This window comes from Rhodanobacter geophilus (assembly GCF_040812275.1).
GTDB classification, from domain to species: Bacteria; Pseudomonadota; Gammaproteobacteria; order Xanthomonadales; family Rhodanobacteraceae; genus Rhodanobacter_A; species Rhodanobacter_A geophilus.
Genome location: NZ_JBFOHL010000014.1, coordinates 57,004 through 99,339, shown reverse-complemented (window position 1 = coordinate 99,339; position 42,336 = coordinate 57,004). Strand labels below are relative to the sequence as shown.

The window sequence follows — 42,336 nt, the reverse complement described above, 5'->3', positions numbered from 1 at the left end:
CAAGTGCGCCAAGGTCGCCATCACCGCCTGCATGCGCGTCCTCCTCACCCGCCTCAACGCCATGGCCCGTGACCGCACCGAATGGAGAGTGCCCAACCCGGGGTGAAGACAGTTGCTCCTACGCCGCTCAAGTTCAACCACCGCGCACAGGGTGCGCACCTACGACGGCGTGAACGCGCAGGCGGCCTGCACCGCCGCCTGCCAGCCGCGATACAGGCGCTCGCGCTCCGGCGCGGGCATGCGCGGCTCGAAGCGCCGCTCCACCTGCCACAGCCGCGCCAGCTGCCCGCGGCTTTCCCAGAAGCCCAGCGCCAGCGCGGCCAGGTAGGCCGCGCCCAGCGCCGTGGTCTCCTGCACCCGCGGGCGCAGCAGCGGCACGTCCAGCAGGTCGCTCTGGAACTGCGCGATGAAGTCGTTGCCTATCGCGCCGCCGTCGCAGCGCAGCTCCTTCAGCGGGATGCCCGCGTCCGCCTCCATCGCCGCCAGCACGTCGCGCGACTGGTAGGCCATCGCCTCCAGCGCCGCACGCACCAGGTGTTCGCGGCGCGTGCCGCGGGTGAGGCCGAACATCGCGCCGCGCACCTCGCTGCGCCAGTACGGCGCACCCAGTCCCACGAAGGCCGGCACCAGGTAGACGCCGTCGGTGCAGGCCACGCTTTCGGCCAGCACCTGCGAGTCGGCGGCGCATTCCAGCATGCGCAGGCCGTCGCGCAGCCACTGCACCACCGCGCCGGCCACGAAGATGCTGCCCTCCAGCGCGTATTCGACCCGGCCGCCGATGTCCCAGGCGATGGTGGTCAGCAGGCCGCGACGCGACGGCACCGCCTGCGTGCCGGTGTGCATCAGCATGAAGCAGCCGGTGCCATAGGTGTTCTTCGCCATGCCCGGCTCGAAGCAGGCCTGGCCGAACAGCGCAGCCTGCTGGTCGCCGGCGAGGCCGCCGATCGGCACCGCGGCGCCGAGGAAGCGCGCGGGATCGGTGTCGCCGTAGTGCTCGCTGCAGCCGCGCACCGCGGGCAGCATCGCGCGCGGCACGCCGAACAGGCGCAGCAGTTCGTCATCCCATTCCCGGCGATGGATGTCGTACAGCAGGGTGCGCGCGGCATTGCTGGCGTCGGTGACGTGCAGGCGGCCGCCGCTGAGGTTCCACACCAGCCAGCTCTCGATCGTGCCGAACAGCAGCTCGCCGCGTTCGGCGCGCGCCTGCGCGCCTGCCACATGGTCGAGGATCCAGCGGATCTTGCTGGCCGAGAAATACGCGTCGACCAGCAGGCCGGTCTTCGCGCGCACGATGGCCTCGCCGCCGTCCGCCCGCAGCCGCTCGCAGATCGCCATGCTCTGCCGCGACTGCCACACGATCGCGTTGTGCACCGGCTGGCCGCTGCGGCGATCCCACACCACGGTGGTCTCGCGCTGGTTGGTGATGCCGATGCCGGCCAGCTCGCGCAACTCGACCTGGCTGCGCGTCAGCAGCTCGGTCACCGTCACCAGCACGCTGGCGAGGATCTCGCGCGGGTCGTGCTCCACCCAGCCCGGCTGCGGGTAGATCTGCGCGAACTCGCGCTGCGCCATGCCTGCCACGCAACCGGCCGCGTCGACCAGCATGGCCCGCGTGCTGGTGGTGCCCTGGTCCAGCGCCAGGATGTATCGCTTCGCCACGGGACGCCTCGCAGTCGATGCCCGCACGAAGATTAGCAACGAAGCCATCGCCCCGTCGCCCGCGGCCACACGAGGCCGCGAGCCGGAAAAGCGCTTACCAGGTACGCACGTCCACCACGCTGGCGGTGAAGGTGCTCATGTCCGGCTGGGCGTGGAACATGCGGCCCAGGTCGAAGTTCACCGTGTCGCCCGGGGCGATGTTGGAGGTGCCCGCCGGCCACGCCTGCTTGCTCTGCAGCACGGTGCCCGACGCGTCCTTGACCTGGATGCGGATCTGCGCGGCCGAGGCGGTGGCGCAGTGGTTCACCAGCTCGCCGCGCAGGCTGAGGCGGGCGCCCGGGGCCGCGCCGGGCTTGAAGCCCTGGATCGCGAAGTCGGCGGGCGAACAGGCGGCGTGGGCGGCCAGCGGCGCCAGCAGCAGGACAGCGACAGCAACAAAGGCTTTCATGGGATCTCCGGAAACGATGGGGAGGGAACCGCCAGGGGAATACAGGCGGATGCCGCCGGTATCGGCCATGCCGCGCGGAGCTTTAGAGCCCGGCCATCACCGGTTCAAGTTTCGCTGGCTGCCGTCGATACCCCGGATACGTGCGCAACTGCGCCCAAGTGGGAGACCGAAGCTCATGAAGACATTGCTAGTTTCCACGGCCCTGCTGCTGGCTCCGCTGGCCGCCCACGCGGCCTGCTCCGTACAGGACTTCGCGATCCAGGACTTCAAGCCGGCGCTCAACAATGCCGGCATGTCGACGCGGATCGCCTTGCGTGGCGAGCTGGCCAACCATTGCGCCAGCGCCGCCGCCGCGCAGATCCGCGTCGAGGTCAAGGACGCCTCGGGCACCGTGCTGCAGAGCAAGCAGGCGTGGCCGGCGGGCACCTCCAACATCGCGCCCGGCGACAAGGTCGACTTCGACCTGGGCCGCATGTTCCGCTTCCAGCCCGGCATGCAGTCCTTCACGGCCAGCGTGGTGGACGTGCGCACCTGGTAAGCGGCCACACCGGCACGAACGCGAAGGGCTCCCCCGGGGGAGCCCTTCGCGTTTGCGCGCCCGGCGGGACAGGCATCCGGAGTCCGCGGGAACCCGTACGGCCTGCGGAAGCCTGCCGCCGCGCACCCGGCGCCCGCGAGACGCTGGCGGCGTCGACGCTTCCCGGCCGGCCATGCCGGCCGGCCCGGCACGTCAATGCAGCACGAACAGCTTGTCGAAGCCGGCCACGCGCAGGGTGCTGCGCAGTTCCCCGGCGGCGTTGACGATGCGGATGTCGGCGCGGTCGGCGCCGGCGTGCTCGCGCAGCAGCAGCAGCATGCCGAGCGCCGAGCTGTCCATGCCGGTGACTTCGCCCAGGTCGATCACATAGCTGCGCGCGGGCTTGCCGTCGCCCAGGCAGGCGTCGTGGAAGTCGCGGTGGATGCTGAAGTCGAAGCGCTCGCCCATCTGCAGGGTGAGGCAATCCAGCTCGGGGTCGTGGTGGACGATCATGGGGGCATTCCTCAAAAGAGTTCGATTTCGCCGGCATCCATCGAGTTCTGCAGCGCGGGGCCGCGCGAACGCAGGCGCGCCTTCTCGCGCTGGATCGCCAGCCGGCTGCGCACGCGCAGGGCGCGCTCCTCCAGCGCATCGGCCTCGAGCGTGGCGCAGGCCAGCTCCTCGATGTCGCGGGTGCACTCGGTGGTGATTTCCTGCAGCTCGGTGAGCCGGGTGCGGGTCTGCGTGATCAGCTGGCGCAGGATGTCCTCGAACTGCAGCGAGCGCACGGTGGTGGAGACGTCGCTGCCCAGGCCGCGGCTGATCTCGACCACCTGGTCGGCCACCTTGCTGGTGCGCGCGTCGCTCTCGGTGACATGGGCCGTCATCGCATCGATGCCGCCCTTGGCCGACAGCGCCACGTTGAGATCCTGCGAAGCCATCGCGCCGATCAGGCCGCGCAGCTGCTCCATCGCGGTGCGGGCGCGCTCGACATGGCCGCCGATGCGCTCGTTGAGCTGGTTGGAATTGCTGGCCAGGTTGCGGATCTCGCCGGCCACCACCGCGAAGCCGCGGCCGGATTCGCCCGCGCGCGCCGCCTCGATCGCCGCGTTCAGCGCCAGCAGGTTGGTCTCTTCGGCGATGGTGTTGACGTTGCGCAGCAGGCCGAACACCGCGTCCATCTCCTTCGCCATGCCGTCGATGCGGTAGACGATGCGCAGGCTCTCGCGCGACATCTGCACGATCATGCCCACGAAGTGTTCCAGCAGGTCGCCGGTGCGGGCGGCGAAATCCTGCACCGACACGCCGCCGTCCTGCACGTCGATGATCTGCTTGAGCAGCGACTGCTGCAGCGCGGTCTTGCTGGACAGGCCGTCGAAGCCGCCGCCCAGTTCGGACACCGCGTCGCGCAGCAGGTCCAGGCCCTGGTGCAGTTCGCGGGTGGCGTGGCCAAGCTCGTCGACCAGGGCGCTGCGCACGTCCTCCAGCGCCGCGCGCACCGGCTCGGCGCCCGCGGGCGCGGCGACCACCGGCGCGAGCTGTGGTTCGGCGCGCACGGCGAAAACCCACGCCGCGGTGAGGGCGAGCACCAGCAGCGGCGCCAACCAGGCCGGGTGCCACGCCAGCGTCAGCAGCAGGGCGACGACGCTGGCGACCCAGCCGGCCAGCGGGCGTCGGAAAAAGAGGGCGGGAGTGAGTGACATGTTCCGTTATCCGTTAGAGCCTGTTCAATGTCTCCGCATGGCCCGCGCCGGGAGCTGTTTGCGCGCAGGCCAAGGAAGAAGGAGGAAGTGGACGTCCGTCCACGACCGAGTGATGACGCAGGGATGCGGGCAAACAGACCCGGCCCGAAGGGTTGCCTTGCCGTGGCCGCCATGCGGCAGCGCGCGGTTTGGCCTGCCAGCCAGGCAGGCGTTGCGCCGCGCGCCACCACCTGACGACCACGGCAAGGCAACGCGGGCTATGTGGAGACATTGAGCAGGCTCTCAGGCGCCGCCGGCGCCAAGGAATGGGTATGGCGGGCCAGCGCCAGCAGGCGCGCCGCGATGTGGTCGACCGGCAGCATCTCCGCCGCGGCGCCGAGCTTCCAGGCGGCGCCGGGCATGCCCCACACCACCGAGCTGGCCTCGTCCTGCACCAGGGTGACGGCGCCGGCCTGGCGCAGTTCGAGCAGGCCGCGCGCACCGTCGTCGCCCATGCCGGTGAGCAGGGCGGCGATGGTGGCGGCGCCGGCGCTGGCCGCCAGCGAGCGGAACAGCACGTCGACGCTGGGGCGGTGCCGGTTCACCGGCGGGCCGTCGTGCAGGCGGCACACGTACCTCGCGCCGTCCCACATCGCCAGCAGGTGGTGGCTGCCGGGCGCGATGTAGGCGTGGCCCGGCTGGATCGGCTGGCCGTCGCGCGCCTCGCACACGCGCATCGCCGAGCAGCGGTCCATGCGCGCGGCGAACGGCCCGCTGAACGCGGCGGGGATGTGCTGGGTCACCAGGATCGGCGGCGCATCCGGCGGCATCGCCTCCAGCACCACGCGCACCGCCTCGGTGCCGCCGGTGGAGGCGCCGAGCGCGATGATCGGGCTGCCGCCGCGGCTGCCGGCCGCCTGCGAGCGCGGCAGCACCGCGTCGGCCGAGAGCCGCGGCGCCACGTCCAGCCTGCGCACCGTGGTGCGGGCGCGCGGCTTCGCCCGCGCCGCCTGCTTGACCTTGGCGCAGATCTCCAGCGCGCTGTCGCCGAAACTCGAGGCCAGGTCGCTGCTGGGTTTGGCCAGGAAATCCACCGCACCGAGTTCCAGCGCGCGCAGCGTCACGTCGGCCCCTTCCGTGGTCAGCGACGACACCATCACCACCGGCATCGGCCGCAGCCGCATCAGGTTTTCCAGGAAGGTGAGGCCGTCCATGCGCGGCATCTCGACGTCCAGGGTGAGCACGTCGGGATCGAGCTGCTTGATCTTCTCGCGGGCGATCAGCGGATCGGCCGCGGTGCCCACGACCTCGATCTCGCGGTCGCAGGCAAGCATGGCCGACATCAGCTTGCGCACCAGCGCTGAATCGTCGACTACCAGTACGCGCACTCTTTCCATTGCTCACCTTGGCCATGCGGCCCCGTCGCCGAAGACGATGGCCTGGTCGATGCCGCGCCGGCACCCGGCGTCAGAACAGCTCGACCTCACCCTTTATCGGATCGTTTGCCAAACGCTTGAGGTAGCCGCGCTCGTCGGCCACCAGCGCCACGTCGTCGCTGCGGCGCAGCTGGCGCACGCGCACCCGGCCGCTCTGCGGGAAGAACTGCACCTGGCGCGGATACACGTCGCCCAGGTCCTCCGCCACCAGCGGCAGCCGCTCGGCCGCGATGTAGCGGTGCACGAAGTCGATGTTGCGCTGGCCCACGTCGCTGAGCTGGGCCAGCACGCGGCCGCCGCCGAACACCTTGACCCTGAGGTCCGCGCGCTGCCCGCCGGCCTTCAGCACCGCGTTGATCAGCTGCTCCATCGCATCGCTGCCGTAGCGCGCCGCACGGCCCACGGTGGACGACCAGCCGTCGCTGGCGCCCCTGGGTTCGGGCAGCATGAAATGGTTCATGCCGCCGATGCCGCGCACGGGGTCGTGGATGCAGGCCGCCACGCAGGAGCCGAGCACGGTGCTGACCAGCTCGTCCTGCGCGCCCACGTAGAACTCGCCCGGCAGCACCTTCACCACCATGCAGTTCTGGCCGGGATCCCAGAACCGGCGCAGGTGCTCGAAGCCGGGCATGGCCGCGGGCAGCGTGGGCGTGGCCCGGCGTTCGGCCGTGCGCGCCAGCATCATGCGCGCTTCCGGTAGACGGTGCGCCCGATCAGCTCGAAGTCGTCGCTGATGCCGTGCAGCGATTCGGAGTGGCCCAGGAACAGGTGGCCGCCCGCCCGCAGCAGCGCGGCGTAGCGGCCGAACAGCCGCTGCTTGGTCGGCTGGTCGAAATAGATCACCACGTTGCGGCAGAAGATCGCGTCGAACGGCCCGCGCATCGGCCAGTCGTGCAGCAGGTTCAGCGGCTGCACGGTCACCAGCTCGCGCAGCCGCGGATGCACGCAGGCGTAGCCCTCGTACTCGCCGGCGCCGCGCAGCAGCCAGCGGCGCCGGCGCTCATCGCCGATGCCGCCGAGCCGGTCCAGCGGATACACGCCGTTGCGCGCGGTTTCCAGCGCCTGCGGCGACAGGTCGGTGGCGAGGATCTTCGCGTCGACGGCCGCCGCGCCATGCCGCTCAAGCGCCTCGGCCAGCACCATCGCCAGTGCATAGGGTTCCTCGCCGGTGGAGCAGCCGGCCGACCAGATCCGCAGGCGGTCGCCGTCGCGGCGCTTGTGCGCCAGCCACTGCGGCAGCAACTCGTTCTCCAGCAGTTCGTAGTGGTGCGGCTCGCGGAAGAACGAGGTGACGTTGGTGCTGATCGCGCTGGCCAGTTCGCCCAGTTCGGCGTGCGGATCGTCGCGCAGCAGCGCGCAGTACGCGGCGTAGTCGGGCAGCCGCAGCGCGCGCAGGCGCCGCGCCAGCCGTCCCTGTACCAGCTGGCGCTTGTGCTCGCCCAGCGCGATACCGCAGTGCTCGTAGACGAAGTCGCGCAGGAAGCGGAACTCGGCGTCGCCGAGCGGGACCGCGCCGTCGCCCGCGGGTGCCGCAGCACGCTCGATCGCACCGGCGGCGACGGCCATCGCTCAGAACTCCTTCCAGGCGCCGGCATCCGCCGTGTCGGCGGCGACGGCGCGCGGCGGCGCCTTGCGCACGGCGGCGAACACCGCCTCGGTGGCCTTGGCCACTTCCTTCGCACGCGTCGGCGGCACGTCCTCCGCCGCCGCGGCATCGCCGGCGAGGCGGAAGAAGCCCACCTGGCCGGACAGCTCGGCGGCCTGCTCCTGCATCGCACGGGCGGCGGCGGAAGCCTCCTCCACCAGCGCCGCGTTCTGCTGGGTCATCTCGTCCATCTGCATCACGGCGTTGTTGACCTGGTCGATGCCGGCCGACTGTTCCTGGCTGGCGGCGGCGATCTCGGCCACGATGTCGGTGACCTTCTTCACGCTCTCGACGATCTCGGCCAGCGCCTTGCCGGACTGGTTGACCAGCTCCGAACCGCCGCGCACCTTCTCCTCGCTCTCGGCGATCAGGCCCTTGATCTCCTTCGCCGCGCCGGCGCTGCGCTGCGCCAGGTTGCGCACCTCGCTGGCCACCACCGCGAAGCCGCGGCCCTGCTCGCCGGCGCGCGCCGCCTCCACCGCGGCATTCAGCGCCAGCAGGTTGGTCTGGAACGCGATCTCCTGGATCAGCCCCACGATGTCGCCGATCTTGCGGCTGGAAGCGTCGATCTCGGCCATCGCGGCGATCGCCTTGCCGGCCACCTCGCCGCCGTGCTCGGCCTGCTCGCGGGCGCCGCGCGCCAGCTGGTTGGCGTGGCTGGCGTTCTCCGCGTTCTGCTTCACGGTGGAGGTCATCTCCTCCATCGACGAGGCGGTCTCCTCCAGGCTGGAGGCCTGCTCCTGCGTGCGCTGGCTGAGGTCGTCGTTGCCGCGCGCGATCTGCTGCGCCGCGCTGCTGACCGCGTCGGAACCCTGGCGCACCTCGCCCACGATCGCGCTGAGGCGCTCGTCCATCACCCGGAAGGCGTCGAGCAGCCGGCCCAGCTCGTCGTCGCGCTTGACCTTGATGTCGTGGCCCAGCCGCCCTTCGGCGATGGCATGCGCCACCGTCACCAGGCGCGCCAGCGTGCTGCTGATCGAACGCACCAGCACGGTGGCCACCAGCAGCGCGAAGATCAGGCCGGCGGACAACGCGATGAGCACCAGCGCGCGCACCATGCTGTAGCGGCGCACCTGGACGTCATGCGCCTGCTTCACCTGGTCGCTCTGCGCCTCGATCAGCTTGTTGAGCGTGTCCATGCGCATCATCAGCGTCGGGCGCACTTCCATCTCCAGCAGGTCGTGGGCGCCGTCGTCGCCCTGCGCCAGGGCGTCGGTGACGTCCTTCAGGCTGCTCTTGTAATCGGCGTCGGTGCCGCGCAGGGCCTTGTACTTCGTCGCGATGTCCGCGCTCATCTGCACCGCCGACAGCTTCTTTTCGAGCTCGGGGAGGGCCTCCTGGTTCTTGCCGAACTCGGCGAGCTTCTGCTTCACCTGGTCGGGCTTGCCGATCACGCTGGCCGCCTCGCCCAGCACGATGAAGTTCATCAGCGACTTCGAGCGCAGTTCGCTCATCAACTGCACCGGCACCATGCCGTCCTGGTAGCTCTTGCGCATGCCATCGTTCTGCCAGGACATCATGCCGAGGCCGACTGCGGCGCCGGCCACCAGCATGAAGCCGAGCAAGCCGAACGTGCCGATCAGGCGGGCCTTGACGGACAAGGTCGAAAACTTGGCGAAGCGCGCAGTGAATTTCTTGATGTTCATCGTGGTTCCCGGATCAGGCGGCAATTTCGACATCGCGGACGTCCGGCAGCGCGGCATCCAGCGTTTCAACGTCCTCCGGACGCATGAGCTTTTCCACGTCCAGCAGCATCACCATGCGCTCGACATGGGTGGCCAGGCCTTTCAGGTAGCGGGTGTCGACGATCGCGCCCATGTCCGGCACCGGCTTGATCGTCGCCGGGTCGATGTCGACCACGTCGGACACCGCGTCCACCACGATGCCGAACAGCCGTTCGGCCACGGCCACCACGATCATCACCGTGTTGTCGCCGTAGCCCTCGCGCTCGAGCCCGAAGCGCAGGCGCAGGTCCAACACCGGCACGATCGCGCCGCGCAGGTTCAGCACGCCGAGCATGTGCGCGGGCGCCTGCGGGATGCGCGTCACCCGCGACCAGCCGCGGATCTCGCGCACCGACAGGATGTCGACGCCGTACTCCTCGCCGGCCAGGCTGAAGGTGAGCTGCTGCACGGTGGGCGCCGTGTCCGCGTGGTGTTCGTGCATGGATCGTCTACCTCGTGTTGGGCGCCGCTGTGCGCCCGGCCTCGATGCTGTATCGGCGCTGCCGGCGGGGACTTGAGCGCACCGCGGCCCCTGGGGCGCGCCGGCTCGACGGCGGAATCCGGGGACGGGACGGCCGCGGCACGGACGACGTCCGCCGCGGCCCCAGCCGCCCGTCGCGGATGCCAGGCCGCTCAGGCGGCCTTGCTGCGCCGCCCCAGCCGCACCACTCCGCCCACGTCGACGATCAGGGCCACCGAACCGTCGCTGACGATGGTGGCGCCGGACACGCCCTGCACGCGCTCGTAGTGCTTCTCCAGCGACTTGATCACCGCCTGCTGCTGGCCCACCAGCTCGTCGACCAGCAGGCCCACGCGCTGGCCTTCGTCCTCGACCACCACCACGATGCCGCGCTCGATCGCGGCGACCGCGTCGGCGCAACCAAAGGCGCGGTGCAGGCGGATGATCGGCAGGTAGTCGTCGCGGAAGCGGAATATCTCGCCGCCGCCGGCGGTGCGGCGCACCGCATCCGGCGACAGCCGCAGCGATTCGACGATGGAGATCAGCGGCACGATGTAGCGCTCGCTGCCCACCGCGGTGACCAGGCCGTCGATGATCGCCAGCGTCAGCGGCAGCGCGATGGTGAACACGCTGCCCCGGCCGGGCACGCTCTTCACGCCCACGCTGCCGCCGAGGTCGCGCACGTTGCGGCGTACCACGTCCATGCCCACGCCGCGGCCGGAGAGGTCGGTGGCCTGGGCGGCGGTGGAGAAGCCGGGCTGGAAGATCAGCTCGGCGATCTCGTCTTCGCTCAACGGCTGATCGGGCGACACCAGCCCGCGCTCGACCGCCTTGGCGCGGATGCGTTCGTGGTTGAGCCCGGCGCCGTCGTCGCTGATCCGCACGATGATGTTGCCGCCCTCGTGGTGGGCGTCCAGGACGAGCGTGCCGGTCTCGGGCTTGCCCGCGGCGCGGCGGCGGTCGGGCATTTCCAGGCCGTGGTCGATCGCGTTGCGCACCAGGTGCACCATCGGATCGCCGATCTTCTCCAGCACGGTCTTGTCCAGCTCGGTGTGCTCGCCGTGCAGCTCCAGCTTCACCTGCTTGCCGAGCTTGCGCTCCAGGTCGCGCACCAGGCGCGGGAAGCGGTTGAACACGCTGCCGATCGGCAGCATGCGGATGCGCATCACGCTGTCCTGCAGCTCGCGCGTGTTGCGTTCGAGCTGGGCCAGTCCCTCGCGCAGCCGTTCCAGCTGCGCCATGGTGAAGTTGGCGCCGATGTCGCTGAGCATGGACTGGGTGATCACCAGCTCGCCCATCATGTCGATCAGCGCATCGACCTTGTCGATGCCCACGCGGATCGAGCCGCCGTCGGCCTGGCCGGCGCCGCCCGTGCCGGCCTCGCGTGCCGGCACCGGTGCCGCCGCGGGCGCCAGCGCAACCGGCGCGGCCACGACCTCCGCGACGGGCGCCGCGGCCAGCGGCGCGATGGCGAGTTCGCAGTCGCCGTCCAGCCACTCGAACACGGCATCGAGCGCGGCGCGCGTGACCGCGCCATGCAGGCGCAGCTCCCAGCCCAGGTAGCACTGGCCGGGATCGAGCGCGGCGAAATCCGCGGGCGCGCCATCCGCCACGAAGGCGCGCAGCACCTCCAGCCGGCCGAGCTGCTGCAGTTCGCGGAACAGGCGCAGCGGCTCGTTGCCGGTCTGCAGCAGGTGCGGCAGCGCGACGAAGCGGAGGTCCCAGCCGGTGGCCGGCGCGGCTGGCGCCTGCGCCACGGCCGCCGCCGCCTCGCCCGCGACCAGGCGCGCCAGCTCGGCGCGCAGCGCCTCGCTGCCGGCGTCGGCCGCGGCCTGGCCGTGGCTGGTGCGTTCGAGCATGGCGCGCAGGCAGTCGACCGAGCGCAGCAGCAGGTCGATCAATGCAGCATCCACCGCGCGGCGGCCGCTGCGCACTTCCTCCAGCAGCGATTCGGCCACGTGGGTGAACGCGGCCACGTCGGCGAAGCCGAACGTCGCCGCGCCGCCCTTGATGGAATGCGCCGCGCGGAAGATGGTGTGCACCAGCTCGTGGTCGGTCGAGCCCGCGTCCAGCGCGAGCAGCGCCGCCTCCATCGCGTCGAGGCCTTCCCGGCTTTCCTCGAAGAAGGTCTGGTGGAACTGGGTCAGGTCGACCGTGGCCATGCTGCGTTTCCCTCGGAACCCGTATGTGGTCTCAGCCCAGCACGCGCTTGACGGTGGCCAGCAACTGCTCGGGATCGAACGGCTTCACCAGCCAGCCGGTGGCGCCGGCCGCCTTGCCTTCCATCTTCTTCTCGGTGTGCGACTCGGTGGTGAGCATCAGGATCGGCACGCCCTGGTACTCGGGCTTCGCGCGCAGCGCGCGCACCATGCTGATGCCGTCCATCACCGGCATGTTGACGTCGGCCAGCACCAGGTCGAACGCGCCCGCACCGGCCGCGTCCAGCGCCAGCTGGCCGTTCTCGGCCTCGGTCACCTCGTGTCCCGCGCCGCGCAGGGTGAACGCCACCATGCCGCGCATCGAAGCCGAATCGTCTACCGCAAGAATCTTCGCCATGCTGCCACCTCGTATCAGGCCGGCCCGACGGCCGGCAGTTCCAGAATCGTCGCCAGCCCCAGCAGGCCGGCCGCGTCGTTCAATGCCTCGCTCGCGCCGTGCCAGGCCAGCGTGCCGCCGCGGCCGTCCAGCGCACGGCGCAGCAGCACCAGCAGTTGCAGCGCGGCGGTGTCCACGCGCTCCACCCGGCTGCCGTCGAGCACCACCGCGCCGCCCGGCAGCGCCGCCACCAGTTGCGCCTGCAGCGCCGCCTGCGCGGCCATGCGGCAGTCCGGCGGCAGCACCACCGTGGCCGGCGCGTCCGCCTGTCGCTCGCCATTCCGCCTCGCCGCCTGCTTGCCGGCCATGCCCGTCACTCCGTTCGCGCCTGCTGGCGCCGACTGCTGGGCTTATCGGCCGCCGTGGTGCACGCTTTAGCTTCGTCGCGGCGCCGGCCGCGGCACCTCAAGTTTGTGCGGCGGGGGCCGATGTCCTCCGGGACGACCCGTCCACGCCGCACCTCAGCCACGCCCAGGAGCCGAATGATCATCCAGCCGACCAGCCTTGCCGCCCTGACCTGGGCCGGCGCTGCCTCGGGCAGTGCGGCGCAGAGCTGGCGCATCGGCAGCGTGCTGTCGGCACGACCGCTGGGCGTGAACCCGCAGGGACTGCAGGTGCTGCAGATCGGCGGCTTGACGGTGGAGGCGGACGTGGCCGGCGGGCAGTTGCCCGCGCAGTTCCAGGTGCGCGTGCTGAGCCTCGGCGCACAGCCGCTGCTGGAAATGCTGTCGCCGCAGGCCGACCCCATCCTGCAGCGCGCCCTGCTTGAACGCCTGCCGCTGCAGAACGGCTACGCGCCGCTGCTGGCCACGCTGGCCGCGGTGGCCCAGCGGCCGATGCTGCGCCAATTGCCCCCGGACCTGCGCGCCGCGCTCGCCCTGCTCGAACAGGCGCTGCGCAGCCCGGCGGAAATCACCCGCGGCGAGGGCTTGCGCGTGGCGATCGAACGCAGCGGCCTGTTCCTCGAATCGCTGCTCGCCCAGCCGCACGGCAACCCGGCGCCCCTGCCGCAGGACGACTGGAAGGGCGCGCTGCTGCGCCTGGCCGCCCTGCTCGAACGCCGCACGGCGACGCCTGCGCCACGGAACGACGGCGACACCGCGCCGCCGCTGCTGCAGCGCGGCCTGCAGGCGCAGCCGCGCGCACTGCTGCCGTTGCTCGCGGGCGACGACGTGGCGCCGCTGCTGGATCGCCTGCACGGCGACGTGCGCGCCGCGCTGGCGCGGATCGAGGTGGCCCAGCTGGAATCCGGCACCGGCCCGCTGCCGGCATGGATGATCGAGATCCCGCTGCAGGGCGAGGACGGCCGCGACGTGCTGCAGCTGCAGCTGGAATACGTCATCGACGCCGGCGACGGCGGCCGCGGCTGGAACCTGGGTTTCGCACTCGACCTGCCCGCGCTGGGCGCGGTGCAGGGCGAATTGCAGCTGCGCGAGCCGCGCCTGTCGGTGCGCCTGTGGGCCGCCCGCGCCGACACCGTGCAGCGGCTGGAACGCCAGTTCACCGCGCTGCGCCAGCGACTGGCCGCCTGCGGCCTGCTGCTCGACCAGCTGAGCTGCCAGCTCGGCCTGCCGCAACCGACCGGCCGCTACAGCGCCGTGCTGCTGCAGGCCACCGCATGAGTACGCCGCCCTCCCCGACGATGCGCCGGGTCAGCCTGCGCCTGTCCGGCCCCGGCACCGGCGAAACCAGGGCGCTGCCGCCCGAATCGCTGGAAAGCCTGCGCGCGCGTGCACAGGCGCTGGGCCTGCCGCTGCATCCCGACCCGCAGATCGCCGCCCTGCTGGCCGGCCTGCGCCTGCGCGACGACGTGCCGGCCCTGCTCTACGCCGCGGCCGCCTCGGTGCTCGCCACCGTCTACGACGCGGCGGAAGAACAAGGCTGAGGCCTGTCCAGGGCCCTGCAACGCCGTTGCTGTTGCCGCTGCTGTTGCTTCTGCGCGCGGGAGCGCGCCGCTTTTCCGGGGCCCCTGTGCGGCGGTGAGGCATGGACGATCAGGCCGCGCAGCGGGCGTTGCCATGGAAGGCAACGCTTTTACGACCGGGCAGGAGCCCGGCCGAAAAACCCGGCCGCGCCTCACGGACTCGCAACGCAGAACCTGTCCCGGACTTGATCCGGGAATGCCCGGAGAGCGCCGCATCGGGGCGGCCTTCTCTTCGGGTTGCTTTCTCCGACTCCGGGCATCCTGCCCTCCGCCCTTCGGGCCAGCTGCGCCGTTCGCCTGCGCTCCAGGCGCGGACGTGGCCACGCAAGAGAAAAACAACTCGGTCGCCTGCAGGCGACCGAAACCGCTTTGTCGCTTGCGTACAACCGAAGCAAAGGCCCCTCTCCCCCACCCCCTCTCCCGCAAGCGGGCGAGGGGAGGAAGCCGCGCGCTCCCGCAATGGGGCGAGGGGAGGTAGCCGTGCGCTCCCGCAATGGGACGAGGAGGAAAAGGTGTTGTGGACGCCGCCCCATCACCAAAAGGCAGCACCGGCACCACGAGACTTCGAACAGGTTCCTACGCCACTGGCGCGCGCACGGCGAGGATCAGCTTCGCCTCGTCGCGCGACAGCCCGCAGCACGCCATCAGTTGCTCGATATCGGCACCTTCGTGCGCCAGTCGCCTGGCCAGCTCCCAGGAACGTCCGGGCGAAGCCGGCCGTTCCACCTGGCGGAGCTGCCGCTCCAGCCGCCCCAGCGCCGTCACCAGCATCGAGGTCGGCACGTCGGTGGCCGCGCCGGCCGCGTTCCGCCACAGCGCATCGACGCGCTGGCGCAAGCGGACCGACTGGCGCCACAGGCGCAGCAGCAGGATGGTCTGGCCCGCGGCCAGCAACAGCAGCGCGATCACGCCGAGTTCAAGCCACATCGCCGCCGCCTCCGTCCAGGCGGTACAGCCGGCGCGCATCGAGCAGGGCCACGAAGCCGTCCCGCCAGGGCAGCACGCCGCTGACCGGATCGTCGTCGCGGCTGGCCCGGCCCGGTGGCGGCGGTGCGATCTCCAGGCCGTCGCCGTCGATCAGTTCGCCGACCGCGTCGACCTTGAGGCCCAGCGGCTGGCCGGCATGCGCCAGCATCACGATGCGCACCGCGAGCGGATCGACCGCGATCTCCGCCGGCAGGCCCAGCCGCCGCCGGCCGTCCATCACCGGCACGATGCGACCGCGCAGGTGGCGCACGCCGAGCAGGTCGGGGGGGGCGCCGGGCACCGGCGTCAGTTCGTCGTCGCGGATCACCTCGCTGACGTCGGCCAGCCGCGCGGCGTACAGCTGCGCGCCGATGCGGAACGACAGCCAGTGGCGATCCTCCGGCGCGGTGCCGGCGGTCATGGCGTTCATGCGCAGTCTCCCGCGTCGGCGCACCGGGTCATGGCATGGCCCTGGTCTGGTTTGCGGCGGCGGGTGCGCTGTCGGCGCGGGCCTCGGCGACCGGCGTCCGCGCGCCCGCCGTGCCGGCGGATGCCCCGGCGGGCGCGCTCTTCGCCGCCCCGGACGACGCCGGCCGCAGGGGTTCGACCACCTGCACGGTGGGCAGCGTGCCCGGCACCGGCGCCGCGGCGATCCCGGGTTGCCGGCCCAGCGTGCCGATGTCGCTGTGCTCGCGCGTGGGCGCCGAGCCGTCGCCCATCACCACCACCAGCACGCGCCGGTTCTCGTTGCGGCCGGCCGCGGTGCCGTTGTCGGCCACCGGATGCATCTCGCCCCAGCCGACGATGCCGAGCCGGTCCGGCGTGATGCCGCTGCCGACGAAAAGGCGCGCCACGCTGCCCGCACGCGCCGCCGACAATTCCCAGTTCGAGGGATACAGCGCGGTCTTGATCGGCACGTTGTCGGTGAAGCCCTCGACCCGCAGCGGATTGGCGAAGGCCGCCAGCACCGCGGCGAGGTTGTGCAGCACGCCCTGCGCCGGCGCGGACAGCTGCGCCACGCCGCTGGGGAACAGGATGTCGGTGCGGATCTCGATCTCCAGCCAGTGCCCGTTGTTGCGCACGGTCACCTGCTTGCGGTCGATCAGCGCCTGCAGCGCCTTGCGCACGTCGGCCTCGATGCGCTTGAGGTTCGCCTGCGACGCGGCCTGGTGCGCGATGTCGCGGCCGTCGCCGCCCTGCATCGCCACCGGATGCGGCGGGATCGGCACGGCGATCGGCACCACCGAGGCGCCGTTCTGCCCGGCCGGCGCGGCGATGGCCGGATTGATGTTGTGCGGCCGCACGCGGGTGGGCGGCAGCGGCGCGATCGCGTGGCTGGAGCCGTTGAACGCCTCGATCAGCGATTCGGACATCACCCGGAACTTGCCCTCGTTGACCACCGAGACGGCGTACATCACCACGAAGAACGCCAGCAGCAGGGTCATCAGGTCGGCGTAGGGAATCGCCCACGCCTCGTGGTTCACGTGCTCCTCGTGCTTGTGCCGCCTCATGCCACGTAGCCCTGCAGGCGCGACTCGATCTGGCGCGGGTTGTCGCCCTGGGCGATCGACACCAGGCCCTCGATCAGGATCTCGCGCATCCGGCTCTGCTTGCCGATCAGGCTCTTCAGCCGCGCGGACATCGGCAGCATGAACAGGTTGGCCAGCGCCACGCCGTAGATGGTGGCGACGAACGCCGCCGCGATGCCGTGGCCGAGCTTCGACGGGTCGGCCAGGTTCTGCATCACCGCCATCAGGCCCATCACCGCGCCGATGATGCCCAGCGTGGGCGAGTAGATGCCGGCCATCTCGAACACCTTGGCGCCGGCGAGGTCGATCGCCTCGCGCGTTTCCAGGTCCACTTCCAGCACGCCGCGGATCGCCTCCGGCTCGCCGCCGTCGACCAGCAGTTGCAGGCCCTTGCTGACGAACGGGTCGGGCTCGGCCTCGATCTGCGGTTCCAGCCCGAGCAGGCCCTGCCGGCGCGAGATCTCGCTCCAGCCCACGATGCGGCTGATCAGGTCGGCCGGCCGGTGCTGCGGCGGGCGGTAGACCATCGCCATCATCCGCAGCGCGTGCCTGAGCACCTTGCCGTGGTTCTGCACCAGCAGCGCCGCCAGCGTGCCGAGGAACACGATCACGAACGCCGCGGGATTCCACAGCGCGTCGACCGTGGAGCCCTTGAGGATGGTGCCGACGATGATGACCACGAAGGCCAGGATCGTGCCGATGATGCTGATCAGGTCCATGACGTCAGCCGGTCTGTGCCAGGGGGAGGGGGGATTGCGCGGCGGCGTCGGCCAGGCCCGCCAGGTCCATCACCAGCGCCAGCCGGCCGTCGCCGGTGACGGTGGCGCCGGCCACGCCCGGCACGCCGGCGAACAGGTGGCCGAGCGGCTTGACGATGACGTCCTCGCGGCCAAGCACCTCGTGTACCAGGCAGCCCAGCCGCTGGTGGCCGATGTGCAGCACCGCCACGTGGCGCACCGCCTCGGTCGCCACGCCGGTCCAGCCGACCAGGTCGACCAGCGGCAGCGCACGGCCGCGTTGGCGCGCGACCAGGCGGCCGTCGAGCAGGCAGTCCTGGCCCGCGGCCAGTTCGAACACTTCCTCCACGTTGCCCAGCGGCAGCGCGAGCAGGCGCCGGCCCACGCGCACCATCAGCACGCGCAGCACGGCCAGGGTGAGCGGCACCGCCAGTTCCAGCTCGCTGCCGTGGCCGGGGCGCGAATGCACCGCCAGCGTGCCGCCGAGCTCGGTGATGCGGGTCTTCACCACGTCCATGCCGACGCCGCGGCCGGAGACGTCGGAGACCGTGGCGGCGGTGGAGAAGCCGGGGCGGAAGATCAGTTCGTAGCACTCGGCTTCGGACAGCCGCGCGGCCTGCGCCGCGTCGATCACGCCCTTCTCCACCGCCTTGCGCCTGAGGATCTCCGGGTCCATGCCACGACCGTCGTCGCTCACCGTGATCACGATGCGCTCGCCGCGCTGCATCGCCGACAGCACCACGCGGCCCTTGCGCGGCTTGCCGGCCTGCTCGCGCAGTTCCGGTGCCTCCACGCCGTGGTCGAGCGCGTTGCGCAGCAGGTGGATCAGCGGATCGGCCAGCGCCTCGACCAGGCTGCGGTCGAGGTCGGTGCCCTCGCCTTCCAGCACCAGCTCCACTTCCTTGCCGAGCTGGCGGGCGAGGTCGCGCACAATGCGCGGAAAGCGCTGGAACAGGCGCCCCACCGGCTGCATGCGCATGCCCATCACCGCGCCCTGCAGCTCGTCGGTGATGCGGTCCAGCTCGTCGGCCGCCTCCGCCAGGGCCTCGCCACCGTGGCGTGCGGCGAGGCTGAGTAGGCGGTTGCGCGCCAGCACCAGCTCGCCGGCGTGGTTGACCAGCAGGTCCAGCCGCGCCGTGTCCACGCGCACGGTGGCCTCGGCGGCCGGCGTCGCATGGCGCACGGCCGGCGCAGGTGCCGCAGCGGATGCGGGCACGGACGCCACGGGTGGTGCAGCGACGCCGGGCTGGGCGCCGGCATCATGCAGGCCAGGCTGGCCGCCCTTGCCGTGCAGCGTGTCCAGCAAGGCCTCGAATTCGTCGTCGTCGATCGTCGCCGACTTCGCCGGCGCCTGCGGCAACGGCGCCGGCTCGACCGTGCCGGGCGCGGCGGTGCCGTACAGGCTGTCCAGCAAAGCCTCGAACTCGCTGTCGTCGATGCTGCCGCCGGCCGGCTCGGGCGAGGAAACAGGCGCCGGTGCGGGCGCCGCAACGGCCACCGCGCCACCGCGCGGCAGCAGCGCCTGCAACAAGGCCGGCGGCGGCATCGCCAGCGGCGCGCCCGCGCCGAGCGCGGCCATCATCTCGGCCAGCCGGTCCAGCGTCTGCAGCAGCGCGTCCATGTAGCCGGCGTCGAGCCGCACGGCGCCGTTGCGGGCCAGGTTGAGCAGGTCCTCGGCGTGATGGCACAGCTGCACCATCGGCTCCAGCGCGAGGAAGCCGGCGCCGCCCTTGACCGTGTGGAAGGCGCGGAACACGGCGTTCAGCAGCTCGCCGTCGTCCGGCGCCGCCTCCAGCCCGACCAGCTGCTCGCCCAGCCGCTCGACCAGCTCGCCGGCCTCGACCAGGAAGTCCTGGCGCAGCTCGTTGTCGAAATCCGCGTTCATCGCATAGCCTGCTTATGGTCCCCAAGCGCCCCGCGCCGGACGCTGTTTGCGCGCAGGCCAAGGAAGAACGAAGGAGTGGACGTCCGTCCACGACTGAGTGATGACGCAGGCATGCGGGCAAACAGACCCGGCTCTCCGGATTGCCATCGAGTGGCCGCCATGCGGCAGCGCGCGGCTTGACCTGCCAGCCAGGCAGGTGCTTCGCCACGCACTAACACCTGACGACCACTCGATGACAACGCGGGGTGCTTGGGGACCATAAGCAGGCTCTCAGAACCCGAATTCGCTGAGCAGGCGGTCGGCATCCTCCTGGCTGGTCACCTTGGCCACGTCGACCGGCGCCTCCACGCCGGCCAGCGCGCCGGTGAGGCGCACCAGTTCCAGCAGCGAGGATTCCACCGTGCCGATGAAGCTGGCGACCTTCTTGATGCGCTGGCCGGTGAGGTCCTGCCAGGACTGCGCCACCACCATGTCGCCGAGGCCGGCGCGGCAGCTGTCGGCGAACGCGGCGGCTTCGCGCGCCAGCGCGGCGGCGGGTTCGTCGCCCTCGGCCTGCTGCAGCACATCCCAGGCGTTGCGCGCCAGCGACTCGGCCTGCGGCCGCAGGCGCTCGGCGAAATCGATGCTGCGGTTGGCGGCGTTCGCGCTCATTTCCAGCACGTCCTGCAGGTGCTGGCGCGCGTCGGCGACGATGCCGGGCACGCCTTCCTGCGCCAGCTCGCCGCCGAGGCGGCGCACGGCGTCGTGCAGTTCGCGGGCCAGCTGGCCCAGCGCGCGGAACAGGTGCTGCTCGCGCTGGCGCACCATCGTGTCCAGCGCCTGCTCGAAGGCGGGGCCTTCCGGGCTGTTCAGCAGTTCGCGCAGCTCGGGCGGCAGGCCGTCGTCGACGGCGAGGGGAAGTACGGCATTCATGCGCTGGCTCCGGCGGCGATCCGTTCGAAGATCTTGGTGAGCTTTTCCTTGAGGGTGACGGCGGTGAACGGCTTGACGATGTAGCCGTTCACGCCGGCCTGGGCCGCGGCGATGATCTGCTCACGGTTGTTCTCGGCGGTGACCATCAGCACCGGCAGGCCCTTCAGCGCGGCCTCGGCGCGGATCGCGCGCAGCAGGTCGATGCCGGTCATGTTCGGCATGTTCCAGTCGGTCACCACCAGGTCGAACGGCTGGCTGCGCAGCAGGATCAGCGCGTTCTCGCCGTCGTCGGCTTCCTGGATCAGGGGGTTGCTGAAGCCCAGCTCGACCAGCAGGTTCCTGACGATGCGCCGCATGGTGGAGAAGTCGTCCACCACCAGGATTTTCATGTTCTTGTCCAAACGTCTGCTCCACGTGCGTCGGGCCGGCCGGCGGCCCCGGGGATGGTGGGGTGGGGTCCGCTCAGTCGCGCCAGTCGGCCAGCCGCGCGCGGAGCCGGATCACGGCCTGGCCGTGGATCTGGCACACCCGCGACTCGCTCACGCCGAGCACGGCACCGATTTCCTTGAGGTTCAATTCCTGCTCGTAGTACAGCGACATCACCAGCTGCTCGCGCTCGGGCAGCGCGGTGATGGCCTCGACCAGCGCCTCGCGCATGCCGTCGTGCTCGATGCCTTCGTGCGGCCCCAGGCTGCCCTCGTCGGCCACGTCGAGCACCCCGGTCTCCTCGCCGTCGTCCGAGGCGGTGAGGCTGAGCAGGCGCGAGCAGGCCGCGTCGGCGAGCACCTGGTGGTACTCCTCCGCGCTGATGCCGAGCCGGCGGATCACCTCGGCATCGTCCGCCTCGGCGCCGGTCTCGGCCTCGATCTGGCGGATCGTCTCGGCCACCTCGCGGGTCTTGCGATGGACCGAGCGCGGCGTCCAGTCGGCCTTGCGCAACTCGTCCAGCATCGCGCCACGGATGCGGATGCCCGCAAACGTCTCGAAACTGGCGCCCTTGTCGTGGGCAAAATGGCGTGCCGCCTCCAGCAAACCGATCATTCCCGCCTGGATCAGGTCACCCACGTCGACACTGGCCGGCAACCGCCCCATCAGGTGATAGGCGATCCGCCGGACCAGCGGCGCGTGCCGACGTACCAGTTCGTCGGCACTCTCGCGGGAGAGTTGCAGGTATTCCGAAGCCGCGCTCATCCCGGCATGCCTCCGACCGGAGCCGTCCGGCCACCGAAGAAGGAGATGCGGTCGAGACCCGCGCGCCCGGGCTCGACCCACTTATCGACCGCACCCGCCAGTTTCTTGAATGCCCGGCCCGACGGGCTGGACGGCCACAGCTCGACCACCGCGGCCTGGCGCCGGATCGCCTGGCGCAGCCGCTCGTCGTGCGGCACCCAGCCGCAGAATTCGATCGCCACGTCGAGGAAGCGGTCGCTGACCCGCGCCAGCTTGTGGTGCAAGGCCCGCGCGTCGCCCTCGCTGCGCGCCATGTTCGCGACCATGCGCAGGCGGCGCACGCCGAAGTCGCGGCTGAGCACCTTGGCCAGGCCGTAGGCGTCGGTCAGCGAGGCCGGCTCGTCGCACACCACCAGGATCACCTCGGCGACGGCGGCGGCGAACATCGTCACGTTGTCGGACAGGCCCGCGGCGGTGTCCACCAGCAGGTACTCGGGCGGCCGCACCAGTTCGTCGAAGGCGCGGATGATCGCCGCCAGCTCGCCGTGGCGCAGTTGCGCCAGCCGGCGCGCACCGGAACCGGCCGGCACCACCTGCAGGCCGCACGACGCCGGCAGCAGCAATTCCTCCAGCGTGCACTCGCCGTCGAGCAGGTGGCCGATGTGGCGCGCGGGGGCGAGCCCCAGCATCACGTCGACGTTGGCCAGCCCGGTATCGGCATCCAGCAGCATCACCTCGTGGCCGGCAGCGGCCAGCGCCACGCCGAGGTTGACCGCCACCGTGCTCTTGCCCACGCCGCCCTTGCCGCCGGCCACCGCGATCGTCTGGCAATGCCGGCGCGCCGTCGGCACCGCGGCGAGCAGGCCGTCGGCCTGGTGACTGGCCACCGCTTCCGTCGCGGGCCGGCCGACCAGCGTGGCCAGCATCTGCTTCAGTCCCGAAGCCTGGTTCATCGCGAGCACTCCGTTCATGCTTCGGCCACGGCGAGGCCGAAGCGCTCGGCCATCACGTTGTCGTCGGGAGCCTCGGCCTTGAGCGATTGCGCGGCGCGGCACACCAGCACGCGCGCATCCGCCGCGGCGATGTCCTCGGGCACGCGCTGGCCATCGGTGACGTAGTCCAGCGACAGTTTGTGGCGGATCAGCACCGACAGCGCGCCGCCCAGCCGCGGCGCCTCGTCCAGCTTGGTGAGGATGCAGGCGTGCGGCTTCAGCGCGCGGTAGGCGCGCACCGCTTCCTCCAGCGACGCGGCCTGCGCGTTGGCGGCCAGCACCAGGCAGGAGCGCAGCTCGCCGGCGTCGGCGAGGATCTCCAGCTGCTGCGCCAGCCGCGGATCGCTGCCGGCCATGCCGGCGGTGTCGATCAGCACGGTGTGGCGGCCCTGCAGCATCTCCAGCACCTTGCGCAGGCTGCGCGCGTCGTAGGCCGGGTAGACCTGCACGCCGAGCAGGCGTCCGTAATGTTCCAGCTGCGCGGCGGCGCCGATGCGGTAGTGGTCGGTGCTGACCAGCGCCACGCGCTCGGCGCCGTGGCGCATCACCGCTCGCGCGGCGAGTTTCGCAATGGTGGTGGTCTTGCCCACGCCGGTGGGACCGACCAGCGCGATGACGCCGCGCCCGTCGTCGCACAGCTGGCGGCCGCTCACCGCCAGGCTGCGGCTGAGCATGCCCAGCGGCAGGTAGCGCGCCTGGTCGGCGTTGATCTTTTCCGGCAGCTCGCCCACCAGGGTGCGCGCGACGTCGGCCTCGATGCCGAGCCGGGTCAGCTCGCGCAGGATGCGCGCGCGCAGCGGCTGGCGCCGCTCCATGTCGTTCCAGGCCAGGCTCGACAGCTGCAGCTCCAGCATCGCGCGCAGGTCGCCCAGTTCGCTGCGCAGCTGCGCGGTGTCGTGCGCGGCGCGCTCCATCAGCGGATGCGCCGCCGGCGGTTCCGCGGCGACGGCGGCGGCAGCGGCCGGCGGCGCGACGGTGTGCAGGCGGCGCGGAGCGACGGGCGCAGGCGGCGGCGCCGCCGGCGGCGGCAGCTTCGTTGCCACGGCCGGCGCAGGCTCTGCCTTCGCCGGCTTCGCTTCCTTCGCTTCCGTCTTCGGCGCGACGGGCGCGCCATGCCTGGCCGCCTCGCGCACCAGTGCCTCGTCGTAGTCGATCGCGGCGATCACCTCGATGCCGTCGTCCATCCGGCGCGTGGACAGGATCACCGCTTCCGGCCCCTGCTCCTCGCGCACTTCGCGCATCGCCTGGCGCATGTCGGGCGCCACGAAACGTTTGATCTTCATGGCTTGCTCCGCAGGCAGGGAACAGGGAACGAGAAACAGGGAACATCACTTTCGGGGCGGGCCTGGGTGATCCGTGTCGGGCGGACAGCCACAGGCACCCGGCGAACCACACGTTCCCCGTTCCCCCTTCCCCGTTCCCGCTTCATCAAATCCATCACCCTCTCTCCTCGCCTCGCTCAACGCCCCAGGGCCTGCACCAGTCGCACCCGACGGTTGTCGGGCACCTCGTTGTAGGCGAGCACGTGCAGGTTTTGTGCCACGTGCCGGGTGAAGCGCGCGAGCCACGGCCGCAGCAGCGGCGGAACCAGCAGCACGGCCGGTTCGCCGCTCATTTCCTGGCGCCGCGCGGCATCGGCCACACTCTGCTGCAGGCGGTCGGCGAGACCCGGCTCCACCGCGGCGCCCGCCACACCGCCACTGGACATCGAGCCGAGCAGGATCTGCTCCAGCTCCGGCGCCAGCGTGATGACCGGGATCTCGGTGCCCAGGCCGGTGATTTCCTGCACGATCTGCCGGCCCAGCGCCACGCGCACGGCGGCGGTGAGAACGCCGGGATCCTGACTCTGCCCCGCATGCTCCGCCAAGGATTCGACGATGCCGCGCATGTTGCGGATCGGCACCCGCTCGGCCAGCAGGTTCTGCAGCACCTTCACCACCCCGCCCAGCGCCAGGCGCTTCGGCACCAGGTCCTCGACCAGCTTGGGCGCGCCCTGCGCCAGGCGGTCCAGCAGCTGCTGCACGTCCTGGTGGCTGAGCAGCTCGTGCGCGTGGCCCTGCAGGATATGCGACAGGTGGGTGGCGATCACCGTGGCCGGGTCGACCACGGTGTAGCCGTAGCTCTGCGCCAGCTCGCGCTGGCCCAGCTCGATCCACACCGCCTCCAGGCCGAACGCCGGATCCTGGGTGGCAATGCCTTGCACGGTGCCGTGCACCTGCCCGGGGTTGATCGCGAGCAGGCGCTCGGTGTGCACCTCGGCCTCGCCCATCGGCACGCCCATCAGCATGATGCGGTAGGTGTTGGGGCCGAGGTCGAGGTTGTCGCGGATGTGCACCGCGGGTATCAGGAAGCCCAACTCCTGCGACAGCTTGCGGCGCACCGACTTGATCCGCCCCATCAGCTCGCCGGCCTGGTGCACGTCCACCAGCGGGATCAGCCGGTAGCCCACTTCCAGGCCCAGCGGATCGACCGTGGTCACGTCCTCCCAGCCCAGTTCCACGCGCTCGGCCGGCACGGCGGCGGCCGGCGCTTCGGCGGGCGCGGCTGCAAGCTTCTCGCGCGTCTCGCGCTGGCGCTTGAACAGCAGCCAGGCCGCGCCGCCGCACACGCCGCCGAGCAGCAGGAAGGCGAGGTTCGGCATGCCGGGGATCACCCCCATCACGCCCAGCACCACTGCCGCCACCGCCAGTGCGCGCGGCTGGCCGAACACCTGGCCGGCGAGCTGGCGGCCCATGTCCTGCGCCCTGGAGACGCGGGTGACGATGATCGCGGTGGCCACCGACAGCATCAGCGCCGGCACCTGCGCCACCAGGCCGTCGCCGATGGTGAGCAGGGTGTAGGTCTGCGCCGCGTCCGCGGCGGACAGGCCGTGCTGCATCACGCCTACGAAGAAGCCGCCGACGATGTTGATGATCAGGATCAGGATGCCCGCGGTGGCATCGCCGCGCACGAACTTCGAGGCGCCGTCCATCGAGCCGTAGAAGTCCGCCTCCTCGCGCACTTCCTGGCGGCGCTCGCGCGCCTGCTCCTGGGTCAGCAGGCCGGCGTTGAGGTCGGCGTCGATCGCCATCTGCTTGCCGGGCATCGCGTCCAGGGTGAAGCGCGCGGTCACCTCGGACACGCGGGTGGCGCCCTTGGTGACCACCACGAAGTTGATGATGGTGATGATCGCGAACACCACCAGGCCCACCGCGAAGTTGCCGCCGATCACGAACTCGCCGAACGCCTCGATCACCTTGCCGGCGGCGCCGGGGCCGTCGTGGCCGTGCAGCAGCACCACGCGGGTGGAGGCGATGTTGAGCGCGAGCCGCAGCAGCGTGGCCATCAGCACCACGGTGGGGAACGCGGCGAACTCCAGCGGCCGCATCACGTAGACCACCGCCAGCAGGATCACCAGCGACAGCGCGATGTTGAAGCTGAACAGCATGTCGAGCAGGAACGGCGGCAGCGGCAACATCATCATCGCCAGCATCACCAGCATCATCACCGGCGCGCCGGCGCCCCGTCGCGCCAGCTGCTTGAAATTGCCCAGTACCTGCGTGCCCGTCATGGATTTGACTCGTGTCCGATCAGCGATAGGGACCCATCAGGTCGGGATCGACCTCGGGGTTCGGCACGGCCGGCGGCGTCCCGCCCTGCGCCGCAGCCTGCTTCAGCTGGTAGACGTAGACGAGCACCTGGGCCACCGCCACGTAGAGCGCGGCGGGGATTTCCTGGCCAAGCCTGGTGCTTGCATACAAGGCGCGTGCCAGCGGCGGCGCCTCGACCAGCGGAATGCGATGGCTGCCCGCCACCAGGCGGATCTGCTGGGCCAGCACGTCCACGCCCTTGGCGATCACCCGCGGCGCGCCGGTGCGGCCCTCGTCGTAGCGCAGCGCCACCGCGAAGTGGGTGGGATTGACCACCACCACGTCGGCCTTGGGCAGTTCCTCCATCATGCGGCGGCGCGCCTGCGCCATCTGCACCTGGCGGATGCGGCCCTTGATCTCGGGGCTGCCCTCGCTCTCCTTCATCTCGTCCTTGATCTCCTGCCGGCTCATGCGCAGCTTCTTCGTGTGGTCGTACTTCTGGTACAGCGCGTCGAGGCCGCCGAGCAGCGCGAGGATGCTGCCGAACCACAGCGCGGCCTGGCCCAGCAGGCCCAGCGCCTGCGCGATGCCCGCCGTCACCGCACCGCGCCCGGTGGCCTGCAGCTGGCCCTGCCAGTGGCGCAGCAGCAGCGCCAGCACGGCGCCGATGAACAGGATCTTGAGCAGCGCCTTGCCCAGCTCCACCAGGCCGCGCAGCGCGAAGATGCGGCCCAGGCCCTTGACCGGGTCCAGCCGCTCGAACTTCGGTTGCAGCGCCTGGCCGCTGAAGCTGAGCCCGCCGAGCAGCAGCGGCGCCGCCAGCGCCGCCAGCAGCGTGGCCAGCGCCACCGGCGCGAACAGCGCCAGCGCCTCGTGCATCGCCGCGTGCAGCGCGCGCCCCGGCAGCGCATCGGAGAACAGCGCCTCGCGCGAATAGCCCAGGCCAAGGTCGAAAATGTTGCGCGCATGCTCGAACGCACGCGGCCCGCCGGCCATCAACGCCGCCACGCCGGCCAGCACCACCGCCGCGCCGCTGAGGTCGCGCGATCGCGGAACCTCGCCCTTCTCGCGCGACTCCTTGAGCCGTTTCTCTGTCGGCTGTTCGGTTTTTTCCTGGTCGCTGTCGTCGCTCACGGCTCAGCTTCCAAGCAGGTGGCGCATCAGGTCCCAGGCATCGCCCTGCAGGGCGTCGAACGCGCCCGGCAGGCTGCGCAGGGAAAGCCACAGCGCGATGAAGCCCAGCGACACGGTGATCGGGAAACCCACCGCGAACAGGTTCATCGACGGCGCCGCGCGGCTGATCGCGGCGAAGCCGATGTTCACCACCAGCAGCGAGGTCATCGCCGGCAGCGCCACGCGCACCGCGCCGCCGAACAGCTGCACGCCGAACGCGAGCACCGCGTGCAGGCCGTTGGCGTCGATCGCAAGACCGCCCGGCGGCGCATGGCGGAAGCTGTCGGCGAGCAGCGCGATCAACTGCAGATGGCCGTCCATCGCCAGGAACAGCAAGGTCACCAGCACCAGGTAGAACTGGCCCAGCACGTTGGAGTTGCCGCCGGCCTGCGGATCGACCACCTCGGCGAAGCCCAGGCTCATGCTCTGCCCCACCAGGCCGCCGCCGAACTGCACCGCGTCGAACACCAGCTTCAGCACGAAGCCCACCGCCGCGCCGACCACGAGCTGGCCCGCCAGCCCCAGCATGCCGGCGACGCCGAGGACATCCACCGACGCGGGCGCCAGCGGCGCCAGCACCAGGGCGAGCACCACCACCACGCCCAGCCGCACCTGCGCCGGCAGCACCGAGGCACCGAACACCGGCGCCACCAGGCACAGGCCGCCCACCCGCGCCAGCGCCCACAGGAAACGGCCCAGCCACGTCGCGAGCCAGGCCACGTCCAGCGTCGTCACCGGATCACCCCCGGCAGGCTCTCGATCAGCTGCGCGGTGTAGTGCACCAGCAGGCGCAGCATCCACGGCCCCGCGATCAGCGCCACCAGCGCCATCGCGATCAGCTTGGGGATGAAGCTCAGCGTCATCTCGTTGATCTGCGTGGCCGCCTGGATCACGCCGATCAGCAGACCCACCGCCAGCGCGGTGAGCAGCAGCGGCGCGGCCACCAGCATCGCCACGTAGAGCGCGTGCTGGCCGATTTCCATGATGGATTCGGGGGTCATCACCAGCCCCCTGCATGGCGAACGATGAAGAATCCGCGTTCTCCTGCATCTGCAGGAGCGCACCTCGTACGCGATGCTCTCGTTTCATTGAAAATCAAGAGCTTTCGTGCGCCGGCGGCGCCCGAGTTACTTTTCTCTTGCGTGGCCAAGAGAAAAGTAACCACTGCCGCCGCAGGAGCGGCGGCGAACGGCGAAGCCGGCCCGCAGGGCGGAGGGCAGGATGCCCGGCGTAAAAGAGAAGGCCACCCCGGTTGGCGCTTGCCGGGCCTCCTGCCCGGCAAGTCCGTGAGGCGGGGCCGGGCTTTTCGAGCGGGCTCCTGCCCGCGCGAAAAGGCGAGACCATCCCTGGCCTCGCCCGCTGCGCGGCCTTTCCGTCCCCGCCTCACCGCCGCCCAGGGGCCCCGCAAGAGCAGGCGCGCATCCTGCGCGCCAGAAGCTGGTTTGCAGCGTGCTTGCGGCGCTTCGCTTTGCTCTGGCCGTTGCTTCTGCGCGCTTGGAGCGCGCTGCTTTTCCGGGGCCCCTATGGCGCGGCGGGCGGGTGAAGGAAAGTCCGCAGGATGGCCCGCACGGATGCGGGCCAGTTTTTCGCCGGGGCAGGAGCCCCGTCGAAAAAACCCGTAACCCGCCCGCGTACCCGCAGGGCAGGATGCCCGGAGGGCGCGCCATCGGGGTGTCATTTTCTCTTGGTTACTTCTATTTTGGACAAGCAAAAGAGAAGTAACTCGGGCGCCGCAGGCGCACGAAAGCTCTTCGCGGACAAACCTGCCTTCGGCAAACTTCCCCGCGAGCACCCGCCCCTCACCCCGGCCCTCTCCCCACAGGGGAGAGGGAGTAGCCACCAGTACGGTGCTCATGTGTAGAAGCTCCCCGCCAGGGTCCCCAGCAGCAGCGTCCACCCGTCCACCAGCACGAACAGCATGATCTTGAACGGCAGCGAGATGATCGTCGGCGACACCATCATCATGCCCATCGACATCAGCACGCTGGCCACCACCAGGTCGATGATCAGGAACGGGATGAACAGCAGGAAGCCCATCTGGAACGCGGTCTTCAGTTCCGAGGTGAGGAAGGCCGGCATCGCCACCTTGAACGGCACGTCGGCCTTGCTGGCGTAGGGCTGCTCGCCGGCCAGCCTGGTGAACAGCGCGAGGTCCGCCTCGCGGGTCTGGTCGAGCATGAAGTGCTTGAACGGCGCGCTGGCCGCGGGCAGCGCCTGCTCGGCGGAGAGCTGGCCGTCCATGTACGGCTTCACGCCATCGGTGTAGGCGCGGTTGAGCACCGGCGACATCACGAACAGGGTGAGGAACAAGGACAATCCCAGCAGCACCTGGTTCGGCGGCGTGGACTGCGTGCCCAGTGCCTGGCGCAGGAAGCCCAGCACGATGATGATGCGGGTGAACGAGGTCATCATCAGCAGGACCGCCGGCAACAGCGTCAGCACCGTGAGCAGTGCCAGCATCTGCAGCGACAGCGTCCAGTTCTTCGCGCCACCCGGCGCATCGTGCACGGTCAGCACGGGAATGCCCGCGTTGCCCAGGCCCACCGGGCTCGCCGGCATCGACAGCGCCGGCGTGGCCGTCACGGCAGCGGCGTTGCGCGCGGCCTGCGGCGCACTCCACGCCAGCAGCGGCAGCAGCAGCAGGGCGAGCGCGAGCCAGCCGCGCGCGGCAAGGGAATGGCGGGACTTCACGGCTTGGCCTTCCAGCGCGACAGCAGCTGCGCGAAATTCGGGACCGGAGGCATGGGCGACGGCGGGTCGCCTTCGACCGGTGCCGCGCCCTCGTAGACGTGCAAGGTGCGCATGCCGCCCGGGCCCACGCCCACCAGCAGGCGCTTGCCATCGGCGTCGAGCAGCAGCACGCGGTCGCGCGCGCCCACCGCCATCGCCTCCACGCAGCGGATGCGCCGCCCACCCGGCCGGCTGCACAGCTGCATGCGCCGCGACAGCCAGCCGGCCACGAAGATCAGCGCCACCACCGCCACCAGGCTGAGCAGCACGCGCAGCAGCTCGCCACCCACGTCGACGTCGGCCGCCGGCAGTGCAGCCGGCGCCAATGCCAGCGCCGCGGCGACCCTGTTCCCCGTTCCCCCTGCCCTGTTCACGGCTTCACCGCAGCTTGCGCACGCGCTCGGCGGGACTGATCACGTCGGTCAGGCGGATGCCGAACTTCTCGTTGATCACCACCACCTCGCCGTGGGCGACCAGGGTGCCGTTGACGAACACGTCCAGCGGTTCGCCGGCGGCGCGGTCCAGTTCCACCACCGAGCCCTGGTTGAGCTGCAGCAGGTTGCGGATGCTGATGCGGGTGCGGCCGACCTCCATCGCCAGGGTCACCGGCACGTCGAGGATCATGTCGAGGTTGACCTCGCCGGCGCCGTTGCCGCCGCCACGCAGCGAATCGAACTGGACGCGCTCGCCGGCGTCGTCGGCGAGCGCTTCGGTGGACTGGTTCATGCGATTTCTTCCCGGTTGGACAGGTCGCCGCTGGTGCGCACTTCGCGCCGGCCGACCTGGGTGTGGAAACGGATGGCGTTGCGGCCGTTGGCCTGGCCGTAGCGGCCGCGGAACAGCGGCACGTCCTCGGCGTAGGCGGTGGCCAGCTCGGGCAGCTGGATCGGGATCACGTCGCCGGGCCGCAGATGCAGGAACTCGCCGAGGGTGAGCTCGATGTCGAGCAGTTGCGAGCGGAGCGGCACCTCGGCGTCGAGCACCTCGTCGCGCAGCAGCTCGGCCCAGCGGTCGTCGCGGTCGACGCGGTCGCTCTGCACGCCGGCGTCGAGCAGGGTGCGGATCGGCTCGACCATCGCGTACGGCAGGGTCAGGTGGATCTCGCCGCCGCCGCCGTCGAGCTCGACGTGGAAGCGCGACACCACCACCGTCTCGGTGGGGCTGACGATGTTGGCGAACTGCGGGTTGATCTCCGAGCCCTGGTACTCGAACGAGAGGCCCAGCACCGGCGCCCAGGCCTCGACCATCGCGGTGAACAGCTCGCCCAGCAGGATCTGGATCACACGGTTCTCGGTGGCGGTGAAGTCGCGGCCCTCGATGCGTGCGTGGAAGCGGCCGTCGCCGCCGAAGAAGTTGTCGATCACGCTGAACACCAGGCGTGGCTCGAACACCACCAGGGCGCTGCCGCGCAACGGCTTGATGCGCACCAGGTTCAGGTTGGTCGGCACCACCAGGCCGTGCACGTACTCGGCGAATTTCTGCATCTTCACGCCCAGCACCGAGACCTCGCAGGTCTTGCGCAGCACGCTGAACACGCCGGCGCGGAAATAGCGCGCGAAACGGTCGTTGACCATTTCCAGCGTGGGCAGGCGGCCGCGCACGATGCGGTCCTGCTGGGTGAAGTCGTACGAGATCACCGCATCGGAGGGCAGCGGCCGGTCGCCGCCGGTCTCCACCGCGCCGTCGGTGACGCCGTCCAGCAGCGCGTCGATCTCGTCCTGGGAAAGCAGGTCGCTCATGCGTGCACCTTCGCCGTCACTGCATCACGAAGCTGGTGAAGTACAGCGCGTCGATGCCGGGCCGCGCCAGCCGCGCCTGGACGATCTTGCGCACCGCCTCCAGCGCCTGCTTCTGCAGCTTTTCGCGTCCGGCGGCATTGCTGATGACCGCGTACTCCTGGTTGCTGAACAGCGACACCAGCGCATCACGGATCACCGGGTCGGCGGACTTCGCCGTCTCGATCGCCTGCGGGTCGTGCGCCATCAGGGTCACCGCCACCTGCAGGTAGCGCAGCGAATCCCCGTCGCGGAAATTCACCACGAAGGGCGGGTCCATCGGCAGGTACAACTCGACCTTGCTCTCCGCCTGCCGGGAAGCTGGCGTGTGCGCGGCCTTCTGCGTCCGCCAGACATAGCCGCCGCCGGCCAGCGCCAGCAGCGCCACCGCGCCGATCAGCAACGGGCCGCGGCGCTTGCGCGCCGCCGGTGCCGCTGCGGTCTGTTCCTCGTTGGCCATGCAATCCTCGATCCGCCCGGTTGAAAGTCGCGCGCCGTAGCGCGCCCACCGGACCATTGCAATCCGTGTGCCATGACCGGAAAGCCTTGCCGGGAGCGGATTTGCGGGTGCCTGCGTGGAAGCCGGCGGGACCGGCGGCGCTTTCTTGACGCGCGCCGGAGGTTCGCCGCGACGTCATCGCGACGCCTGCCGGGGCGGCGGCGGCAGACGACCGGAGCGGGGCTGTTCAGCCGCATGGCGACCCTCCGCCAACGCACATCGCTTCGCGCGCGCCGAAGGGTGGAGGGATGCCTGCCGCCGCGGGCATGACGTGCCGGCGGGCCGCGGGCAGGCATGCCCGGCCCACCGGTACCGCGGATGCGCGACTGTCAGGCGAACGCGTCGAGCAGGCCGATCCGCCCCGTCGCGACAGGCAACGCAGAGGCGTGCACCGCGTCGATCTCGTCGGTCGCCGCCATCGCGCCACGGCTCTCGCCGCGCGCGCCGCCGCCGTCGCCGCGATTCTGCTGCCCCACTTCGGCATGGCCGAGCGAGAGGCCATGCCGGGCCAGCATGTGGTCAAGCTGCGGCAGGCTCTGCTGCACGGCCGTGACCGCGGCCGGATGCTGCGCGCTGAACACCACGTCCACGCGGTCGTGGCTCACGCTGAGGTGCACGTCGAGCGAGCCCAGGTCTTCCGGATGCAGGCGGATCTTCGCCTGCTGGATGTCCTGCTGGCCCATCCACACCACCTGCTGGCCGAGCTCGTCGGCGAAGCCGCTGCTGCCCGGCGACAACGGCAGCTGCGGCTGGAGCGGCGCCGGCGTCGGCGGCGCGGGCATGGGCGCCGGCGCGGTGGCCAAGGCCAGCGCCTCGAGGCCGCGATCCTTGCGCGTGTCGGTGCCGGCCGCTGCGAACAGCTGCTCCGCGCCGACCGGCATGCCGGCCGGGTTTGCGGCCGGCGTGGCAGCAGCGACTGCTGCGGCCAGCGCCTTGTCGTCCAGGCCCTGGCCCTGCGTCGCCACGGCGGCCCCGCCCCGACCCGATGCCGAGCCGTCCGCGGAGACCGTGGCATCGTCCGCATCCGTTGCCGCGCCGGCCGTGCCGTCCGTCAGCCGGCCCAGCAGGGCGAGCATGGCGCCGGCCAGCGTCGCGGCAGCCTCCGTGTCGGGGGACGCGGCTTTCGGCGTGGCCGCCGTCTTCGACGAGGCGGCAGTCGCGGCCTCGCCCGCGGCGGTGGCGACCGATGCAGCCTGGGCCGCGGCCAGGGCGGCATCCAGCGGCGAGGCATCCGCCTGGCCGCGCGGTGCCGCGGCCGCGGTGGACGGCATGGCCGCGGCCGATGCCGCAGGCGTCGTGACAGGCGTCGGCATGTCCGACTCCGCTGCGGCCTTCGCCGCGGCATCCGCGGTGGACGATTTGCCCGGTGCAGGTGCATGCGCATCCGGCGTCGACGCGGATGGCCGGTCCGTCGGCGGTGCCGCGGCGGCAGGCGGCGTGTTCCTGGCGGCCTGCAAATGCTGGTCGAACGGATTCGGCGCCGTGTCGCTGCGCGGCGTGCCGGCCGCGGCAGGCGCACTGCGCGCGCTCGGTGCGGCGGGCATCACGGGAAGGGCGGCGGGTGGGGTCATGGCGAAAGGATTCCGTGGTCGGCAGGCGGGCGCTTCAGCGCGGCCGCCGGTGCTGCATGCGTTCGTCGATCTCGGCCTGTTCGCGCCGTTCCTCGGCGCGGCGTTCGTGTTCCTGGTGCTGCGCGACCACGCTGCCCAGCGCGCTTTCGCGCGCATGCGCCTGCTGCCAGTGGTCGCGCACCTGGTTCAGCCGGCGGTGCTGGCGGTCGATCTCCGCGGCCTGCTGGGCGATCGCCTGGTCGATGCGCGCGATGAACTGCTGGCGGTTGAGCAGCGCGCTGACGCTGACCGCGCCCTCGCCGGCAGCGGCGTATTCGTTGCGATAGCGCTCCAGTTCGCCGAGCTGGTGTTCGGCCTTGGCCAGCTGCTGCTGCTGCGTGGCCAGTTTCGCCAGCGCATCCTCGGTCTTCTGGCGGGCCTGGTCCACCGCCGGCTGCAGTCGTCCGGAACGCGAGTTCATGCGGTCACCTGTGCGGCTAGCTGGTCGAGCCGCTCGACGGCGGCTTCCAGCGTCATCGGTTCGTCCACTTCCTGCTGCAGGAAGCCGCGCAGCTGTGGCCACAGCTCGATGGCGAGGTCCACCTGCGGGTCGGAGCCCTTCTGGTAGGCGCCCACCGCGATCAGGTCGCGCTGCTGGCGGTAGGCGGAATACACGCGGCGGAAGCGCTGCGCCGCCTGCAGGTGCCCGCGTTCCACCACCTGCGGCATCACGCGGCTGATCGAGGCCTCGATGTCGATCGCCGGGTAGTGGCCGGCCTCGGCGAGGTCGCGCGACAGCACGATGTGGCCGTCCAGGATCGCGCGCGCGGCGTCGGCGATCGGGTCGTGGCGGTAGTCGTCGCCCTCGGTGAGCACGGTGTAAAACGCGGTGATCGAGCCCCTGCCTTCGGCGTCGTTGCCGGCGCGTTCGACCAGCGCGGGCAGCAGCGCGAACACCGAGGGCGGGTAGCCCTTGGTGGCCGGCGGCTCGCCGATCGCCAGCGCGATCTCGCGCTGCGCCTGGGCGTAGCGGGTCAGCGAATCCATCAGCAGCAGCACGCGCTGGCCGCGGTCGCGGAACCACTCGGCGATCGCGGTGGCGTACTGCGCGCCGCGCAGCCGCTTCAGCGGCGGCGCGTCGGCGGGAGCGGCGACGATCACCGCGCGGCGGCGACCTTCCGCGCCCAGCGTGTGCTCGACGAATTCCTTCACCTCGCGGCCGCGTTCGCCGATCAGGCCCACCACCACCACGTCGGCGTTGGTGTAGCGCGTCATCATGCCGAGCAGGGTGGACTTGCCCACGCCGGAGCCGGCGAACAGGCCCAGGCGCTGGCCGCGGCCCACGGTGAGCAGCGCGTTGATCGCGCGCACGCCCACGTCCAGCGGGGCGTCGATCGGCTTGCGCGCCATCGGGTTGATCGGTTCGTTCTTGAGTGCCGCGTGTTCGTCCGCATCGAGCGCGCCGAGGCCGTCCAGCGGCAGGCCGTCGGCGCCGATCACCCGGCCCAGCAGCTGCGCGCCCACCGGCAGTCCGCCGCTGCGCGCGCAGGGGCGCACGCGCGCGTTCGGCAACACGCCGTGCATGTCGCCCACCGGCATCAGCAGCAGGCGTTCGTCGGCGAAGCCGACCACTTCGGTTTCCAGTTCGCTGCCGTCGGCGGTGTCGACCAGGCAGCGCGCGCCCAGCGCGGCCTCGCAGCCTTCGGCCTCCAGCGTCAGGCCGACCACGCGGCGCAGGCTGCCTTCCACCGCGAGCGTGCGCGCCACCGCGGCGCGCGCGGCCTGCCGCGCGAACTGGTGCTGCCAGCGTTCGCGGCGCGCGGCCGGGCCGGTGTCCGCGCTCATGCCTCGCCGCCCTCCGGCGCGGCGGCTTCGCCGAGCACGGCATCGACCACCGCCGCCAGGCGGGTTTCCACCCGCGCGTCCAGCCGCGAGTGTTCGCTTTCCAGCCGGCAGTCGCCGCGCGCCAGCGCGGGATCGGCCAGCAGCTGCCAGTGGCGCTCGGCCGCACCCAGTTCCTGCAGCAGGGCCAGGTCCTGCGGATGCAGGTGGACGCGCAATTCGCGGGTCGCCGCCGGCAATGCGTTGGCCGCCTCGCGCACGGCGCGCACGACGAGTTCGGGCGACAGGCGCAGCTCGTGCGCGACCACCCGGCCGGCCACCACCATCGCCAGCCGCGCCAGTTCCCGGGCGACCTGGTCGTCGAACGCCTGCAGGGGACGCGCCGCCGCCTCGCACACGGCGTCGAGTTGCGCCAGGCGCTCGCGCAGCTCCTGCGCGGCCATGGCGCGCCCCTCGGCGAGGCCGGCGGCCCGGCCCTCGTCGCGCGCCTGCTGTTCCAGCGCCTCCAGCTCGCGCACGGTCGGCTGCGGCGGCGCCGCGTCGGCTGCGGGCACCGGCTCCGGCTCGGCGCCGACGTGCGGCAGTTCCCAGCGCCGGAAGCCCATTGCGGCGTCGTGGATCGCGGCCGCCATCAGACGTAGTCATCCCCGCCGCTGCCCAGGCTGAGCTGGCCGGCGTCGGCCAGCTTCCTGGCCGCGGCCAGCACTTCCTTCTGCGCGGCGTCGACCTCGCTGAGCCGCACCGGGCCCTTCACTTCCAGGTCGTCGCGCATCATGTCGGCGGCGCGCTTGGACATGTTCGCGAAGATCTTCTCGCGGATCGCCGGCTCGGCGCCCTTCAGCGCGGTGATCAGGATCCCCGACGGCACCTCGCGCAGCAGGGTCTGCATGCCGCGGTCGTCCAGCTCGGCGAGATCCTCGAACACGAACATCAGATCCTCGATGCGTCCGCTCAGCGCCTCGTCCTGGCTGCGGATCGCCGTCATCAGCTCGGCCTCGCGGCTGCTGTCCATCGCGTTGAGGATGTTGGCGGCCGCCTTCAGCCCGCCCACGCTGGCGGATTTCAGCTTCTTGGTGTTGCCGTTGAACTGGCGCTCCATGATCTCGTCCAGTTCGTTCAGCGCATGCGGCTGCACGCCGTCGAGGGTGGCGATGCGCATCACCGCGTCGGAGCGCACGCGCTGCGGCAGGTAGCCGATCACCTCGGCCGCCTGGTCCGGCTCCAGGTGCGCCAGCACCAGCGCGATGATCTGCGGATGCTCCTGGTTGATCATCTCGGCGATCGCGCGGCTCTCCATCCACTTCAGCGATTCCAGCCCCTTCGAGCTGCGGCCGAGCAGGATGCGGTCGATCAGGCCGCCGGCCTTGGTCTCGCCCAGCGCGTTGGTGAGGATCTTGCGTATGTATTCCTCGGTGCCCACGCCCAGCGCGGTCTGCCGGCCCATGTCCTCGTCGAGCTTGTCCAGCACGCCGGTGACCTGTTCGCGCGACACGCTGGCGAGCGCCGCCATCGCGGTGCCGACCGCCTGCACGTCGCGCGCGCTCAGGTGCTTGAGCACCTCGGCGGCATCCTGCTCGCCCAGCGTCAGCAGCAGGATCGCCGCGCGCTGCGCCCCGGTGACGGCCGTGTCGGAACGGTTAATTGCCATCTTCGTTCACCCAGTTCCTGACCACTTGCGCCACCTGCTTGGAGTTTTCGCCCACCATGCGGCGGGCCTGGCCGATGCGCTGCTCGTAGGCCAGCGCCGGCGCGGCGTCGAGGCGCGCCGGCTGGCCGGCCACCGGCGGCTCGACGTCGTCGATCCGCACCGACACGGTCGGCAGCGGCGCCGGCAGGGCCTGCCTCACCGGGGCGCCGCGCAGCAGCCCCTTGAGCAGCGGGCGCAGCAGGCCGAACGCCACCAGCAGCGCGATCAGCACGCCGAGGCCCTGCTTGATCAGGTCCAGCGCGCCGGGGCGCTCCCACAGCGGCGTCGCGGGCGTCGCGTCCGGCGCGGCGTTGCGATGGAAGGCCTGGTTGATCACGCTGACGCTGTCGCCGCGTGCGGCGTCGAAACCCACCGCGTTCTTCACCAGGTCGGTGAGGTGCTGCAGCTCCTGCGGGGTGAACGGCACGCTCTTCGGGTCGCCCTTGGCGCCGTTCGCGGCGCTGGCGGCCGCCAGCTTGTCGTCCACCACCACCGCCACGGTGAGGCGGGCCAGCCGGCCGGCCGGATCGCTGACGTGGCTGATGGTGCGGTCCAGCTCGTAGTTGCGCGTGGCGCTGCTGGAGCTCTCGCCGTCGCGGCTGCCCGTGGTCATCGACGCCGTGCTGCCCGGTGCGGCGGCCGTGCCGGCGTTCGGTTTCGCGGCGGTGGGCTGCGCCACCGTGGGCGGCGGCTGGTTGCTGAGTGCGCCGGGCACGCCACCGCCGGCGTCGCCGCCGGTGTGCTGTTCGCTGCTGACCTGTTCGCTGCGCAGCGCCGGATGGTCGTGGCCGTAGGTCTCGCTGGCCTTCTCGGTCTGGCTGAAATCCAGGTCCGCGTTGACCTGGGCGCGCACGCGGCCGGGGCCGACCAGCGGCGTCAGCAGCTCCTCGATGCGCTGGGCATAGGTGTTTTCGATGCGCGTGGCCAGGCGCAGGCGGTTGTCGCCCACCTCGTCGCCGGCATCGGCGCTGCCGGTCAGCAGGCGGCCCTGCTGGTCGACCACCGAGACCTGGCCAGGGTCGAGCCCCGGCACGCTGGACGCCACCAGGTGCACGATCGCCGCCACCTGCCCCGCGTCGAGCTCGCGCCCCTGGTATAGCGTGAGCAGCACCGAGGCGCTGGCGTTGCGGTTGTCGCGGATGAAGGCCGAGGGCTTCGGCAAGGCCAGGTGCACGCGCGCGGCGCGCACCGACTGCAGCGAGGCGATGGTGGCGCCGAGGTCGCTCTCCAGCATCTGCTGGTAGTGCGTGCGCTCGGCGAGGTCGCTCATGCCGAACGGCGAACCGCCGGTCGACTGCGTGTCGATCGCGGCACTCCCCTGCGGCAGGCCCTTCGCCGCCAGCCGCAGCCGCAGCGCGGCGAGGTCGGCGGCCGGCACCATGATCGAGGTGCCGTCGCCGCCCAGCTTGTAGGCGGTGTTGGAGGCCTGCAGCTCCTGCGCGATCGCCGCGGCGTCCTTCTGGTCCAGCCCCGCGTACAGCAGGCCGTAGTTCGGTCCGCGGGACCACAGCACCACCGCCACGCCCAGCGCCACCGCCGCGGCCACCGCCACCAGCAGCGCGAGCTGGCGCGCCGCCGGGTTGCGGGTGATCTGCTTGAGGGAATCCAGGCGCGCGCCGCTGTTGCTGTCGGTCGTCGCGATGGCGTTGTCGGCCATGCTGCTGCTCGTCGGTCAGTGCTGTTCGGTGATCGTGGTGCCGGCGTCAGACCGACATGTTCATGATGTCCTTGTAGGCATCGACCAGCTTGCTCTGCACCGCCACCGCCGTGCGCAGCGAGAGGTCGGCCTTCTGCACCGCGATCATGGTGCGACCAAGGTCGGCACCGGGATCGCCGCGCTCGAAGCTGGCGGCCATCTGTCCCGCCTGCATCTGGCTGTTTCCCACCGCGGAGATGGATCGCTGCAGCAGCGAGGAGAAGTTCGCCTGACCACCGCCCGATGGCGCCTGCGCCGCGGTTTCCGGCATGCGCACCTGCGCCGTCATCTGGCGCATCTGGGCAAGCAGGTTGTTGACGTCGATCGTGCTCATGCGGCGTGATCCAGGTCGGTGGATGGGAGACGGAATCCCGTCGCGCGACGGGTTTGCAGGTGGTGAATGCACGAGGCGTGCCACGGGGAACGGGGAACGGGGAACGGGGAACGGGGAACGGGGAACGGGGAACGGGGAACGGGGAACGGGGAACGAGGCGATTGTCGGATCAGGCCGACCGGGGCGACGCGGACACGGGTGACTCGCCGGATCGGAGTGCGTGGGCGAGGCCGACGCTCCCCGTTTCCTCTCAGGCCGCCAGGCCGTTCGCCTGCAGGCCGTACTTGCGCAACTTCTCCACCAGCGTGGTGCGCTGCATGTGCAGCAGGCGCGCGGCATGCGCCACCACGCCGCCGGTGGCGTCGAGCGCCTGGCGGATCATGCCCACCTCGATGTCGGCCAGGTGATCCTTCAGGTCGATGCCGTCCTCGGGCAGCAGGCGCTGGGCCTCGTCCACCGGCTGCACGACGGCCGTGCCCGCCGCTGCATGGCCATCCTCCATCAGCGCCAGCAGGGCGGCGCCATGCGCCTCCTCGCCGAGCTGTGCGTGACGGTACTTTGGCGGCAGCTCGCTGGCGCGCACCTCGCCGTGCGGGCACAGGATCGCCATGCGCTCGACCAGGTTCGCCAGCTCGCGCACGTTGCCCGGCCAGGCGTGCTCGCGCAGCATCTGCATCGCGCCGGCGCTGAAGCGCGCCACGCCCAGGCCGCGATGCGCCAGGCGCTGGTTGAACTCGTCGATCAGCACCGGCAGGTCGCCCAGCCGCTCGCGCAGCGCCGGCAGTTCCAGCGGGAACACGGAGAGGCGATAGAACAGGTCCTCGCGGAAGCGGCCCTCGGCGATGGCCTGCTCCAGGTTGCGGTGGGTAGCGGCGATGATGCGCACGTCGCAGCGCTGGGTCTTGCTGCCGCCCACGCGCTCGTACACGCGCTCCTGCAGCACGCGCAGCAGCTTCACCTGCATCGGCAGGCTCATGTCGCCGATCTCGTCGAGGAACAGCGTGCCGCCCTCGGCCAGCTCGAAGCGGCCCTTGCGCGCGCTGATCGCACCGGTGAAGGAGCCCTTCTCGTGGCCGAACAGCTCGCTTTCCAGCAGCTCGGCCGGGATCGCACCGCAGTTGATCGCCACGAACGGCTTGTCGCGGCGGGCGGAATGCTCGTGGATGGCGCGCGCCACCATCTCCTTGCCGGTGCCCGACTCGCCCAGCACCAGCACGGTGGAATCGAAAGGCGCCACCTGGCGGATCAGCGCGTTGACGCGCAGCATCGGCGCCGAATTGCCCACGAAGCGCAACGCGCTGGCCTGGCCGCCGAGCAGGCGCGCGGAGAGGCTGCGCAACGCCTCGACCACCTGTTCGTAGCGCAGCGGAAACTCCAGCGTGGCCACGCGCGCGGCGGACGGCGAGATCGTCTTCACGAGGCGCGTGGCCAGCGGCGCATCGGCGGCCACCAGCACCGGCACGTGATGCGCCGCGTCGCCGAGCAGGGCCAGCTGGCGCTCGGCCGCGGCCTCGTCCTCGACGCCGCCGATGTAGACGGCGCGCCAGTCGTGGGTGGACTTGTCGATGGATTGGCAGTCGGCGGCGCGTTGCGGCCGATAGCCCAGGAAGTGAAGCGCCGACATCACCGCATCCGCACGCGCCGCACCGGACTCAATGACGAGGAAATCGAATTTCTGCACAGCCCCTTCTCCTTACTGCTCTTGTCGCGGCTCCTCGGCTTCCAGCGGAGCGCGTTGATCATCAGCGCCGGCTTTCCGTCTCCGGCTTGATGAACGAAGAGCAACAAGGGGGCCAACTTTGACGGCCAGGGCGCCGGCAAAATGCCGCCCGATGGTGAAGCCGCGGCCATTGCCGTCGAGCGACATGCGCAAGAGTTTTCCGCAAACGCATGAAGCGAAAGGTCTTTGCAAGATGCCGGCGCCGTGACAAAGACATCCGAAAGCACGTGACGACCGTCGAAAAAATCTTGGCGGAGATTTCGTAAATGTGATCGATATCACATGCGAAATGAGAACTGCGCCCGAGCCTCATCCAAGCTGCTGGCGTGCCTCTGCCACTTTGCGTCGGTGATGGCGAAACACGAGGCGCTCAATCGCGTCACCCGTCGCGTCACCTTGCGGCGCAAATTCCACGAAGCTTCGTCCGTCGTCGAGTACGTGCACCACGCGCCCCGCCAGTTCGAGTGGCAGGCTGCGGCAGGCATCGAAGTGCAGGCGCAGCAGCAGGCCATCGCCCGGCGGCACCAGCGCGGGCGGCAGCAAGGCGCCCACGGCATTGAAGCGCAACGCACGGCGCGGCGGCAGCGTGGCGGCGGGCGCCAGCAGCAGGTTCACGATCTCCACCAGTGCGGTGAGCTTGGCGTCCATGCGCAGCATTTCCTGCATCAGCGGATTGTCGTCGTCGCCGAGGTCGGTACGACGCTCCTCCAGCGCGGCGAGCGTGGCCAGCGTGTTCGCGTTGCGCTCGGCCAGCCGCTGCAGCAGGTCCGGCGGCGGCGGCCAGGCCAGCGGCTCGCTGTCGGCGTGCAGCTGCTCCTCGCTGCTCAGGCGCTGATCGAATTCGTCCCGGCTGCTGGCAGTCATGTCGGCTCCGCGTGGCTTGTCCGGGCCGCCGATCGGCCCATGGCTGGTATGGCTGCGGCACGATGCGCGCCTGGCTTCCGCAGATCAAGCGGAGGCGCGGTCAAGGCATGCAGTCGCGGGGCGAGCCTGTCCGGAATTTCCGATTCACCGGGCCAGGTCGACGTAGGTGCGCAAGGCGTGGTGCGCGTAACCGTGCCGGCTCAGCGCATCGGCGACTTCGGCACGCGCACGCGCGGCCAGATCCAGCATTTCCCCGTTGCATGCCAGCAACTGCTGCAACAGCTCGCGGCTGCGCGCGTCGCGCGGATGGTCGGCATGCAGCAGCGGCTGGCGCTCGGCATCCAGCCCGGGCAGGCTGTCCCAGTGGCCATCGCGCGCGGCCGCCAGCATCGAGGCGCTGACCGCCAGCGCACGTTCCAGCACGGCGTGCCCCGCGCTCATGCCGGGCTCTCGGCGCGGCTGGAGAGATAGGCGTCGCGGATGCCGTTCCAGCCGTCGCGGACCGGTTCGAGCAGGTCGGCGCATTCCGCCAGCGCCTTGTCGTCGTTGTTGAGCTGCGCAAGCAGCAGGCGGCGGTTGATGTAGTCGTAGAGCGAGTCCAGCCGCCGGGCCAGCG

The 42,336-nt window shown here is 71.1% G+C and carries 46 protein-coding genes (1 of these 46 only partly in view); 3 read left to right on the top strand and 43 right to left on the bottom strand.

What is annotated here, in order from left to right; all coding sequences use genetic code 11:
- Positions 1–159: 159 nt before the first annotated feature.
- Both glpK and ABQJ56_RS14850 read right to left on the bottom strand, forming a co-directional pair.
- The gene (gene glpK, locus ABQJ56_RS14855; RefSeq protein WP_437343436.1) at positions 160–1,707 is read right to left on the bottom strand and encodes a glycerol kinase GlpK; all 1,548 of its coding nucleotides are present in this window, start codon (positions 1,705–1,707) and stop codon (positions 160–162) included.
- 46 nt (positions 1,708–1,753) lie between these two features.
- Positions 1,754–2,107, bottom strand: coding sequence for a hypothetical protein (locus tag ABQJ56_RS14850; protein ID WP_367845800.1), 354 nt, complete (start codon positions 2,105–2,107; stop codon positions 1,754–1,756).
- Between the two features lie 175 nt (positions 2,108–2,282).
- Between ABQJ56_RS14850 and ABQJ56_RS14845 the strand changes: the two genes are divergently transcribed.
- Positions 2,283–2,645 (top strand): hypothetical protein, encoded by a 363-nt coding sequence (locus ABQJ56_RS14845; RefSeq protein WP_367845799.1) that lies wholly within the window; start codon positions 2,283–2,285, stop codon positions 2,643–2,645.
- A 192-nt stretch (positions 2,646–2,837) separates the two neighbouring features.
- Here the strand turns inward: ABQJ56_RS14845 and ABQJ56_RS14840 are convergent, their stop codons facing one another.
- The 10 genes from ABQJ56_RS14840 to ABQJ56_RS14795 form a co-directional block, all read right to left on the bottom strand.
- Positions 2,838–3,137, bottom strand: a complete 300-nt coding sequence (locus ABQJ56_RS14840) for an STAS domain-containing protein (RefSeq protein WP_367845798.1) — start codon at positions 3,135–3,137, stop codon at positions 2,838–2,840.
- Between the two features lie 11 nt (positions 3,138–3,148).
- Positions 3,149–4,327: a methyl-accepting chemotaxis protein gene (locus tag ABQJ56_RS14835; protein WP_367845797.1), complete on the bottom strand. Its 1,179-nt coding sequence runs from the start codon at positions 4,325–4,327 to the stop codon at positions 3,149–3,151.
- Positions 4,328–4,584: 257 nt separating this feature from the next.
- Complete coding sequence (locus ABQJ56_RS14830) at positions 4,585–5,703, bottom strand: protein-glutamate methylesterase/protein-glutamine glutaminase (RefSeq protein ID WP_367845796.1); 1,119 nt, start codon at positions 5,701–5,703, stop codon at positions 4,585–4,587.
- 70 nt (positions 5,704–5,773) lie between these two features.
- Positions 5,774–6,427, bottom strand: a complete 654-nt coding sequence (gene cheD, locus ABQJ56_RS14825; protein ID WP_367845795.1) for a chemoreceptor glutamine deamidase CheD — start codon at positions 6,425–6,427, stop codon at positions 5,774–5,776.
- Positions 6,424–7,308 (bottom strand): CheR family methyltransferase, encoded by an 885-nt coding sequence (locus ABQJ56_RS14820; RefSeq protein WP_367845794.1) that lies wholly within the window; start codon positions 7,306–7,308, stop codon positions 6,424–6,426. The genes cheD and ABQJ56_RS14820 overlap by 4 nt, the downstream gene beginning before the upstream one ends.
- Before the next feature lie 3 nt (positions 7,309–7,311).
- The gene (locus ABQJ56_RS14815; RefSeq protein WP_367845793.1) at positions 7,312–9,033 is read right to left on the bottom strand and encodes a methyl-accepting chemotaxis protein; all 1,722 of its coding nucleotides are present in this window, start codon (positions 9,031–9,033) and stop codon (positions 7,312–7,314) included.
- Between the two features lie 13 nt (positions 9,034–9,046).
- Entirely contained in the window at positions 9,047–9,553 is a 507-nt protein-coding gene (locus ABQJ56_RS14810) for a chemotaxis protein CheW (RefSeq protein ID WP_367845792.1), read from the bottom strand.
- A gap of 191 nt (positions 9,554–9,744) precedes the next feature.
- On the bottom strand, positions 9,745–11,733 hold the full coding sequence (locus tag ABQJ56_RS14805) for a chemotaxis protein CheA (RefSeq protein WP_367845791.1): 1,989 nt from the start codon (positions 11,731–11,733) through the stop codon (positions 9,745–9,747).
- Between the two features lie 31 nt (positions 11,734–11,764).
- On the bottom strand, positions 11,765–12,127 hold the full coding sequence (locus ABQJ56_RS14800) for a response regulator (RefSeq protein ID WP_367845790.1): 363 nt from the start codon (positions 12,125–12,127) through the stop codon (positions 11,765–11,767).
- Between the two features lie 14 nt (positions 12,128–12,141).
- The gene (locus ABQJ56_RS14795; protein ID WP_367845789.1) at positions 12,142–12,474 is read right to left on the bottom strand and encodes an STAS domain-containing protein; all 333 of its coding nucleotides are present in this window, start codon (positions 12,472–12,474) and stop codon (positions 12,142–12,144) included.
- Positions 12,475–12,648: 174 nt separating this feature from the next.
- On the opposite strand from ABQJ56_RS14795, the gene fliK reads away from it, so the two are divergent.
- Together fliK and ABQJ56_RS14785 are read left to right on the top strand one after the other, a co-directional pair.
- Positions 12,649–13,788, top strand: a complete 1,140-nt coding sequence (fliK, locus tag ABQJ56_RS14790) for a flagellar hook-length control protein FliK (RefSeq protein ID WP_367845788.1) — start codon at positions 12,649–12,651, stop codon at positions 13,786–13,788.
- On the top strand, positions 13,785–14,051 hold the full coding sequence (locus ABQJ56_RS14785; protein WP_367845787.1) for a flagellar biosynthesis protein: 267 nt from the start codon (positions 13,785–13,787) through the stop codon (positions 14,049–14,051). The genes fliK and ABQJ56_RS14785 overlap by 4 nt, the downstream gene beginning before the upstream one ends.
- Before the next feature lie 615 nt (positions 14,052–14,666).
- Here the strand turns inward: ABQJ56_RS14785 and ABQJ56_RS14780 are convergent.
- The 31 genes from ABQJ56_RS14780 to fliS form a co-directional block, all read right to left on the bottom strand.
- Positions 14,667–15,017, bottom strand: coding sequence for a DUF2802 domain-containing protein (locus tag ABQJ56_RS14780; RefSeq protein WP_367845786.1), 351 nt, complete (start codon positions 15,015–15,017; stop codon positions 14,667–14,669).
- Complete coding sequence (locus tag ABQJ56_RS14775) at positions 15,007–15,486, bottom strand: chemotaxis protein CheW (RefSeq protein ID WP_367845785.1); 480 nt, start codon at positions 15,484–15,486, stop codon at positions 15,007–15,009. The genes ABQJ56_RS14780 and ABQJ56_RS14775 overlap by 11 nt, the downstream gene beginning before the upstream one ends.
- 28 nt (positions 15,487–15,514) lie before the next feature.
- On the bottom strand, positions 15,515–16,567 hold the full coding sequence (gene motD / locus ABQJ56_RS14770; RefSeq protein WP_367845784.1) for a flagellar motor protein MotD: 1,053 nt from the start codon (positions 16,565–16,567) through the stop codon (positions 15,515–15,517).
- Complete coding sequence (locus tag ABQJ56_RS14765) at positions 16,564–17,304, bottom strand: flagellar motor protein (protein ID WP_367845783.1); 741 nt, start codon at positions 17,302–17,304, stop codon at positions 16,564–16,566. The genes motD and ABQJ56_RS14765 overlap by 4 nt, the downstream gene beginning before the upstream one ends.
- Positions 17,305–17,308: 4 nt before the next feature.
- Positions 17,309–19,207: a chemotaxis protein CheA gene (locus tag ABQJ56_RS14760; protein WP_367845782.1), complete on the bottom strand. Its 1,899-nt coding sequence runs from the start codon at positions 19,205–19,207 to the stop codon at positions 17,309–17,311.
- Positions 19,208–19,477: 270 nt separating this feature from the next.
- A complete protein-coding gene (locus ABQJ56_RS14755) occupies positions 19,478–20,119 on the bottom strand; it encodes a protein phosphatase CheZ (RefSeq protein WP_367845781.1) in 642 nt (213 codons plus the stop codon).
- On the bottom strand, positions 20,116–20,520 hold the full coding sequence (gene cheY / locus ABQJ56_RS14750) for a chemotaxis response regulator CheY (RefSeq protein WP_367845780.1): 405 nt from the start codon (positions 20,518–20,520) through the stop codon (positions 20,116–20,118). Before cheY ends, ABQJ56_RS14755 begins: the two co-directional genes overlap by 4 nt.
- Positions 20,521–20,581: 61 nt before the next feature.
- Positions 20,582–21,310, bottom strand: a complete 729-nt coding sequence (locus ABQJ56_RS14745; protein ID WP_367845779.1) for an RNA polymerase sigma factor FliA — start codon at positions 21,308–21,310, stop codon at positions 20,582–20,584.
- The gene (locus ABQJ56_RS14740) at positions 21,307–22,242 is read right to left on the bottom strand and encodes a MinD/ParA family ATP-binding protein (RefSeq protein WP_367845778.1); all 936 of its coding nucleotides are present in this window, start codon (positions 22,240–22,242) and stop codon (positions 21,307–21,309) included. Before ABQJ56_RS14740 ends, ABQJ56_RS14745 begins: the two co-directional genes overlap by 4 nt.
- Before the next feature lie 14 nt (positions 22,243–22,256).
- A complete protein-coding gene (flhF, locus tag ABQJ56_RS14735) occupies positions 22,257–23,564 on the bottom strand; it encodes a flagellar biosynthesis GTPase FlhF (protein ID WP_367845777.1) in 1,308 nt (435 codons plus the stop codon).
- 176 nt (positions 23,565–23,740) lie between these two features.
- Positions 23,741–25,831, bottom strand: coding sequence for a flagellar biosynthesis protein FlhA (gene flhA / locus ABQJ56_RS14730; protein WP_367845776.1), 2,091 nt, complete (start codon positions 25,829–25,831; stop codon positions 23,741–23,743).
- Positions 25,832–25,850: 19 nt separating this feature from the next.
- On the bottom strand, positions 25,851–26,984 hold the full coding sequence (flhB, locus tag ABQJ56_RS14725; RefSeq protein ID WP_367845775.1) for a flagellar biosynthesis protein FlhB: 1,134 nt from the start codon (positions 26,982–26,984) through the stop codon (positions 25,851–25,853).
- Positions 26,985–26,987: 3 nt separating this feature from the next.
- Positions 26,988–27,758: a flagellar biosynthetic protein FliR gene (gene fliR, locus ABQJ56_RS14720; protein WP_367845774.1), complete on the bottom strand. Its 771-nt coding sequence runs from the start codon at positions 27,756–27,758 to the stop codon at positions 26,988–26,990.
- Positions 27,755–28,024, bottom strand: coding sequence for a flagellar biosynthesis protein FliQ (gene fliQ / locus ABQJ56_RS14715; RefSeq protein ID WP_367845773.1), 270 nt, complete (start codon positions 28,022–28,024; stop codon positions 27,755–27,757). Before fliQ ends, fliR begins: the two co-directional genes overlap by 4 nt.
- An 850-nt stretch (positions 28,025–28,874) precedes the next feature.
- Complete coding sequence (gene fliP / locus ABQJ56_RS14710) at positions 28,875–29,714, bottom strand: flagellar type III secretion system pore protein FliP (RefSeq protein WP_367845772.1); 840 nt, start codon at positions 29,712–29,714, stop codon at positions 28,875–28,877.
- The gene (gene fliO / locus ABQJ56_RS14705; RefSeq protein WP_367845771.1) at positions 29,711–30,079 is read right to left on the bottom strand and encodes a flagellar biosynthetic protein FliO; all 369 of its coding nucleotides are present in this window, start codon (positions 30,077–30,079) and stop codon (positions 29,711–29,713) included. Before fliO ends, fliP begins: the two co-directional genes overlap by 4 nt.
- Positions 30,080–30,131: 52 nt before the next feature.
- Complete coding sequence (gene fliN / locus ABQJ56_RS14700; protein WP_367845770.1) at positions 30,132–30,479, bottom strand: flagellar motor switch protein FliN; 348 nt, start codon at positions 30,477–30,479, stop codon at positions 30,132–30,134.
- Positions 30,476–31,492 carry a flagellar motor switch protein FliM gene (gene fliM, locus ABQJ56_RS14695; protein ID WP_367845769.1) on the bottom strand — a complete coding sequence of 339 codons (1,017 nt, stop codon included), beginning with the start codon at positions 31,490–31,492 and terminating at the stop codon, positions 30,476–30,478. The genes fliN and fliM overlap by 4 nt, the downstream gene beginning before the upstream one ends.
- Positions 31,493–31,508: 16 nt before the next feature.
- Positions 31,509–31,988, bottom strand: coding sequence for a flagellar basal body-associated FliL family protein (locus ABQJ56_RS14690; RefSeq protein ID WP_367845768.1), 480 nt, complete (start codon positions 31,986–31,988; stop codon positions 31,509–31,511).
- A 368-nt stretch (positions 31,989–32,356) separates the two neighbouring features.
- A complete protein-coding gene (locus ABQJ56_RS14685; protein WP_367845767.1) occupies positions 32,357–33,598 on the bottom strand; it encodes a flagellar hook-length control protein FliK in 1,242 nt (413 codons plus the stop codon).
- A 34-nt stretch (positions 33,599–33,632) separates the two neighbouring features.
- Positions 33,633–34,058, bottom strand: coding sequence for a flagellar export protein FliJ (fliJ, locus tag ABQJ56_RS14680; protein WP_367845766.1), 426 nt, complete (start codon positions 34,056–34,058; stop codon positions 33,633–33,635).
- Entirely contained in the window at positions 34,055–35,422 is a 1,368-nt protein-coding gene (gene fliI / locus ABQJ56_RS14675; RefSeq protein ID WP_367845765.1) for a flagellar protein export ATPase FliI, read from the bottom strand. Before fliI ends, fliJ begins: the two co-directional genes overlap by 4 nt.
- Positions 35,419–36,051 carry a FliH/SctL family protein gene (locus ABQJ56_RS14670; protein WP_367845764.1) on the bottom strand — a complete coding sequence of 211 codons (633 nt, stop codon included), beginning with the start codon at positions 36,049–36,051 and terminating at the stop codon, positions 35,419–35,421. The genes fliI and ABQJ56_RS14670 overlap by 4 nt, the downstream gene beginning before the upstream one ends.
- Positions 36,051–37,067, bottom strand: coding sequence for a flagellar motor switch protein FliG (gene fliG, locus ABQJ56_RS14665; protein WP_367845763.1), 1,017 nt, complete (start codon positions 37,065–37,067; stop codon positions 36,051–36,053). The genes ABQJ56_RS14670 and fliG overlap by 1 nt, the downstream gene beginning before the upstream one ends.
- Complete coding sequence (fliF, locus tag ABQJ56_RS14660) at positions 37,057–38,763, bottom strand: flagellar basal-body MS-ring/collar protein FliF (RefSeq protein ID WP_367845762.1); 1,707 nt, start codon at positions 38,761–38,763, stop codon at positions 37,057–37,059. The genes fliG and fliF overlap by 11 nt, the downstream gene beginning before the upstream one ends.
- 46 nt (positions 38,764–38,809) lie before the next feature.
- Complete coding sequence (gene fliE / locus ABQJ56_RS14655) at positions 38,810–39,136, bottom strand: flagellar hook-basal body complex protein FliE (RefSeq protein WP_367845761.1); 327 nt, start codon at positions 39,134–39,136, stop codon at positions 38,810–38,812.
- A gap of 250 nt (positions 39,137–39,386) precedes the next feature.
- Positions 39,387–40,817, bottom strand: a complete 1,431-nt coding sequence (locus tag ABQJ56_RS14650; protein ID WP_367845760.1) for a sigma-54 dependent transcriptional regulator — start codon at positions 40,815–40,817, stop codon at positions 39,387–39,389.
- Positions 40,818–40,829: 12 nt separating this feature from the next.
- Positions 40,830–41,003: a hypothetical protein gene (locus tag ABQJ56_RS14645; protein ID WP_367845759.1), complete on the bottom strand. Its 174-nt coding sequence runs from the start codon at positions 41,001–41,003 to the stop codon at positions 40,830–40,832.
- Between the two features lie 162 nt (positions 41,004–41,165).
- Positions 41,166–41,720 (bottom strand): PilZ domain-containing protein, encoded by a 555-nt coding sequence (locus ABQJ56_RS14640; protein WP_367845758.1) that lies wholly within the window; start codon positions 41,718–41,720, stop codon positions 41,166–41,168.
- 144 nt (positions 41,721–41,864) lie between these two features.
- Entirely contained in the window at positions 41,865–42,161 is a 297-nt protein-coding gene (locus ABQJ56_RS14635; protein ID WP_367845757.1) for a flagellar protein FliT, read from the bottom strand.
- Positions 42,158–42,336: the end of a flagellar export chaperone FliS gene (gene fliS, locus ABQJ56_RS14630; RefSeq protein WP_367845756.1), read on the bottom strand. The gene runs 244 nt beyond the window's last position; only the last 179 of its 423 coding nucleotides appear in the window; its start codon lies off the right edge, out of view — the gene reads right to left on this strand; it ends in the stop codon at positions 42,158–42,160. Before fliS ends, ABQJ56_RS14635 begins: the two co-directional genes overlap by 4 nt.

Bases quoted from the DNA above. Each gene is read 5' to 3' on its own strand.
- ABQJ56_RS14795 (WP_367845789.1), bottom strand. From the start codon at position 12,474: ATGGCCGGCAAGCAGGCGGCGAGGCGGAATGGCGAGCGACAGGCGGAC.
- fliG (WP_367845763.1), bottom strand. From the start codon at position 37,067: ATGGCAATTAACCGTTCCGACACGGCCGTCACCGGGGCGCAGCGCGCG.
- ABQJ56_RS14840 (WP_367845798.1), bottom strand. From the start codon at position 3,137: ATGATCGTCCACCACGACCCCGAGCTGGATTGCCTCACCCTGCAGATG.
- fliK (WP_367845788.1), top strand. From the start codon at position 12,649: ATGATCATCCAGCCGACCAGCCTTGCCGCCCTGACCTGGGCCGGCGCT.
- flhF (WP_367845777.1), bottom strand. From the start codon at position 23,564: ATGAAGATCAAACGTTTCGTGGCGCCCGACATGCGCCAGGCGATGCGC.
- ABQJ56_RS14850 (WP_367845800.1), bottom strand. From the start codon at position 2,107: ATGAAAGCCTTTGTTGCTGTCGCTGTCCTGCTGCTGGCGCCGCTGGCC.
- ABQJ56_RS14745 (WP_367845779.1), bottom strand. From the start codon at position 21,310: ATGAGCGCGGCTTCGGAATACCTGCAACTCTCCCGCGAGAGTGCCGAC.
- ABQJ56_RS14685 (WP_367845767.1), bottom strand. From the start codon at position 33,598: ATGACCCCACCCGCCGCCCTTCCCGTGATGCCCGCCGCACCGAGCGCG.
- fliM (WP_367845769.1), bottom strand. From the start codon at position 31,492: ATGAGCGACCTGCTTTCCCAGGACGAGATCGACGCGCTGCTGGACGGC.
- ABQJ56_RS14835 (WP_367845797.1), bottom strand. From the start codon at position 4,327: ATGTCACTCACTCCCGCCCTCTTTTTCCGACGCCCGCTGGCCGGCTGG.
- fliN (WP_367845770.1), bottom strand. From the start codon at position 30,479: ATGAACCAGTCCACCGAAGCGCTCGCCGACGACGCCGGCGAGCGCGTC.
- ABQJ56_RS14780 (WP_367845786.1), bottom strand. From the start codon at position 15,017: ATGTGGCTTGAACTCGGCGTGATCGCGCTGCTGTTGCTGGCCGCGGGC.
- ABQJ56_RS14670 (WP_367845764.1), bottom strand. From the start codon at position 36,051: ATGGCGGCCGCGATCCACGACGCCGCAATGGGCTTCCGGCGCTGGGAA.
- ABQJ56_RS14830 (WP_367845796.1), bottom strand. From the start codon at position 5,703: ATGGAAAGAGTGCGCGTACTGGTAGTCGACGATTCAGCGCTGGTGCGC.
- ABQJ56_RS14845 (WP_367845799.1), top strand. From the start codon at position 2,283: ATGAAGACATTGCTAGTTTCCACGGCCCTGCTGCTGGCTCCGCTGGCC.
- fliF (WP_367845762.1), bottom strand. From the start codon at position 38,763: ATGGCCGACAACGCCATCGCGACGACCGACAGCAACAGCGGCGCGCGC.
- ABQJ56_RS14810 (WP_367845792.1), bottom strand. From the start codon at position 9,553: ATGCACGAACACCACGCGGACACGGCGCCCACCGTGCAGCAGCTCACC.
- motD (WP_367845784.1), bottom strand. From the start codon at position 16,567: ATGAGGCGGCACAAGCACGAGGAGCACGTGAACCACGAGGCGTGGGCG.
- flhA (WP_367845776.1), bottom strand. From the start codon at position 25,831: ATGACGGGCACGCAGGTACTGGGCAATTTCAAGCAGCTGGCGCGACGG.
- ABQJ56_RS14635 (WP_367845757.1), bottom strand. From the start codon at position 42,161: ATGAGCGCGGGGCACGCCGTGCTGGAACGTGCGCTGGCGGTCAGCGCC.
- ABQJ56_RS14820 (WP_367845794.1), bottom strand. From the start codon at position 7,308: ATGGCCGTCGCCGCCGGTGCGATCGAGCGTGCTGCGGCACCCGCGGGC.
- ABQJ56_RS14640 (WP_367845758.1), bottom strand. From the start codon at position 41,720: ATGACTGCCAGCAGCCGGGACGAATTCGATCAGCGCCTGAGCAGCGAG.
- ABQJ56_RS14755 (WP_367845781.1), bottom strand. From the start codon at position 20,119: ATGAATGCCGTACTTCCCCTCGCCGTCGACGACGGCCTGCCGCCCGAG.
- fliQ (WP_367845773.1), bottom strand. From the start codon at position 28,024: ATGACCCCCGAATCCATCATGGAAATCGGCCAGCACGCGCTCTACGTG.
- glpK (WP_437343436.1), bottom strand. From the start codon at position 1,707: ATGGCTTCGTTGCTAATCTTCGTGCGGGCATCGACTGCGAGGCGTCCC.
- fliE (WP_367845761.1), bottom strand. From the start codon at position 39,136: ATGAGCACGATCGACGTCAACAACCTGCTTGCCCAGATGCGCCAGATG.
- ABQJ56_RS14815 (WP_367845793.1), bottom strand. From the start codon at position 9,033: ATGAACATCAAGAAATTCACTGCGCGCTTCGCCAAGTTTTCGACCTTG.
- ABQJ56_RS14785 (WP_367845787.1), top strand. From the start codon at position 13,785: ATGAGTACGCCGCCCTCCCCGACGATGCGCCGGGTCAGCCTGCGCCTG.
- cheD (WP_367845795.1), bottom strand. From the start codon at position 6,427: ATGATGCTGGCGCGCACGGCCGAACGCCGGGCCACGCCCACGCTGCCC.
- ABQJ56_RS14765 (WP_367845783.1), bottom strand. From the start codon at position 17,304: ATGGACCTGATCAGCATCATCGGCACGATCCTGGCCTTCGTGGTCATC.
- ABQJ56_RS14740 (WP_367845778.1), bottom strand. From the start codon at position 22,242: ATGAACCAGGCTTCGGGACTGAAGCAGATGCTGGCCACGCTGGTCGGC.
- fliJ (WP_367845766.1), bottom strand. From the start codon at position 34,058: ATGAACTCGCGTTCCGGACGACTGCAGCCGGCGGTGGACCAGGCCCGC.
- ABQJ56_RS14645 (WP_367845759.1), bottom strand. From the start codon at position 41,003: ATGTCGCTCGACGGCAATGGCCGCGGCTTCACCATCGGGCGGCATTTT.
- ABQJ56_RS14690 (WP_367845768.1), bottom strand. From the start codon at position 31,988: ATGGCCAACGAGGAACAGACCGCAGCGGCACCGGCGGCGCGCAAGCGC.
- ABQJ56_RS14760 (WP_367845782.1), bottom strand. From the start codon at position 19,207: ATGAACGCGGATTTCGACAACGAGCTGCGCCAGGACTTCCTGGTCGAG.
- ABQJ56_RS14775 (WP_367845785.1), bottom strand. From the start codon at position 15,486: ATGAACGCCATGACCGCCGGCACCGCGCCGGAGGATCGCCACTGGCTG.
- fliI (WP_367845765.1), bottom strand. From the start codon at position 35,422: ATGAGCGCGGACACCGGCCCGGCCGCGCGCCGCGAACGCTGGCAGCAC.
- ABQJ56_RS14805 (WP_367845791.1), bottom strand. From the start codon at position 11,733: ATGGCCACGGTCGACCTGACCCAGTTCCACCAGACCTTCTTCGAGGAA.
- ABQJ56_RS14800 (WP_367845790.1), bottom strand. From the start codon at position 12,127: ATGGCGAAGATTCTTGCGGTAGACGATTCGGCTTCGATGCGCGGCATG.